This window comes from Flavobacterium sp. 9AF (genome assembly GCF_902506265.1).
In the GTDB taxonomy this organism is placed as follows: domain Bacteria; phylum Bacteroidota; class Bacteroidia; order Flavobacteriales; family Flavobacteriaceae; genus Flavobacterium.
In genome coordinates, this window is sequence record NZ_LR733556.1 from 756,910 (window position 1) to 814,580 (window position 57,671).

The following is a 57,671-nucleotide window of genomic DNA, read 5'->3' on the forward strand; positions in this document are numbered from 1 at the left end:
AGTGCTATTATCGAATTAAGAAAGGGTGAACGAGTAACTTCTGCTTCAGCTGAAGAAACGTATAATGCGTTAAACAAGTACGCTAAAAATTTATGTGAATTGGCAAAAAATGGAAAATTAGACCCTGTCATTGGTAGAGATGAAGAAATCAGACGTGTATTACAAATTTTAACACGTAGAACCAAAAATAATCCGATGCTGATTGGTGAACCTGGTGTTGGTAAAACGGCCATTGCAGAAGGTTTAGCCCATCGAATTGTGGATGGTGATGTACCCGAAAATTTGAAAGATAAAATTATCTATTCTTTAGACATGGGAGCTTTAATAGCTGGTGCAAAATATAAAGGTGAATTTGAAGAACGTTTAAAATCTGTTGTAAAAGAAGTTACTTCAGCGGAAGGAGATATCGTTCTTTTCATAGATGAAATTCATACTCTAGTAGGTGCTGGAGGTGGTGAAGGTGCTATGGATGCAGCTAACATTTTAAAACCTGCTTTAGCGCGTGGCGAATTAAGAGCTATTGGCGCAACAACTCTAGATGAATATCAAAAATATTTCGAAAAAGACAAAGCTTTGGAACGTCGTTTTCAAAAAGTGAATGTGGATGAACCAGATACAGAAAGTGCCATCTCAATTTTAAGAGGTATTAAAGAAAAATATGAAACACATCATAAAGTACGTATAAAAGATGATGCCATCATAGCAGCTGTAGAATTATCGCAACGTTACATTACGAATCGTTTCTTACCTGATAAAGCTATCGATTTAATGGATGAAGCTGCTTCTAAGTTACGAATGGAAATTAATTCTAAACCAGAAGAATTGGATGTTTTAGATCGTAAAATCATGCAATTAGAGATTGAAATAGAGGCGATTAAAAGAGAAATAGAATATTCCTCGAATACTTATGAAAAAAATAGTAATGTGAGACAAAATGACGAAACTAAATTAAAAAGTTTAGGTTTAGAGTTAGCCAATTTAAAAGAAGATCGTAATGAAATTTTTGCCAAATGGAAATCCGAAAAAGAAGTAGTTGATACTATTCAAACTATTAAACAGGAAATTGAAGATTATAAAGTTGAAGCGGAAAAAGCAGAAAGAGAGGGTGATTATGGAAAAGTGGCTGAAATTCGTTATGGAAAAATAAAAGATGCACAAGAAAAATTAGATAGTTATCAAGTTCAGTTAAAAGAAAATCAATCGGGAACTTCTTTAATAAAAGAAGAAGTAACTCATGAAGATATTGCAGAAGTCGTAGCAAAATGGACAGGAATTCCTGTAACAAAAATGCTACAAAGTGATAGAGAAAAATTGTTGCATTTAGAAGACGAATTACACAAACGTGTCGTAGGTCAAGAAGAAGCTATTGAAGCTATCAGTGATGCAGTAAGAAGAAGTCGTGCTGGTTTACAAGACACAAAAAAACCTTTAGGTTCCTTCCTCTTTTTAGGAACAACGGGTGTAGGTAAAACCGAATTAGCTAAAGCTTTAGCTGAATATCTTTTTGATGATGATAACGCAATTACTCGTATCGACATGAGCGAATACCAAGAGCGTCACAGTGTGAGTCGCTTAGTAGGTGCACCTCCAGGATATGTTGGTTATGATGAAGGTGGACAATTAACAGAAGCGGTGAGAAGAAAACCCTACTCTGTAGTTCTATTAGATGAAATTGAAAAAGCACATCCCGATACTTTTAATATTTTATTACAAGTTTTAGATGAAGGTCGATTAACAGATAATAAAGGACGCTTGGCCGACTTTAAAAATACGATTATCATTATGACTTCAAATATGGGAAGCCATATTATACAAGAAAAGTTTGATAATCTAAAAGGTAATATTGAAGCTGCTACTGAAGCTGCTAAAGTAGAGGTGTTAGGCTTATTAAAACAAACCGTTAGACCAGAATTTATTAATCGTATTGATGAAATTGTAATGTTCACTCCTCTATCTGAAAACAACATTAAAGAAATTGTTAGTTTACAATTGAAGAGTTTAACAAAAATGTTAGCACATCAAAACATAATAATGGATGCAACACCAGAAGCTATAGATTATTTGGCTATGAAAGGATATGATGCTGAATTTGGTGCGAGACCCGTAAAAAGAGTCATTCAAAGGGAAGTTTTAAATCAACTTTCGAAAGAAATTCTTTCAGGTAATGTAACTAGTGATAGTATGATTCTATTAGATAGTTTTGATGGAAAATTAGTTTTTAGAAATCAAAAGTAAAATAATTTGAAGAGGTTGTTCGAAAAGTATTAAAATTGTCTTTATTAAATAGAAGATTCTATGTTATGAATGTTTTTAGAATCTAATTTACATTCAATTAATATGGAAAAAAAATAAATTTGACAAAATTGATACTTTTTGGACAATCTCATTTTTCATATAATAGTTATAACAATTAACAATTTAATAAATTTAATTTTGTATTTATAAGACAAAACTCAAATAACTTTAACATACCAAATTTTAAAACAAATTATCATGAAAAAAGTTATTTTTTATTCTTTAATGATCTGCCTTTTAGGCTATTTTCCAATTTCAGCTCAGTCTACAACCGAACAAAACTTAAGCTATGCTATCCAATCTACTGAAAACATTCAGGAGGAAGTATTTATAGCTAGAAATGCTGTTAGTCAATTAGTAAAAGAATTAGTAATTCTAAACAGTCCTAATATACCTCTATTTGAAAATAGAATGACCAACCATGTCAATTCTGTTTTAAACAATTCTGACGATGTACAATATTTTATTGGTTTAGCTCATAATTCTTCTTCAGTAACTTTTGATTCATCATCAGTTATATTAGATGCAAATGAGTTGGTAAATCAAAATGATATAATTATGTATTATGTTTCTGAAACGGTAACAGCTATTAATGCAAATAATACAAGTATCGCTCTTAATCATTTACAAGCTATTTCTACAGTACTTACTACTCAAAATTCAATTGCTCAAAATATGATTTCAAATATTGAAATTATTCAAAGTAATACCATGAGTTTTAATGTTTGCATCAAATTAGTTGATTATCAAGGAAACCCTACCACATACAATGCCGGTTTTTATGCTCTTAATACAGCAACGAATGAAGCATTTTATCCTGGAAGACCAGAAGATCAAGATTATGGTTACGGAAATTGCTTTTATAATTTAGCTCCAGGTAATTATAATTTTGATTCTTACCAAGATTATTTTTGTGGCACTAGTTCAGAAAATGTTACACTTTCACAAAGTTTAGTTAACAGTAATGGAGTTATTGAAGTAACTCTAAGGGTTTGGTGCGAATAATTTAGATATAAAGTAAAGAAAGAGCCGTGTCAAACTTAAGATTGACACGGCTCTTTCTTATTTAAAAAATAATTTAATGCTGATGCATTTTTTCTAAGGTGCTATTTAAAACTCTTTTCATTTTTACCATAGCACCAGTAAAAGCTTTTTCAACTGTATCTCCATGTTCTGTAACTACAATTGGTTCTTTTTTAGCTATTCTTACTTCTAAAGAACATTTTTTATCATTTTTGCCTGATTTATCACTGTTTTCATCTTTAAAATGAACTTCTACTCTAGTAATTTTATCGTCTAAGTAAGCTAATTCTTCTTGAATTTCAGCAGAATAATATGCCACTAATCTTTCATTGCCTTCAATGTTTTTGTCTGTGTTAATCTGGATTTGCATAGTAATTTGTATTTTAAATATTTATTTGCTTCATTAAAATTATAACTACTATTTCGTATATCAAAGAAATTTAATATAAGTTTAGGAAAATATTGGTTAATCAAAATATAGTAAAATAGCAAGTTACTAACTATCAATATATAAGAAAAAACCAATAAAACTAATTTCGCTTTAACTCTTAAACTATTAAATTTCTTATTATAACAATACTCATTTATTTATTAAAGAAAGAATTATTTCAGTTCAAAAAAAACATTTTTTTTGCTAAAATGCATCTAAATCGTATGTAAAAAACATTTGGTTCCCATTACATCTATTTTTATGAAACAATTAACTTAAAGTATTTTTTTTTTTTTGCAAAAATTTCAAAATGAAAATATTAGCTTATTTAAATGAAAAGAAAACAATATTTTAGTAAAATAATGTATAATATACTAAATTTTATTTATATTTAAAGTAACAAATATTCTAAATTAAACAATGAAAATATACATAAGAAATATGGCTTGCGAAAGCTGTATAATAGTGGTTAGAGAAGCACTTGAAGATTTGAATCTTCACCCCATAAAAGTCGAACTAGGAGTGGCTGAAATAAAAGAAGAAATAGACGCAAATACAAAAAAGAAATTAAATCAAAAAATTCTTAAAGTAGGTCTAGAAATTGTGGAGAGTAAAGGTGGGATTTTAATTGAAAAAATAAAGCATCTTTGTCAAGAATATGTTGAAAAAGAAGCCAATATTAAGGAGAACGTTTCAGATTATTTAAGTAAAAAATTAGATAAAGATTACAGTTATATATCAAATGCATTTTCAGAAGTTACTTCTTGTACAATAATTATGTATATCAATTTAATTAAAATTGAAAAAGCAAAAGAAATGATATTATTTGAAGAAGATAATTTTACTGAAATAGCTACCCGATTAAATTTCAGCAACTTATCAGCTTTCTCTGCACAGTTTAAAAAAGTTACTGGCTTTAGTCCCAGCTACTTTAAAAAATTAAAAGTTATAAGAAGGAAGGCTATTCAAACGCTTACTGAGGATTTAAAAAAAGAAAATCCAAAAAATGAATAAATTTCTGACTAATTTTTTAAAGTTTATTTTTTTAAAAAAACATATATTTGCTTATAAAAAAACCAAATTCTAAATAAACAAATGAGTGAAATTAATATCTTTTATGCGGATGATGATGATGATGATTTGATGTTTTTCAATGATGCAGTTTCGGCAATTACTAGAAAAGCTGAAAAATCAATACATCTTCATATTCACAAAAATGGAGATCAACTTCTAGAAAGTATAAAAGAAAAAAAGAAAAACAATAGTGTTGTTTTTCTTGATTTAAATATGCCTAGAAAATCGGGATTTCAATTTTTAGAAGAGATTAGAAAAGAACCTGAAATTAAAGAAATACCAGTAATTATTTATTCCACGAGTTCTGATGATGAAAATATTTTATTAAGTCATAATTTAGGTGCTAATTTTTATGCTGTTAAACCCTATAATTTTGATGATTTAATCAAAATGATTACAAGTGTTTCAAATATAAATTGGCAATTACATAAAGCCGATTTCAATAACTTTCTTTTTAACAGATTAATTAATTAATTTTCTACTGCTTACCACATAAATTAAATTCATGATTTTTAAAGACATTGTAAATAGAGATATCGTTAATTTACAAAATTGCGAAGATGAACCTATTCATATTCCTGGATTAATTCAATCACATGGTTTTCTAATTGCTATTGATGCAACAACACATATAATTACAGTTTGTAGTGAGAATATTAATACTTTTATAGATCTTACCTACGAAAAATTATTAGGAAAAAAAATCAATCAGATTTTTAATGCCGAATTTATAGATGAATTATTTCTGAATAATGAAGAATTACCTAATCAAGCCAAGGTTTTTAATTTTGTAATAAATGAAAAATTATTCTCAATATGTACTCATTTAAGTGGTAACGAAATCATAATTGAAGGTGAACCTACTGAAAACCAATTCAACGAAAGTAACATTTTATACAATTCTTCAAAACAATTGCTCAGCTACATAGAAGACAGTTTTACTCTAAAAGAATTAGCTAATTCAGTAGCTATAGCAATAAAAAAGATAACCCATTATGATCGCGTAATGATTTACAGATTTGATGAAAACTATAATGGTGAGGTTATCGCAGAAAGCAAAGAAGGGTTTTTAGAATCTTTTTTAGGATTGCATTATCCACATACAGATATTCCTGTACAAGCAAGAGAATTATATATTAAAAATCATTTAAGAATAATAGGAGACGTAAACTATACCCCTATTCCACTATACACTTATACTGATAGTAATTTACATACGTTAGATTTAAGTTTATCTGTTTTAAGAAGCGTTTCTCCTATTCATATCGAATATTTACATAACATAGGTGTAGGTGCTACACTTACAATTTCATTATTACATAAAGGAAAATTGTGGGGTTTAATTACTTGCCATCATTATTCTGCAAAATATTTAAGTCAAGAAATAAGAAACACAGTTAAACTTCATGGTCATTTCATCACTTCTCAAATAGATGTAAGATTACTTAATGAAGAGTATGAAATTGCAAGAAAAACAAATAAAGCAGTTGAAAAATTAGTTAATAAAGAATTATCCTTACAAAGAAATTCTATTGAGCTTCTTTTTAAAGATGAAGCAGTTATTAATTTGTGCAATAGTATAGGTGTTTCTGCTATTATAGGAAAAGAGGTATATAGATTAGGAAAAACTCCTAGTATAGAAGACATTAAACGATTGAGTAGTTTTCTATGCCATTACAGTAACAATGGAAGCTTAACCACCCAATCGCTCGCAAGAATTTCATCGGATATCTCAGTAATTGCAAACGAATTTCCTGGAATAAACTATCATTCCTTAGGTAATGACCAAGACTGTATAATATGGTATCGATTGCAAACTATTACAGATATTTATTGGGCTGGCGATCCTAGCAAATCAATTGAGAAAGATAAAAATGGCCTATCTCCTAGAAAATCTTTTGAAAAATTTACAGAAAGTGTAAAAGATAGTAGTAAAGTTTGGCTAAAATCTGAAATAACAGCTTCTCAAAATTTTGTAAATTTCTTCGTTATGCACTTACGAGCTATCTTGTTAAATGAAGAAAAAGAAAACCAGCGAAAGCTGAGTGAAATATTAAAAGAAACTAATGCCGAATTAGAAAATATTAATTGGATTAGCACACATGACTTACAAGAGCCTCTTAGAAAAATAAGGATGATGGCATCAATGTTAGTAGGTGACGAAAAAGAAAACTTGCCAGAAAATGTCCAACAAAAAATCATTAAAATGCAAAATTCTGCAGAAAGAATGCAGACCTTGATTAGTGACATTTTAAAATATACTAAAACTACCGCACAAAATTCAGATTTTGAAGATGTCAATTTAAATGTACTTTTAAACGAATTAAATAGCGAATTAAAAGATACTTTAGAAGAAAACACAGCTACTTTGGATATAACTAGTTTACCAACAATAAAAGGTATTAACTTTTTACTTAAACAGTTATTTTCTAATATTATATACAATTCCTTAAAATTTAAATCCAATAAAAGAATACCTCACATTTCTATAAGAGAGTCATTTGAAAAAGATAGTATCTTAAATTCTGGAAATTATTATAAAATTGAAATTGAAGACAATGGTATAGGAATTGACAATCAATACAGTCAAAAAATATTTAAAATATTTTCTCGTTTAAATGATAAAAATGAATTTTCAGGTTCTGGAATTGGTTTAGCTCTATGCAAAAAAATAATGACAAAACACCAAGGAATTATATCAGCCGATGGTAAAATAGACTATGGAGTGACAATAAAGATATATTTTCCAAAAACTAATTAAATAGTAACCAATTTTGAAGTGCAAGAAATGCGTCTTTAGCACCTAAAATCATTTCTTCTTTATCTATAATAAATGTGGTATTATTTAAATGACTCTTAAATGATAACCACATAGTATGTGTATTGTCTTCATAGGAATTAAAATAGGACAACAACTTTTTATCTGATAAATTCAGTTGTTTCATTATCATTTTAGAGATTATTTGACCGCCCAGTGTTGAGCCTTCAGTAACATATAGTACACCTAAAGCATAGGAAACATTGGTTATTTTATTAGAGAAATCATTTTTTTGAAAATTATGTTTTACGCCTAAAAGACATAAATCATTTTCCAAATGCTGCATGTGTCTCCTTTTCTTTATATCTGGAATTATATTTTCATTAATTTGATCTTGTAATTTTTCTTCGACCGATACATAAAAAGTATATAATTTTAATAATAAATTACCATATCCTTCTTTATTAGTCAAACTTTTAAGATCTCTCAATAAAACTTTCTCTACATTATNAAAGATTTGCCAATTATGAAACAAATAATAAAAGAAGTTATCCAAGTTTACAATCAAAAAAGACCTCACTACTCTAATCATATGTTAACTCCAAATCAAATGCATCAACAATCTAATCTAAAAATGAGAACTTATAAAAGAAAAAACACTTGCAAGAACGTTCTTGCAAGTGTTTAATTTAATTATTTTTGTCTAATAAATCTGTATCGATTTTTTAGGACTAGTCAACAATAAAAAAACGAGGCTGTCCAAAAGTAATGATTTTGGTCAATCTGAACTTCTTTCAGATTCTAAATTAAACCAATAATCAATATTTTAAGATTCTGAAATCGAAGATTCAACAAAGTTAAATAAATTCAGAATAACATCTTTTTAGACTTTTTAGACAGCCTCATTCTTTTTGAAACTATATAAGACTATTCAAAATGTAAACCAATTTGACCATCATCTTCTAAGTCTGTTTTTATATCTTCAGAAAGTGATTCTTCATCAGTTACTTCCATCTTTTCTGGTTCAGGTTCTATTGGTTCTTCAAACGGTAAAGGTTCTAATAAATTAATTTGTTTGATTTTATCAGTGGTTAGTTGGTTACCCAACGCTTTAATCCCTTTTACTGCAATAAATTCTTCTAAATTAATTTGAAGATTCTCTTTCTGAATACCTTTTACTTTCGCAAAAACAACCTCAGCCATGGGTTTCCAATCAGTTGAAACAATTTCTAATTGTGATTTATCATGTTCAGAAATAAAAATCTCTTCTTTATTCTCATTTTCAATCACAAATCGTTTTACATAATAGCGTTCTTTTTCACCATCATAATAAATTGCAGAAATAGGTTTACTTGGTTTCCATTTTTCCAACACAATCATATCTTCCTCAAAATGTGTAGTTAATTCTGGAATAATCGTTTTCACTTTACCCGATTGATTGATGATTAATAAACGATCATTGGGTTTAAATTCGCCCAATAATTCACCTCTTCCATCTACATTTAAACGTTGCACGGTATCGTCGAACCAAATTTTTCTAGGACGAAGGGTTGAAATTCCTTTTTCTTTTAATTCAATTTTTTTGATTGGATATTTAGAAACATTATTTCCTTTTGAACCTCTACCTTTAATTAAAATTTCAGAGAAATCTAAATCCCATTTCAGTTTTTTAATACTTCCCACCTGACGTAAAAGTATGGTTACTACTTCTGCTTCCCCATTTGGATTGTGTGAGAAATATAAAATTTGTGAACCTGGTTTTTCTTGGGTAACATGATATTCTTTATCACGAGTTACTCCAGAAACATTAAATCTTTTTATAAAGGTAGCACCATTCTTTCCATCTCTATAAATTACATTATAAATGGTTCGTTTGTCATTTTTATCAAAAACAGCTATATGAATGATGTCTTTACCAATGAATTTCTTGTCATCCACTTTAGTAATTACCATGCGACCATCTCTAAGGAAAACAATCACATCGTCTATATCGGAACAATCGGCAACATATTCGTCTTTTTTCAATCCAGTTCCAAGGAATCCTTCTTCTCTATTGACAAATAATTTGGTGTTTCTTAAGACTACTTTGGTCGCTTCTATCGTATCAAAACTTCTTAATTCGGTTTGTCTTTCACGACCTTTACCATATTTATCTTTTAATTTGGTAAAGAAAGCAATCGTAAAATCAATAATATGTTCCAAATCGTGTTTTACTTGTTCCATTTCAGCTTCCAACTTAGCAATGGCTTCGTCTGCTTTATCTGAATCGAAACGTGTAATACGAATCATTGGAATTTGCGTTAATTTTTGTAAATCCTCATCATGAATATCTCGTACAAAATCTTTCTTAAACGGTTCGAAACGCTTATACAAGTATTCATATAATGATTCTCTATCACCATACAATTTAAAATCGATGTACATTTCTTCACGAATAAAAATTTTCTCTAAGGTTGAAAAATGCCATTTATTTTCCAATTCATCCAATTGGATTTCCAACTCTCTTTTCAACAAATCTACCGTTCTTTGTGTTGAAATTTTCAGCATATCTGAAACTCCAATAAACAACGGTTTGTTATTTTCAATCACACACCCTAAAGGTGCTACAGAAGTTTCGCAAGCGGTAAACGCATATAAGGCATCGATGGTTTTATCTGGAGAAACACCCGCTGGAAGATGAATTAAAATTTCAACTTCAGCAGCTGTATTGTCTTCAATTTTTTTAATCTTAATTTTTCCTTTTTCATTGGCTTTCAAAATACTATCAATTAAGGTTGAAGTATTCGTAGAAAAAGGAATTTGAGAAATGACTAAAGTGGTTTTGTCTAACTGACTGATTTTAGCACGAACTCTCACACGACCACCACGCATTCCATCGTTATAATTAGAAACATCGGCAATACCAGCTGTAGGAAAATCGGGATACAAGGTAAACGGTTTTCCTTTTAATATTTTAATCGAAGCATCGATTAATTCGTTAAAATTGTGAGGCAATACTTTGGTGGACAAACCTACCGCAATACCTTCTGCTCCTTGTGCTAAAAGCAATGGGAATTTTACAGGCAAATTAATAGGTTCTGCTCTACGACCGTCATAGGAAAGTCCCCATTCAGTGATTTTAGGAGAATATAAAATATCATGACCTAACTTAGAAATTCGCGCTTCAATATAACGAGAAGCCGCAGCACTATCACCCGTAAGAATGTTTCCCCAGTTTCCTTGCATATCAATCAACAAGTCTTTCTGACCAATTTGCACCATGGCATCGCCAATACTCGCATCACCGTGCGGATGATACTGCATGGTATGTCCAACAATGTTCGCTACTTTATTATAACGACCATCGTCTAACTCTTTCATGGAATGCATAATTCTGCGTTGTACAGGTTTAAAACCGTCTTCAATAGCAGGAACAGCACGCTCTAAAATTACATAAGAAGCGTAATCTAAAAACCAATCCTTGTACATACCCGTTACTTTCGTAATGGTATCTTCTGGATTTTCGTTGTTTTCGTAGAAATGATGCCCTGATGTTTTGATGTCATCAAAGCCTTCCATTTCATGAGATTCGTTTCCTAATTCGTTTTGCTCGTCTGGGTTTACGTTTTCTTCTTCGTCTTTCATTTATGCTGAATTTGTATCAGTATTTATTCATTAAAAATTTAATGGTTCATTATAAAAAACATCTAAACTTTCAACGAATTTTTTTTCTGCTTTAACAATGGCTTCTCTTCTAAGTTCAAGTATTAATTCTTCAGATATTTCACTTCCATCATTATGTTTTACCATTTCAGATGTAATAAATAATTTATCATTTTCTTTATTTAATAATGATTTATAATTTTTTTGTCTCTTTCGATTACCTAAAAGCTTAAAATTCATATTTCCATTATTAAACTTAAACTCCTTGATTATAGGTATTATATTCTCAGAAGGATTATCTTTTTGTGGTATTGAAAACAAATTACCAAACTCAAAACTCTCAAAATCTTCAACATTAATCTTATCCAAAGAAACTTTATTAATTCCCTTAGAATGATTAATCATAAATATTGCTAATGATTTTGCTCTTACACTTCCCATATATATCTTCAAAGGAAATTCTCCAGTCGAAAAACTATTATTTTCATTATCATTAAAAATAGGATCAACTCTTTCATCTAAAATAAATTGATTGAATTTTTCAAAAGCTTTTCTTTGATTACTTAAAGAATATATAGTAAAATAATTTGAATATGAAGTAATCCAAAACCATCTTTTCAATGATAATATTTGGTTTTCTGTCGGATTATTGTCATCAAGTGAGTTAAAGAAAATAGTTAAAAATATCAATTGAGCATTATATGGAATCAGTTTACTATTAAGTACTAATAAATCTTCAAATAGAAACTTAACTGCTCTTTTTATACTTGCAAGAGTTCTTTTTGTCACATCTATAAAATCCTCTCTTTTAACTAATTCCTCAATTTTATAATCAAAATATATTCTACCATAAGAGCTTTGAATACTTTGAAAAATGATATCTCTCTTTAATCTTTCAAAATTATAAATTTTTAGTTCCTCTAAAAGCTTATCAATCTCTGTTCCTAATCGAAAATCTCCTTTGTTTGTCAAAGCAGAAGCTATCCAATCTTTTGATATAAGCATCCCTTTTGCATTAACTCTCCAAAAAATTTCAACAGCTTCTTCAATATTTGCATAGTTGATATCTACCGATGCAATTTGATAATTTGTAAAAACTTGTCCAATTTCATCAGCTCTATCATAATATTTTTCAATTTTATTTTCATCAATTATGCTTTCAAAATTTTTCCTAGCATACTGTCTAAAATCTATAGAATTCATAAATACATATACTGGTACTTGATAAGCTTGATTATTAGAACTCGATCTCAGATAGGTAAACTGTTCTTCTTCTAAATCATAAAAAAGATTAAAATTGCGATACCACTCAATTTTATCAATCTCTAAATTATCTTTGTTGAATTTTTCAGGATTAGTCAAACAACCAAATAATGAAGATAGTCTTTGAAAACCATCTAAAATGTAGATAGGATCTTTTTCATTTCTATTTTTAATTCTATAAGGTCCAACTCTAGATTCTTCAATCCAACTTGAAGCATTTTCTAAAGGTTTCCAAAATAAAATTGACCCAATTGGATAATTATTTTTTATACTATCAAACAATTGTTTTATATCATCTTGAGTCCATAAAAAATCTCTTTGAAAAGATGGTATTTGAAACACCCCTTGTTCAAACTCTTCAAGATAGTTTTTTAATGAACGAACTCTTGTATCGATTTTTAACTTTGAACTCATACTAATTTATATATTTTATCAATAATTTCATCAAATTCCTTTGATTTTGCTCGATTTAACATGCTCGATTTATTAACTCTAGTTGATTTATAAAATAATTCAGAAAATGAATTTTTAAAATCTGGAAATTTAAATCCTCCATCTAAAATTGCATAATCTCTTTCAGGAATATTATACAAATTTAAAATTGAACTCAAAATCGGTTTTTTATTACCATGTTCATCATATTCTTTTGGAAAACCATTTTTAAAATTTAAATAATCCTTTTGTTCATCATTTAAATTTAAATAAACATTTATCCAATCTAAAAGACTTTTTTGCGCATGTTTTCCTTTGTATGAATCTCTTAAATCTTCAAAAACTTCATCAGGTATATAATTTTCCATCATTCTCTTTTCTAATATATGATATTTTTGATCATCTAAACCTATTGACTCTAGAAAAGAAATAAGATTCTTATATTGTTGTTTTTGGGGTTGTAATAAAAATTCCTTGTCACTGTCTAAAATAACTAAACATCTATAATATTTATAAGGATCCCTATTATTTCTACTTGCTAGGTCTTCAAAAGATTTTAATTCACCTTCAATAAAATTTTTAACATTTGAACAACCTCCAGCATTTTCAAATTTAATCCAACCATTCTCAACATGCTCAGTTAAAACTTTTCTCGATTCAATATGATTAAAAATAGCTTTAATAAAATAAGCATCATTTTTATTGTTTTCTAAAATGATTGAAACAGGTTGATTAAAAAACCTAATTGATTCTTCTATATTAAAACTATTTGAACTCTTATTATTTGATATTATGTAATCTCTATTCTTCTTACTAGAATTTGTTAAAATAAATTCATTAAATTGATTTTCAATAAATTCATCAAAATTTGAATCTATTCCTTTTAATTTTATATAGTTATTAGTTTTTTTTATTTCATCTAAATCAATAAAAACATTATATCTTGATATTTGCTTTGGATACCAAGATAATATCTGAAAAATATAGCTTAGTCCTTTGATATCAGAATCTTCAAAAATATCCTTACTTATTTCTATCCACATTTTTTAAATCATTAATTTGGGCTTTATATATTGCTTTGGTTTCTATATTAGTTTCTCCAAATATACCATTTGGCCACCAATCAACACCTCCACCTTCATCAACAACTATCTCTGAAATTATACTTTCATTATTATCTTCATTAAAATCTACATAATAAATACCTAAATCACTAGGTTTAAAATGTCCTTCCGCTACAATTCTTCTTAATCTTAAAACAAAATTTTGCGAATGTGTTTCTATTAAATATTTTTTATTTTTATCTTCTTTAATTGATTGTGCTATTAATTGTGCTAATTGAGAATGTGCGTAAGGGTGTAAATGTGATTCCGGTTCTTCTATAATTATTAAAGTTTCCTTATCACATTTTTTAAATGCTCTTGTTATCAAAGGTAATGACTGAGCGATACCCATTCCAGTTTCTGTTAAGTCAATTTCTAATTTCCCTTTTCTTAATTCAATATGATATGGCTCGCTATCAACATCTATATATAAACCCCAACCTTCAAATTTTTCTGAAATCCAATCAGATATTTTATTAAAAAAAACTTTATCTGTTGTTAAATAATCTCTTATCAAAAAATCATATAAAAATTTTCCATCAATACTTGATTTTTCATTAATTGGATTTAGCCTATAATCTAATTTTGCTTTTTCTCTAATGGCTCCAATAAAATCAGTATTTAAGAAAAAAGGTTGACTATAAATTGTACCACTTGAATCACTTTTTTCTTTATAAAAGTAATTTGACAAATAAATACCATCAAATGAACACAAGTATTCCGTATCATCTATCTCATTAAAAAAAGAATTATCATTTTGTCTTTGAAAATTTATTAATTCTTTAGAATCATCATTTTTAGGTTGTTCTTTTAAAATCCAACTTTCTAGAATTGGAATATTTCTACTTACATCAACAGCTACTTTTACATTTAAAGATTGAATCTTTTCTTCTTCAGAATTCTCTTGAAAAACTTCAAGTTCTAAAGCTCTACCAAATTTCCCATAAATTAAATCTTTAAATTCAATCCCAGATACAACACCGTCATTTTCTAAAGAAAATACATAATCATTTTTTCCATTTAAGGCTCCTTCAATTAAAGTCATTAACTTCAACACTGCACTTTTTCCAGTATTATTTTTACCAATTAAAATAGTAATTGGTTTTAACTCCAAAGTTTGTTTTTCCTTAAAAAGCTTATAATTTTTAAACGATATTTTATTTATCACTTTTTCTTTATTTATTTAGCCTACAAATTTAACTAATATAATCTTTAATTATTTCTCAAGACGCATTTTGCAAACCCAAAAACTCTAGAATATAAGGATCTTTGATAATATCCTTTGGTTTTTCAATAATCTGACCTTCTTCTGAAAGTTTCAAAATACCTTCTTTGTCTCTACTTAGACTCAATCTTGTATATAACGCAGTGTCATACTGTCTTCTTAATTCTCTAACACTCCATTTATTTTTTATGGATTCGATTTCGTAAAATTTTCTTTCCTTTTCATCGTCAATAGATAAAAGAAAAACATAATGAGACCATGTTAAAATGAAACTTACTGCAAACTTATAATCGCTATTGATCAAATTAGAATTACTAGACACTGTCTCGGATTTTGATACAGAATTTTCAGAAATACTAGACGCTGTCTCGTAATTTGAATATATCAAAAACAACTTTCTCATATTCTGTAAATTATCTACTGAAAACCCTTTCCCAAACTCTTTTTTTAATTGCTCAGAAAGTCCTTTTAACAGTTGTTTTCCATATTCGGCTCTCTCTTTACCTTTTTGTTCTTCTTCTACAATGATTCTTCCTATTTCAAAATAAGTGTAAACCATAGTTGAGTTTACAGTACGCAAAACTTGTTGTCTTGCATTTTGTAACAAATCAACTACTTGCTGGAATAATTCTCTATTTTGAAGTGTATTTTTCATTATTCCTTTTCAATCACATCCAATTCCACTTTCAAATTATTGATAATAAAATCTTGTCGGTCTGGTGTGTTTTTCCCCATATAAAACTCTAGTAAAGTCTCAATAGAAGTCGCTTTATCCAACATAACAGGATCTAGACGAATGTCGTCTCCAATAAAATGTTTGAACTCGTCGGGTGAAATTTCTCCCAATCCTTTGAATCGGGTAATCTCTGGTTTTGGTTTTAATTTCTCAATTGCATTGACCCTTTCTTCATCTGTATAACAATAAATCGTTTCTTTTTTGTTACGCACACGGAATAATGGCGTTTGTAAAATATACAAATGACCGTCTTTTATTAATTCGGGAAAGAATTGTAAAAAGAAGGTAATTAATAACAAGCGAATGTGCATTCCATCGACATCGGCATCGGTTGCAATAACAATATTGTTATAACGCAAATCACCCATATCTTCTTCAATGTTTAAAGCGGCTTGCAACAAATTGAATTCTTCGTTTTCGTAAACAATTTTTTTGGTCATTCCATACGAATTCAACGGTTTTCCACGCAAACTAAAAACCGCTTGTGTGTTCACATCTCTCGATTTCGTAATTGATCCAGAAGCCGAATCTCCCTCCGTAATAAAAAGCGTACTTTCTAAACTTCTTGGATTTTTAGCATCGGTTAAATGCACACGACAATCCCTTAGTTTTTTATTGTGTAAACTGGCTTTTTTAGCTCTGTCTTTGGCTAACTTACGAATACCTGAAAGTTCTTTTCTTTCGCGTTCTGCTTGTAAAATCTTACGCAACAAAGCATCTGCTGTTTCCGGATTTTTATGTAGGAAATTATCTAGTTTCGTTTTTACAAAATCATTAACAAACGTACGTACTGTAGGGCCTTTTGGTCCCACATCGGTAGAACCTAATTTGGTTTTGGTTTGCGATTCAAAAACCGGTTCTTCCACTTTTACTGAAATGGCAGAAACAATGGATTTTCGGATATCGGAAGCTTCAAAATTTTTATTGTAAAATTCCTTAATCGTCTTTACAATCGCTTCACGAAAAGCACCTAAATGTGTTCCTCCTTGCGTCGTATTTTGACCGTTTACAAACGAATGATACTCTTCAGAATATTGCGATTTACTATGCGTAAGTGCGATTTCAATATCATTGCCTTCCAGATGAATAATTGGATACACCATATCTTCTTCAGCAATGTTTTCGTCTAGCAAATCTTTTAAACCATGTTCTGATACAAATTTCTCACCATTGTAATAAATCGTTAAACCACGATTTAAATAACAATAGTTTTTAAGCATTTTAATGATGTATTCATTACGATACTTATAGTTTTTAAAAATGGTTTCATCGGCAACAAATGAAACTTTAGTTCCTTTGCGTTTTGTTGTCTCAACTACTTCTTCTTCAGTCGTTAGATTACCAGCTGAAAATTCTGCTGCTTTTTGCTGGTTATCACGTACCGATTCCACTCTAAAATAGTTCGACAAGGCATTTACCGCTTTGGTACCCACACCATTTAAACCAACCGATTTTTTAAAAGCTTTGGAATCGTATTTACCTCCAGTATTCATTTTAGAAACTACATCCACCACTTTTCCTAAAGGAATACCACGACCATAATCGCGCACGGTCACTAATTTATCTTTTATGGTTACTTCAATGGTTTTCCCTGCACCCATAACAAATTCATCGATACAGTTGTCGATAACTTCTTTGAGTAAAATATAAATTCCGTCGTCTGGTGAGGATCCGTCTCCCAATTTTCCAATGTACATACCTGGACGCATACGGATATGCTCTTTCCAGTCGAGTGAACGAATATTGTCTTCGGTATATTGATTTTGCTCTAGCATAAACAGATTTTGGATTTTGTGCAATATACTATTTCTCTTTAAAAAATGAAAGTCTGTATTTTATAAGTTATTGACAAAAGGGTTAAGAGGTTTTTTGTTGTTGGTTGTTGGTTGTGAGTTTGAGTTGAAAGAAGATAAATTTAAACATTTTTTTCCTAAAATAATCCATGTCCAAGTTATTTAATCAATCTCCAATTTATATCCTACGCCATGAATATTGAGCAATTTAATTGATGTATCTTCTTTTAATTTTATTCGTAGTTTAGAAATATAGGTATCCAAACTTCTTCCTACAAAAACCCCATGATCTTCCCATACTTTTTTAGTTAATTCTTCTCTTTTGATAATTTGATTGGGTTGAGCCATAAAAATAGTCAACAACTCACATTCTTTTTTAGAGAGACTTATTTCTGTAGTTTCTTTAATCAGTTTGTTTTGTTCAGGATAAAATTTATATTGTCCAATGATTGTATAATTTTCATCCTCTTCAACAGGAACAACTTTAGCTTTGCGTTTGAAATATACAAGTAGAATAATTCCAAAAACTCCGAAAAAGAAACTAAACAAAAAACTAACATAAGAATGATTGTGATTTGTTTTTTCGATTTTTTTTGCAAATCGAACGTTTATATGATAACACCCTTTTTTTAATTGTCTTCCACCGCAAGGAATAATGCTTTTTTCTATATTTTGCTCCATTTGGTAACTATAAGCTACTTCTCTATCTTTACATTGAAGTACTTCAACTAAATAGTTTTTTGGCAAATTGGCTTTTAAAAAACTATTCTTAATTAAGGCTACCAAACTATCAGGTTGTATCGTTACTTGTTTTTCAAATGATAATTGGTATTCAAAATTATCTAATTTAATTACGGGTTTTATCACAGAGATTGAATCCTGATTACTTAATAATAAGCGATGTCCTACATCACGTAAAGCCACTTTTACCAATGTAGAAGTAACTTCTTTAGACTCCTTTGTACAAGAAATCAAACAGAAAAACAGGCCACAAATGAGTATCCTTTTTAATATATTAGTACTAATGCTATTCATAATTATTTGTAAATAACATACAAATTCTTGACATTTTACATGAATTGACACTTTTTTGACATTTTTTTGACATTTTTGGTCTCATTGCATTTTAGTTTTACAGTGTCGATCAACTTATTACAAATTTGATTGATTCCTTTTTAATCACTCTTAAAAAATAAAAAAAATGAAAACATTATTATCTTGCTGCTTCTTATTGGTATTGTTGAGCTGTAAAACAAATGAAACCAAAACAGAAGTAGCTTTAGTAACAGTTCCTAGTAAAGAAGTAAAATCTCAAAAAGATTCGGTATTTAATTTGGGTCCAAAACCAACTTCAAATCCATATGAAGTGAAATTAGACATTCATCAAAAAAGTGATGCAATTTATGATTTAGAAATTCAAATGCTACTTTACAATAATGCGTATTATGCTTCTTCCAATACTAAAAAAGATTTTAAGGGTAAATTTACTTTTTCTGTAGATGAAACTCCATCCTTTACACTAAAAAACAATCTTATAGAAACACCTCTTCTAATTCAAGAAAATAATTCAGAGTCAAAGGATCCTAGTTTATCCGATTGGATTCGTGTAAACACCTATTATAAACAACAGTTAGAAGTAAACACTACAGTAGATTTTATAGTAAGAGGTTTTATTCAATTTACTATTGAACCACGATGTACTTTAGAAAAAATCCCTGTTATTATAAAATCAGAAAAGGGTATGGTCAAATTTGAAATTGATAGGTGCTAAAATAAAAGTACAGAAACTAGATTATTCATAATGATAGAAGATACCTTTATCTAAAACCGTCCAAAGTGCTGCTTTTTGATTACCTGATTTTAATGCTTGATTGGCCCAAGTATTACAAGTGTAAAACAAATTGTAACTTCCTTTGGCTTCGTAAAAAACATCATGTTTACCGTATGAATGTGTTCCTATGCGTTGTATTTTTTGACCAGCATCTAAGGCGAAACTATTTTCAATATAGGCAATTAATTGTTGATAATCATTTTCACTAATAAATATTTTTTTACAGTTTTCATTTTCCTTTAACTCTTTATAAAACGTAAGATGCATTGCAGAGGAACTCATTCCTGTTACGGCTTTTATAGCTGTTGACGTTTTTAAATCGGCCCAAGTAGGTGTGTCTAAATAAAAACCTTTATCTCCCCAACCGAAAGCTAATAAGTTTCTCGTACTATCTTGTGCTTTGGTATGTAAATAAGAAATAGATGTGGACCAATCTTTAATTTCGTTTTTCAAAGGCAAAACAATATCGGTGTGCACGCCATTAGAAAGAATATAAACTGGAACCTTTTTTTGGGTTTCTAAATTATTGTCATTAACCGAAATGATAGAAGTAAAGAAAATAACTACACTATAAACCAATAAAAAAGCTATAAACCCTAAAATAGTTTTTAGCAGAATTTTGAAAATTTTTTTTAATGTTTTCATTCTTTTACTCTTTTATAATTTGTATTATAACCAAAATTCTTTACTTTAAAAAGCTGCTTAAATTCTGATCTTGAAGGACTAATTATGTAAATACTAGAGTCTAACATTTTAGATTTTACTTTAGTAATAGAATCCATTTTCTTTAAATCAACATCTGAATACAATTGTTTTACAGTTAGTCTATCTTTATCAAAAGTGAATAATTTAACTGTCCAATAAATCGAATCTTTATTGCTGACAACTAAATTCCCATTTATTTGCTTTGCTTTTTGAGAACTCGAAAATCTAAATATAGTATCTATTTTTTTATTAAAAATTTCAATAGAATCTCTTAATTTTCTATATGAAAATTCAAAACTACCATCTTTTGCTATTATTTTATCAACTGTCAAGTCATATTCCATTTTTAGAGAATCTAAATCGGTATTTGGAATTTTATTTCTCCATATATATTCACTACAAATTAAATCTTTCTTAAAATTTAAATAGGTAGAATCAGCATTCATATATAATCCTAGAAATTTATTAGGAAAAGATTTTAATTCAGAATCGTTTATTGGTTGAGTTTTTTGAAAATAAAAAGTATTTCCAGCTAATTCAAGTTCAGCAGCAGACTCTTTACAAGACGCAATTAATAAAAGTAAAACTATATATTTTCTCATAAAATGGGTTAAATTTCTTAATCAAAAGTAAATAAAAAAACCGTAAAATTTCTTTCACGGTTTCATCTATTTTATATTACATTTATCTTTTCCCTTCTGTAATTACACATTAAACCTAAAATGCATAACATCACCATCTTTCACGATGTATTCTTTCCCTTCTACTCTTAATTTTCCAGCTTCTTTTACTTTTGCTTCCGAACCGTAATTAGAATAATCATCAAATGATATTACCTCAGCTCTAATAAAACCTTTTTCAAAGTCGGTATGAATAACTCCAGCTGCTTTAGGAGCTGTGTCTCCTACTTTTATAGTCCAAGCTCTTACCTCTTTCACACCTGCTGTAAAATAGGTTTGTAGATTTAATAATTTATAAGCGGCACGAATTAAAACTGCCGAACCAGGTTCAGTTAATCCCATATCTTGCAAGAACATTTGACGTTCTTCATAACTTTCTAATTCAGTAATATCGGCTTCAGCACCTACAGAAAGTACAATTACCTCAGCATTTTCATCTTTTACTAATTCTCTAACTTGCTCCACATATTTGTTTCCAGATACAGCAGAAGCTTCATCCACATTACATACGTATAAAACAGGTTTTAAAGTAATCAACTGAAATTCCTCCATTAGTTCTGCTTCATCTTGATTTTGTGCTACTACAGTTCGAGCCGATTTACCTTGCAATAAGGTTTCTCTAATACGATCCAATAAAGCTTTTTCAGCTTGTGCTTCTTTATTACCGGTTTTTGCAGCACGATTGGTTTTTTCTAATCTTTTTTCAACCGTCTCTAAATCTTTTAATTGTAATTCAATATCAATTGTTTCTTTATCACGAATAGGATTTACATTTCCGTCTACATGCACAATATTATCATTATCAAAACAACGCAATACATGAATAATCGCATTACATTCTCTAATATTTCCTAAGAATTGATTGCCTAATCCTTCTCCTTTACTTGCTCCTTTTACTAAACCAGCAATATCTACAATATCCACAGTTGCCATTTGTACACGCTCTGGTTTCACTAATTCTTCTAAACGAACAATTCTCGGATCAGGTACATTTACTACACCAATATTTGGTTCAATAGTACAAAATGGGAAGTTTGCACTTTGTGCTTTAGCATTTGACAAACAATTAAATAACGTGGATTTCCCAACATTTGGTAAGCCTACAATTCCTGCTTTCATAGTATATTTTTTATAACTAATTCATTTTAAAGTTTGCAAATATACTTTAAAAGTTACAAAGTCTCAACCTTGCAGTTATTTTAGTGATTTATTATATGAATTACAAGTTAAAATTATATTATTTTTAACCTATATTTACAATTACTAACAAACAAACAGATTTTTATGAAAAAACTAACATTATTACTAATGTTTACAGGATTTCAATTGCTTTTTTCTCAAAAAGAAATCACAGGAACTGTAATAGATGAATTAGGAGAGCCTATTATTGGTGTGAATGTAATTGAAAAAAACACCTCAAATGGAGTTGTTACCGATTTTAATGGAAAGTACAAAATTACTGTAAACGAAAATGCTTTACTCATTTTTAGTTACATTGGTTTCAAATCTACTGAAAGAACGACAGAAACTAACGTAATTAATGTAACGTTAATGGAAGGGCAACAACTCCAAGAAGTTCAGATTGTAGGTTCTAGAAGTCCAAAAAGAACAATTACAGAATCGGCTGTAGCAATTGATGTCATAGACATTAAAGAAGTAACTACTCAGAGTGGAAAAATAGAAATCAATCAATTACTACAATATGTTGCACCCTCTTTTAATGCCAATAAACAATCGGGCTCAGATGGAGCTGATCATGTGGATCCTGCTACCTTAAGAGGTTTAGGCCCAGACCAAACATTAGTATTAATTAATGGTAAAAGAAGACATCAATCCTCTTTAATTAATCTATTTGGAACACGAGGTAGAGGAAACACAGGTACAGATTTGAATGCCATCCCTGTAAACACAATCAAAAGGATAGAGATTTTAAGAGATGGTGCTTCTGCCCAATATGGCTCAGATGCCATTGCAGGTGTTATTAATATTGTTTTAAAAGACAATAATGAAGGTATTTCTGGAAACATTACATATGGTGCATACAACACAAATGCTAAAGGTGATTTTTTAGAAGGCACCCCAAATACAGATGGCTATCGATTAGATCAAAATGGAAATGGGAATTCTTATGGTAAAAATCAAAAATTTGATGGCGGTTCCTTAAAAATTGCTACAAATTATGGGGTTAAACTTGGCGAAGATGGTTTTGCTAATTTTACTTTAGAATATTTAAACAAAAACAAAACTCTGCGTCCTGGCTATGATTTTAGAAAAGGTTTTGGGGAAGCAGAAATTAATGGATTTAATTTTTTCGGGAACATAGGCACTAAATTATCAGCTAAAACAGAATTATACATTTTTGGAGGGAGAAATTATAGAAATACAGATGCTTATGCTTTCACTAGAAATGATGGAGAAAGAGTGGTAGAAAGCATTTATCCTGGTGGATATACCCCAAGAATTACTTCAGTTATATTTGATTCATCTATTGCAACTGGAATTAGAACAAAAACAGATAATGGCTGGAATATTGACATCAGTAATACTTTTGGTAAAAATCTTTTTCATTATACTATAAAAGGGACTCTAAATGCATCTTTAGAAGAAGCTTCTCCTACCGAATTTGATGCTGGTGGTCATAGTCTAAGTCAAAACACCATGAATTTTGATTTTTCAAAGAATTTCAACACAATATTAGAAGGATTAAATTTTGCCTTTGGAGCCGAATACAGAACAGAACAATTTAGCATTTTTGCTGGTGAAGAAGCTTCCTATGCAACTTATGATATAAATGGGCAAGTTGTAACCGATCCAGCCAATCAAACGATTCCCGTTGACCCAATATCTGGCAATCCGAGACCCGGTGGCTCGCAAGGTTTTCCAGGATATAGTTTAGCCAATGAATTAACAAAAAACAGAAGCAATATTTCATTATATACTGATACAGAACTAGATATTACAAATTCTTTGTTAGTAAGTGGTGCATTGCGTTTTGAGAATTACAGTGATTTTGGTTCAACAACCAATGGCAAATTAGCCACACGCATAAAAATTACAGATAAAATAAATTTAAGAGGCTCAATAAGCTCAGGTTTTAGAGCACCTTCTTTAGCACAAATTTACTATAATTTAAGATTTACCAATTTTAATTCGTCTGGTGCAACTGAAGTACTATTATCTCCTAACAATAGTCCAGTTACAAGAGCGTTTGGTATAGAAAAATTAAATCAAGAAAAGGCTGTAAACAGCTCCATTGGAATAACTGCTTCATTCGGAGATTTCACAACAACTCTGGATGGTTATTTCATAAAAGTAAAAGATCGTATCATTTTAACGGGATACTTTGATGCTTCTGCATTAAACATAGGGGTTTCTGAAGCGCAATTTTTTGCCAATGGTGTAAATACAAAAACAAATGGTTTAGATGTAGTTATTGCATGGAAAAAAAACATAGACCATTCTTCATTTGCCGCAACTCTTGTTGGAAATATCAATGACATGAAAATTGACAAAGTTCACAATGGTACTTTAGATGAAGGAACATTTTTTGGTAAAAGAGAAAAAGCTTTTCTATTGGCTTCAGCACCATCTAGTAAATTTGGTTTAAACCTAAATTATAAAAGAAATAAATTTGATGGAGGGTTAAATTTTACTCGATTTAGCAAGGTAGTATTAGTAGATTATTCTGAAGCAGATGACGTATATGATGCTAAAATTGTAACAGATATTACTTTGGGTTACCAATTTTCCAAAAACTTAAAGCTATCTGTAGGAAGCAATAACTTATTAAATATTTATCCTGACAAGCAAGATGAAATTGGTGACACAGAAGCAGGAGGTTATTGGGATTCGGTTCAAATGGGATTTAATGGAGCTTATTATTATGCAAGATTAGGTTTCGATTTTTAAAAGAAATGGCTGTCAAAAGACAGCCATTTCTTTTAACATCAAATTACATAAACTAAAAATTATATAATAAGCTCTAAAAATGTTGTAACAAGTTTGCACACTATTGATAATACATTTGTACTATAACTTTTAAAAAATAAAAATCATGAAAAATGTATTATTAACATCGGTATTTTTATTAGCCACATTATCTATATCGGCTCAAAATAAAAATGTACAAAAAGAAACAGAAATTGTTACGACAACTATTAAAGATTCTAAAGGAGAAAAGAAAATTGTTAAAACGGTAGAAACAAAAGAAGTTCAAAATGTTGAACTTGAAATGTCTGAACAAAAAGGAATAAACATTCCAATGAAAGAAGAAGCAAAAGTAAATGTTACAACCACTACAAAACTAAATGTAGATGGAGAAACTAAATTTATTGATGTTGACCGATCTGCTTACTATAATTCTAATGGTCACAAATATCAAATTGTTCAAAAAGGAAATGGTTATTCTTTGCTAAACAATTCAAACAAAGAGACAGGTGTTTTAAGAAAAACTTCAAATAGCAATTATATTTTCAGAAGTAAAGATAAAGTCTCATTTGGCTATTTTGACAATGAAGGAAATCTAGTTTTAGAAACTTTTGATTATAAAAAAGACAAAATCACTATGGAAAAGTATGTTGTAGAAAGATAATCTATTTGTTCTAAAATACAGCAATAAAAAAGCTAACTTCTATTAAAGTTAGCTTTTTTATTGTTCTTCATTATCTTCAGTTAAACTATCAATAAAATCTTGTTCTTCTTGGGTTAACACTAAACCAGAATCTATATCCCAAAAATCAGTCAGTATAGTGTTGTTTCTGTTTAGTAAGGTTTTGTCTTTAAAAATTTCTTTTACATCATAAGTAAAAAGACGTTTTGTAAACTTATTGGTAACAAAATAATTTCTAACTTCTGTTTTTATCATTTCTTTATTTTGTTTAGCCAAAAAACCTATTTCTTCTTTTGCATACACTAAATAATATTCTTCATTGCCTTTTACTCTATAAGTCATTTTAAAAGCAGACTTAAAGACATTTTTTTTACCCGAAATAGCATAATCTGCATTTTGTTCTGCTCTATTAGGTTGTATAAAACTCTCTATTTCTATAATTATTCTTTTATTGTAATCATACAATATAATAAAATCGAACAAATATCCTTTTTCTTCATCCAAAGGCTTTACAATCAATTGATAATAATCTTCATTTTCTGGATATGATTTAATTTGAAAATCGAATTTCTTTTTAAATTTATTATCTAATATTTCATCAAGATATTTAAACTGATAATAATTTTCCATTAAGTTATTTAAATTATATCCATAAATATCTTTATCTGTTTTTTCATTTAATATTCCCAAAACTCTATTTTGTTCCACTAGTATATCAGTTTTTATAGAGGATTTATCCTTTAAAATTTGAAAATTAACTAATCCATCATTATATAAAATGTTTGCTTCATTTTTCTTGAAAAACTCTCTAATATATACTCTCAAGTTTGCAGGAACTGACAACCTATTCTTAGAATTCTCTACTAAACCTTTTAAAATATCTTGTGGATGATCTTTTGTTAAAATAATTTCAGGAAGTTTATTTACTGTACTTTCCAAATAAATAACATTTTCTTCCTCCTTTAATGTAATCGATTTTACAATGAATTTTTTATAAGAAGAATGACTAACCTCTAGATAAGAAGGCCTTTTCAAGTTTATCTTAACCATTCCATCAGCATTGGAAATAAAACTCTCTTTAGTACGAAGTACTGTAAGCGTAACCTCATCTACAGGAAGTTGACTCTCAATATCCTTAAAAAGTATTGTAAGTTCATTCTCTTGAGAAAAGGTTTTTAAACAGCATATAACTAAAAAAAGAAAATAAATTCTTCTCATCGGCAATAACAATTTTAACAAAAATAGGAATATTTAAATAAAAGCAAGCTTTTTAAATCTAAAAACAACAATTAGCGACATTTAGCGCACAAAAGTTAAACGTTTTATTTAACTATATTATTATTTAAATTTTCTTCAATTTTAATAACGCTTTATAATATAACAAAACAACTGAGAAAAACCCTACAATTAATTTTTAAAAAAAACTCCTCATAAGAGGAGCTTCTTTTATTCATTATGTAGAAAAGATTGCCTATTTAACAAGGTTTCTTCCGATTCCACATAATCTTCATCAGGAACACAACAATCTACAGGACATACTGCTGCGCATTGAGGTTCTTCATGAAATCCTTTACATTCAGTACATTTACTTGGCACAATATAATACACATCGTCAGATAATGGAATCTGAGCTGCATCTGCATCTACTTCGCTACCATCAGGTAAAATTATTTTTCCAGATAGTTTTGTACCATCTTTATATCTCCAATCATCTGCTCCTTCATATATAGCTGTATTAGGGCATTCAGGTTCACAAGCACCACAATTAATACATTCGTCGGTTATTTTTATTGCCATATTTATAAAATTAAAAGTTAGAAAATTGTCTATAGAAGTTTTTAAAATCTAATTAAATAGTCTAACTAAATCATTATTTTTGTGCAAAAATACAATGTAAACAATTAAAAGCAAAAAACTAATGTTACAAAATGAAATAAAAGAATGTTTTATAGAATTAGGTCATTTTCTAGATCAGTTTACTCATGATGAATATGTAAAAAATGAAACCGTAAAAAACAATGCTCTATTTCATGATGATTTCATTCAGCTAATTGGATTATCACAATCACATAACGGTTGGTTTACAAAAGACAATGTTTGCTTTTCAATAGCTTCATGGGCCAATGCGCTTACTAAAAAAAACCTAGATCATTGGATCTCATCTTATGATTTTTCTTCAGTTACAACAAAAAATATCGGATTAATTTTAGCTGGTAATATTCCATTAGTTGGGTTTCATGATTTATTAAGTGTATTAATTACAGGACATAATGTTATTGTAAAAACATCGTCTAGCGATCAGTATTTAATTCAGTTTTTAGCAAAATATCTCACCAGTTTAGATAATCGATTTCAAGAAAAAATAATTTTTGTAGAAGGCAAATTAGAGAACTTTGATGCCGTTATAGCCACAGGTAGCAATAATACAGCTCGTTATTTCGAATTTTACTTTAAGGACAAACCTAATATTATTAGAAAAAACAGAAATTCGGTTGCTATTTTAACAGGAGACGAAACTCAAGAAGAATTAGTTAACTTAGGAGAAGATATTTTTAGGTATTTTGGATTAGGATGTCGAAATGTTTCCAAAATTTTTGTTCCAAAAGACTACAATTTTGATGCTTTCTTCAATGCTATGTTCAATTACCAAGAAATCATTAAATACGATAAATATGCTAATAATTATGATTATAACAAAGCAGTTTATTTAATGAGTAATTACAAATTACTAGACAATGGCTTTTTGACTTTAAAAGAAGATGAAAATTATGCATCTCCAATATCTTCTGTATTTTATGAATATTATGAAAATAAAAATGAGGTAATTCAAAAACTCCAAAATGACGTTGATAGAATTCAATGCATTGTTAGTAAAAATCATATTAAGAACAGTATAAAATTTGGCCAAACACAAAAACCAAATCTTTGGGATTATGCCGATAATATTGATACTATTGAATTTTTAATATCATTATAATGCATTTACTACAACGTTATTGTTAATAACATTGAATAATTAACAACAAAAAGAATTATAATTATAAAGCGTATTTGCGAAATTTGCTAACACTATAAAATCACAACTCTTTTCAAATTTATTTTGAAATAAAATTATAACAAATGAAAAAACACAATTACAGCGCTGGTCCTTGTATTCTACCTCAAGAAGTATTTGAAAAAGCTTCAAAATCAATATTAAACTTTAACGATAGTGGATTATCCATATTAGAAATTTCTCACAGAAGTAAAGATTTTGTAGCTGTAATGGAAGAAGCAAGAGCTTTAGTACTAGAATTATTAAACTTAGAAGGTAAAGGTTATCAAGCTTTGTTTTTACAAGGCGGAGCTAGTTTAGAATTTTTAATGGTTCCTTATAACTTAATGAAGGTAAATGGAAAAGCAGCCTATTTAGATACAGGAACTTGGGCAAGTGGTGCTATCAAAGAAGCAAAACCTTTTGGAGAAACCGTAGTAGTTGCATCATCAAAAGAGAGTAATTACAATCATATTCCTAAAAACTACACTATCCCATCTGATGCAGATTATTTTCACTGTACATCAAACAATACTATATTTGGAACACAAATGAAGGCATTTCCAACTACCAATATTCCAGTAGTTTGTGATATGAGTTCTGATATTTTTTCAAGAAATCTTGATTTCTCAAAATTTGATTTAATTTATGCAGGCGCTCAAAAAAACATGGGACCAGCAGGCACTACATTAGTAGTTGTTAAAGAAGAAATTCTAGGTAAAACAGGAAGAGCTATACCAAATATCTTAAATTATGAGCAGCACATCTCAAAAGAGAGTATGTATAATACTCCGGCTGTTTTTGCAGTGTACACCTCTTTACTTACCTTACAATGGTTAAAAAACTTAGGAGGAATTAATGCTATTGAAAAAATAAATAATGCAAAAGCCAATTTACTTTACACAGAGATTGACCGTAATCCTTTATTTAAAGGGACAGCTGCTATAGAAGATAGAAGCCATATGAATGCAACATTCTTACTTGAGAACGATGCTCTTCAGGAACAATTTGATAGTTTGTGGAAGAAAGCAGGTATTTCTGGCATTAATGGCCACCGATCTGTAGGAGGATATAGAGCTTCTATGTACAATGCTTTACCTATAGAAAGTGTACAGGTTCTAGTGGATGTAATGAAGGAATTAGAAAAAAATAGTTAAGAAAATTATACAAGATTTAACGTTAGAAAAATCTTATTTTAAATAAAAAACAATGAAAGTATTAGCGAACGATGGTATTTCTAAAGCAGGCATTAAAGTTTTAGAAAAAGCAGGATTTGAAGTAATTACCACAAAAGTAGCTCAAGAACAAGTAGCTTCTTTTATCAACACACATGATGTTAAAGTAATTTTAGTACGTAGTGCTACAAAAGTAAGACAAGACATTATTGACTCTTGTCCTGGATTAAAAATAATTGGTCGTGGAGGAGTAGGAATGGATAACATTGATGTTGACTATGCAAGAAAGCAAGGAATTCATGTAATAAACACTCCCGCTTCTTCTAGTGAAAGTGTAGCTGAATTAGTTTTTGCTCATTTATTCACAGGAGTTCGATTCTTACACGATTCTAATAGAAATATGCCTTTAGAAGGAGATACAAATTTCGATGGATTAAAAAAAGCTTATGCTAATGGTATCGAATTAAAAGGAAAAACTCTTGGTATTATTGGATTTGGGAGAATTGGACAAGCAGTTGCAAAAATGGCTTTAGGTTTAGGCATGAAAGTAATTGCATCTGATAAATATGTAGGTGAAGCTGTCATTCGTGTGGATTTCTATAATGGCCAATTTATCAACGTGGACATCAAAACAGAGCCAATGGAAGAACTTCTAAAACACTCCGACTTTATTACTTTACATGTTCCTGCACAAGATGGATATGTAATTGGTAGAGAAGAATTTAAATTAATGAAAGAAGATGTAGGAATTGTAAATGCCGCTCGTGGTGGTGTTATTGATGAAGTAGCTTTAGTTGAAGCATTAGACGAAGAAAAAGTTTTATTTGCAGGACTAGATGTATTCGAAGATGAACCCACTCCAGCGATGAAAGTTTTAATGCATCCTAAAATTTCATTAACTCCCCATATTGGTGCAGCTACTCTTGAGGCACAAGATAGGATTGGAACAGAATTAGCTGATCAAATTATAAGTTTGTTAAAAAACAATTAAAAAATTCCCTAACTTTAACATCCAACTTAAAAACAAGTAATTATGTCAGGAATTTTAGATTTATTAAACAGTGATTTAGGTAAGCAAATCATTAGCAATGTTAGTGATAAAACAGGGATAAATTCTACTCAAGCAACAGAAGTAGTTTCTTCTAGTTTACCAGCTTTATTAGGAGCTATGCAAGGAAATCTTCTTTCTGGAAATGGAGCAGAAGGACTAATAAATGCAGTAACAGGTGGAAAGCACGACGGTAGTATCTTAGATAATCTAAGTGGTTTTATTAATGGTGGTGATTTTGCTGACGGTTCAAAAATTTTAGGACATTTATTAGGTGACAAACTAGGTTCAGTTGAAAACGGAATTAGTGAAAAAACTGGAGTTTCAAGTAGTATAATATCAAAAATCCTACCTATGCTTGCTCCCATTATTATGGGCTATTTAGGAAAACAAACTAAATCTAAAGGTGTTTCAGATGGAGCAGGTTTAGGAAGTATTTTAGGTGGTCTTTTAGGTGGATCATCTGATGGAGGTTCTATTGGAGGAAGCATTTTAAATTCCGTTTTAGATCAAAATAATGATGGAAAAGTAGATGTTAATGATGCAATAACTGCTGTTACTAAGAAAAAAGGTGGTTTAGGAGGCTTATTAGGTAGTCTCTTTGGAAAAAAATAAAATAAAACCATAATATGTTAAAAGCATCGACAAAGTCGGTGCTTTTTTTTATCTTTATGTCAATAAAAATCAGAGCTAAATAAATACTTTAAAGCCTCAACCTTGAAACAATATCTAATTATATTATCATTAATTATAGGAATTTCAGCAGCCTGCAATTCCTCAAAAAATATTGTTGATTATGAAAAACCAAAATTAGTAAGTGATACACTTCGCATTGCTAATAAAGAAGTTGAATATGAAGTCATAATCATTGATGCTGGTTTTACCTCTTGGTTTAACACAAGTGCTAGACCTAGGAATTATTATTCGCAAAATTACTTAGAAGCAAGAAATAGGGTTTGGATTTTAGAATGGAACAGAAGAGCCATGATGCCGTTGCAATACAATCCAAATTTATATGAAATGCAAATAGATTATGACAATTCTATAGATTATGGCTACGAAGTAAATTATCTCATATACAATTATCTTGTCTATTTTCAATTGAAAAACAATCAAAAACTGGGTGGCTTTTTAGCTCGAATTTAAACTAATGAACAAACTAAAACAACGGTGGAATATAAACTCCAATTGGCAACTGATAATCATTTTTATTGTATTTGCCATAACAGGCTCAACAGCAGCATATATTTCAAAACCTATAACTAATTATTTAGGAATTACAAAAGATTCCATGTCTATATGGCTATATTGGCCTTTACGCCTAATTCTAATTTTCCCTTTATACCAAGTCCTTTTAGTTTTAATTGGATGGATTTTTGGCCAATTTCACTTCTTTTGGGAATTTGAAAAGAAAATGCTTTACAAAATGAGACTTAAATTTATAGCCGATTTTTTCGATCAGATTTTCGAAAAAAAGTAAAAAACTTATTTTATTATGTTTGAATTTCTTATTTTTGATTAATGATAAGAATAGTATCAAATTATAATAATGAATTAAAACTTAAAGGTTTTAATGTTTTCCAAATTGAAACGGACGACAACGCAACAAAAACCTACAGTAGAAAGGATTTTTACAAAATATGCTTAACAACTGGTAAAAGTAAAATTCATTATGCTGACAGAAGTTTTGAAGCTAATGACACCATTTTGTTTTTTGGCAATCCAAACATTCCTTATTCTTGGGAAACTTTATCCACTAAATACATAGGATACACTATCCTATTTTCTGAAGATTTTTTTGTTTCTGGAAAGCATTCTATTAACCTCCAAAAATCTCCTTTGTTTAGTTTAGGCGGAACTCCTATTTTAGAAATTTCAGAAGCGCAACGTGAATTTTTAAATAAGCTTTTCGAAAAAATGATAGAAGAGCAACAATCTGATTATGAGTTTAAAGATGATTTGATTCGTAATTATATTGATTTGATTTTACACGAATCTTTAAAACTAAAACCATCTGAAAATTTCAATCAAGAAAAAAGTAGTGCTTCGCGTTTAACACGCGTTTTTATGGAACTTTTAGAAAGACAATTTCCCATTGAAAATCCAGAAAATTCGTTGCAATTAAAAACGGCTAAAGACTATGCTGAAGTACTTTCGGTTCATGTTAACTCACTAAACAGAGCTGTGAAAGAAGTTACAGGTAAAACTACAACAACTATCATTTCAGAACGTATTACCAATGAAGCTAAAGCGATTTTACAACATACAGATTGGAATATTTCGGAAATAGCGTATGCTTTAGGTTTTGAATATCCTACCTATTTTAATAACTTCTTTAAAAAACAAACAGGAAACAACCCCACTCACTTCAGAACAGAAGCTGTTTGAATTTCTTAACATTTCGTTTGATTTCTATTATTTACTTATTCTTCACTAACCTAATTTTGCATTGTAAATCAATACAATTGTAAAATGAAAAAAAAGTTTTTAATAACAACAATTACACTCGTTGTTGTTATAGCTTGTAATAATGTAAAAAATCAAAAAAAAATGGAAAATCAGAATTCAACTTCTCTATATCCAAAGGGACAAAAATTACCAAACGATTGGTTCACTGGAAATGCTTTTATAACACCATTAGTTGCAAAAGACAGCAATAATGAATTCTCTATTGGTAGTGTATCTTTTGAAATAGGAGCAAGAACGCATTGGCATACGCATCCAAAAGGACAAGTTTTATTAGTTACAGAAGGTAGCGGTTTGTATCAAGAAAAAGGAAAAAAAGCTCAAATTATTAAAAAAGGTGATGTAATAAATATTCCTGAAAATATAGAACATTGGCACGGAGCTTCTGCAAAAACTTCGATGACGCATACAGCAATTACCAATTTTAAAGATGACGAACAAGTTACTTGGTTAGAACCTGTAACAGATTCTGAATTTAATGTAGCAAATCAGTAATACTATGAAAAAAAAATTATACTTGTTGTTAACATGCATCGTAACAGTTATCACATCTTGTAATCAAAAAACAACAACAGAAAATAATAAAAATATAGAAGAAATGAATACAAAAGAAGAACATTATACTTTTCAACTTAGTGAAAAAGTAACGCGTCAAAAAGTAAGTTTTAAAAATCGTTACGGAATTGAATTAGTTGGCGATTTATACTTACCTAAAAATGGAGGAACCAATCTTCCTGCGTTAGCAATTAGCGGCCCTTTTGGAGCTGTAAAAGAACAATCGTCTGGATTATATGCTAACCAAATGGCACAACGTGGCTTTGTTGTTTTAGCTTTTGACCCTTCTTATACTGGTGAAAGTAGTGGCGAGCCAAGAAATATTGCTTCACCAGATATTAATACTGAAGACTTTAGTGCAGCTATCGATTTCTTAGGACTACAAAAAAATGTAGATCGAAATAAAATTGGAATCATTGGAATTTGTGGTTTTGGTGGATTTGCATTAAATGCTACAGCGGTAGACAAACGTGCTAAAGCAGTTGCGACAACCAGTATGTACGATATGACTAGAGTTACTTCAAAAGGATATTATGATGCTGTGACTTTGGAACAAAGAACCCAAATGTTAGAACAACTTAGTCAACAACGTTGGAAAGATGCAGAGAACGGAGCCCCTTTCTATGATTATTCAAGAAGTTTACCAGATACATTAACTGGTAATGAACCTGAATTTGTAAAAGGATATTTTGACTATTACAAAACACCAAGAGGTTTTCATGAACGTTCTATTAATTCAAATGCTGCTTGGGCTGCAACATCATCTTTATCTCTTATGAATATGCCTATTTTAACGTATATAAAAGAAATTTCACCAAGACCAGTGTTAATTATTGCGGGTGAAAATGCACACTCTAAGTATTTTAGTGAAGATGCTTTTAAAGCAGCCAATGAACCAAAAGAATTATTAATTATTCCTGGAAAAGTGCATACCGATTTATATGACAAAACTGATGTAATCCCTTTTGAAAAGCTTGACAGCTTTTTCAAAGAAAACTTACACTAAAACTCCAATAAAAAATCCCGATAATTCGGGATTTTTTATTCTTCTTTTTTTATAACATATTGATAAATCCATGTTATTGTAAACGTAGGTATAAAATCGATAAAAGGAAAAGCTTCTTCAATAAAACCTATAATACCTGCTACTTTTCCTGTAACTCCTTTGTACATATACATTAAAAGCAAACCTGAAATAGGTGCCCAAACCACATCAATAACTTCTGCAAACAAAGGGACTACATAAGAAAGCATACCTATCAAATCAAATAAAATACTCAAAATCAATTTAGTATTTTTACTTGAATCTTTAGATTTAGTAATAACTTGAACTTCTTCTGCCATTTAAAATATATTTAAAAAATTAGTTGATTTAAATATAACAAAATAAATGCCAAAAAATTATTCTCTCTTAATTAATTTATAAAAATCATCTCGAAACGCTTTTTCTTTGAAAACACCACCATATTGTAACGTTGAAGTAAAACTACTTTCATCCTTGATACCTCTACTCGACACACATAAATGGGTTGCTTCAACAACCACAATTACATCTTCAGTGTTTAAAACCGTTTTCAATTCATTAAAAATTTGCATAATCATCCGTTCCTGAACCTGTGGTCTTTTAGCATAATAATCAACTATTCGATTTAATTTGGATAGCCCAATCACCTTTCCTGATGATATATAACCCACATGTGCTTTCCCTACAATGGGTAAAAAATGATGCTCACAAGTAGAATTGAAACTAATATTAGCTTCTACTAACATCTTATCATAATGATAGGAATTATCAAAAACGGAAATTTTTGGCTTATTAGCAGGATTTAATCCTGAAAATATTTCTTGCACAAACATTTTAGCAACTCGATGCGGTGTTCCTTTTAAACTATCGTCTGTAAGATCTAAACCTAATTCTTTCATGATTACAGCAAAATGCTCTTCAATAACTTCCATTTTCGCTTCGTCTGATTTATCAAAAGCATCTTTTCTCAATGGCGCTTCAGCCGAAGTCATTTGATGATTATCTCCTATAATCTCAAATATTTCTTTTTCAAGTTGCGTATTCATTTTCATTCCCTTTCTTATTTCAATTTCGATTTGTAATATTTTCTCAATTTCTCCAATTTTGGGGCAATTACCATTTGACAATATCCTTGCAAAGAGTTTTGGTTATAGTAATCTTGATGGTATTCTTCTGCTGGATAAAACTCACTTGCAGCAGTTACTTGTGTCACAATTGGATTGTTATATAACTTCTCTTTGGTAAGCCACTGAATGTATTGCTCTGCTTTTTCTTTTTGTTCCAAAGAGTAATAAAAAACCTCACTTCTGTATTGGGTTCCTGAATCAGCTCCTTGCCTATTCAAAGTAGTAGGATCATGTGTGCCAAAAAATATTTCTAATAAATCTTGATACGCAACTTCTTTGGGATTAAAAGTAATTTGAATAGCTTCTGCATGGCCCGTCGCACCACTACACACTTCACTGTAAGTTGGATTTTTTGTCTTTCCTCCTATATATCCTGAAGTTACTTTTTGAACTCCTTTCACTTCTAAAAAAATGGCTTCTGTACACCAAAAACAACCACCCGCAAATGTGGCAACTTCTAAATTTTCGTTCATAGTAACGGCTATTGGTTCTTTAAATTCTTTTGGTTTAAACTTCCCTTCTTGAGAATGGCAAGCTTGTAAAATAAAAAAACTAACTAAAATTAAATATTTCATGTAATTCTTTTTTTGTTTAACAAATATACTAAATATGTTAAACAATTTTAGATTTTAACTTATATTTATTATTTATGAAATAAATTGTGATGGGTATAAAATTTAGAATTAGAAAAAAATTGGTTTCTTTGTAAAAAAGTTTTCTGAATGATTAAAGCCACTAATATTCACAAATATTACAACACATTACATGTATTAAAAGGTGTAAACTTACATATTCAAAAAGGAGAAATTGTATCTATTGTAGGTGCTTCAGGTGCTGGAAAAACGACATTATTACAAATACTAGGCACATTAGATAAAGCCTCATCTGAATTAAATTCACGTTTAGAAATTAATGGTGAAGAGGTTACTAATATGAAAGATAAAAATTTATCTCGATTTAGAAATTTAAATTTGGGATTTATTTTCCAATTTCATCAATTATTACCTGAATTTACAGCATTAGAAAATGTTTGTATTCCTGGATTAATTGCTAAAAGAGACAAAAAAGAAGTAGAAATAGAAGCAACAAAATTGTTGGATTATTTAGGATTATCGCATCGATTACAACATAAACCTAACGAATTATCTGGAGGAGAACAACAACGTGTAGCAGTTGCAAGAGCATTAATAAACAAACCTGCTGTAATTTTTGCTGATGAACCTTCAGGAAATTTAGACACACATTCTGCAGAAAACTTACATCAATTGTTTTTTAAATTAAGAGATGAATTTGGACAAACATTTGTAATTGTTACTCACAATGAAGAATTAGCCAATATGGCGGATCGAAAATTAACAATGGTGGATGGAAATATTAAATCCCCTAATGAATAAAATGGAATGACTAAAGAAACTTTAAAAGATTTTTTAGAAGAAAAAGTAGATTTATACAATAATCCCAATTTTATTGAAACTGATCCCATTCAAATTCCTCATAATTACTCTTTAAAAGAAGATATTGAAATTGCTGGCTTTCTAGCAGCAACAATAGCTTGGGGTAATCGAAAAATGATTATCAATAATGCCAAAAAATTTATGGATGCATTGGGTAATGCCCCATATGATTTCGTTATGAATCATTCCGAAAAAGAATTAAGCCGTTTAGATAGCTTTGTTCATCGTACATTTAATTCAATCGACGCAATTACATTTATAAAAGCATTAAAAAACATATACATTAATCATGAAGGATTAGAAACTGTTTTTTCTAGTTATGCTAAACCAGATTCACTGCAAAGTAGTATTTCAGAATTTAAAAAAATTTTTTTTGAGATTCCGCATCATAATAGAACAACGAAGCACATTTCAGATCCTTTAAATAATTCAGCCGCAAAGAGAATCAACATGTTTTTAAGATGGATGATTCGAAAAGATAATAAAGGAGTTGATTTGGGAATTTGGAAAAATATTTCTCCCGCTTCCCTCTCTTGCCCTTTAGATGTACATTCGGGTAACGTTGCAAGAAAAATGGGTTTGTTATCTAGAAAACAAAATGATGCAAAAGCACTTTTTGAGTTAGATACTAATTTAAGAAAATTAGACACTAATGATCCTGTAAAATACGATTTTGCTTTATTTGGCTTGGGTGTCTTTGAGAAATTTTAAATAGCAACTAATATATAGAAAAACAATTAGATCAAACGTTTAACAAAAGAATTACTAATTGTATGAAATACATAAATGGCAATACTATAAACCTTTTGTAAAATAATATAACCCAGACTAGTAGCATAGGATATAAATTTGTAAAAGAAAATGAGAGCAAATATATTCTCATAAAAAAAATAAACTATTTACAAACTAAAAATTTATTATTATGTTACGTTGGACAATCACATTTATCATTTTAGCAATAGTTGCTGGAATATTCGGTTTTGGAGGAATTGCAGCTGGTGCTGCTAGTATTGCAAAAATATTATTTTTTATTTTTATAGTACTTTTTATATTATCTCTAATAAGTGGGAGAAGAAGAGTTTAAATCAAAAAAATCCTGTAAACTAAATTAAATAATAATAGAAAGTTTACAGGATTTTTTTATTCTTTTGCAATTGTATCTCTATTTCCTTCCTGCATTTTACCCTCTTCAATCATTTTATCCACTTCTTTCTTTTCTTCACTATTTAAAGTTTCCTTATTTTTTACTTCTTCAACATTAGCCAATTTAAATTTACAAAACATGGGTAAATGATCAGAGTCAATTTGAGATAATGTTTTAAACTCTTCAATATAAATTGCCTTCGAATGAAAAAACAAATCTATTGGAAAACGCAATAATTTATATTTTGCATGAAAAGTCGAAACAAAACCTCTTCCTATTCTTGGATCAATTAAATTAGAAATTTTTTTAAATAAGACAGACGATTTTGCCCATGCCACGTTGTTAAAATCACCAGATACGATAACAGGAAATTTACTTTTTTTAACTCTTTTGGCTACAGATAATAACTCTCCGTCTCTTTCTTTAGAATTTTCTTCTTCCGTAGGACTTGGAGGTGGCGGATGTACTCCAAAAAAAGTTAACTTTTTCCCATCTTGCGTTTCTAATATAATTTCAAAGCTAGGTATATCATCTGCAACAAAATAATGAGTAACTGCTTCTATAATTTTAAGTTTTGAATAAAAATGCATCCCATAAGTATTCTCTAAAGTTGCTTTATGAGAATAAATATATTCTTTTTCAATACTTTGCATGTTTTTTTCCCAATCAGCATTAGATTCCATTGTTAAAATTATATCTGGATTAATATGATGGATTAAATGAACCAATTTATGATATGATGTATTAAACTGATAAACATTTACCGAAATAATACTTAGCGCTTTTTCATCATATTTTAATTGTCTATCTATTCGTTCTTTTTGAAAAATAGGTGTATAAGGCAATAAGACAAAACAATTATATAGTATAAAAATGAGTAAGACTACCTTACAAATTAAAGATAGAGACATATTTTCGAAACGGATAACAAAACTAAATCCAAATAAAAAAAGTAAAATAAACAGTAATTGTATCCTGCCAAAATCCCATACTCTAAAAAACCAATGTTGGTTAGACACAAAAGGCAATACATTTAGTAATAAAATAAGACCAGAAAATACATAAAAAACGGTTTCGATTATCATAACTTAATTTCTTGTCATAAAAATAAGCATATTTAAAAATTGGATAGTCAAAAAAAATGGTAATTCTTTATTAAAAAATTTATTCATTAATACATTTTGTAACAAATAGAGATAAGTTTCGTCTTGTTTATATAAAAAAACTTATATTTTGGAAACAATACTAACAATTAGCAATCTGAATAAAATTTTTAACAAAAGAGTACATGCTGTTAAAAATGTCTCTTTTGAAATTCAGAAAGGAAATGTTTACGGAATTCTTGGTCCAAATGGTTCTGGAAAATCAACTACTTTAGGAATTGTATTAAACGTTGTAAATAAAACATCTGGTAGTTACCAATGGTTTAATGGAAATTTACCTGTTCATGAAGCTTTAAAAAAAGTAGGTGCTATTATAGAAAGACCTAACTTCTATCCTTACATGACAGCCAAAGAAAATTTAGAATTAGTTTGCAAAATTAAAGACATTCCTTACTCAAAAGTTATTGAAAAACTAGAGTTAGTCGGACTAATTGAGCGTAAAGACAGTAAATTCAGAACATTTTCATTAGGGATGAAACAACGATTAGCCATTGCTTCTGCCCTGTTAAATGATCCCGAAATTTTAATTTTAGATGAACCTACTAATGGGTTAGATCCACAAGGTATTAGACAAATTAGAGACTTAATAAAACTCATAGCTTCTCAAGGAACTACAATTTTACTAGCTTCTCATTTATTAGATGAAGTAGAAAAAGTTTGCAGCCATGTAGTCGTACTTCGTTATGGAGAAACATTATATCATGGCCCTGTTGACGGAATGTTATCAAATGAAGGGTTTTTTGAATTAAAATCAGATGATAACGATAATTTAAGAAAGGTTTTATTACTACTTCCTGAAGTAAAAGATGTTAAGATAGAAGAAGATAAATTATTAGTTTACTTAAAAAACCATTTAGAAGCAAAAACATTAAATAGTTATTTGTTTGAAAAAGGAATTGTTTTACAACATTTAGTAAAAAGAAAAAACAGTCTGGAAGAACAATTTTTACAATTAACTAAAAACAACTAACACAAAGAAAATGAAACGATTACTCACCATAGAATTTCAAAAATTATTCAAAAATAAAGCTAGTAAATTTTTAATTTTTTCTTATTTTATTTTATTATCCTTTATAGCCTTAATAGCTTCAATAAAGTTTGAATTTGGTAATTTTAAACTACACATTGCAGATCAAGGAATTTTTAATTTTCCCTATATATGGCATTTTAACACTTATATTGCTGGCTATTTCAAATTGTTCTTAGCTATTGTCATTGTATCTATGATGGCGAATGAATATACTTATGGCACTTTAAAACAAAATTTAATCGACGGTATGAGTAAGAAAGAATTCATTTTATCAAAATTCTTAACCGTTGTAACTTTTGCACTGGCTTCTACTCTATTTATATTTGTTTTATCGCTTATTCTAGGTTTTTCATTTTCATCCTATACCGAATTTAGTATCGTATTTTCAGATTTAGAATACCTTATCGCCTTTTTATTTAAATTAATTGGTTTCTTTTCATTTTGCTTATTTTTAGGTATCTTAGTTAAAAGAAGTGCCTTCGCTTTAGGATTTTTATTAATTTGGAATATTGCAGAATTTATAGTATCTGGTCTCTTAAGATGGAAATTTTTTCCTAAAACAGATATCTATTCAAAAATAAATCAATTCTTCCCGTTGGAATCAATGAGTAATTTAATCAAAGAGCCTTTTACTCGACTTTCAGCCATAAAAAATATCGAAACTACTATTACTGGTGAAGAAGTGGTTAGAGAATATGGAGTTCATTTTGGTGAGATTGCGATCGTATGTGTTTGGACAGTAATCTTTATTTATTCTTCTTATTATATATTGAAAAAAAGAGATTTGTAGTATCTTTGCCTCTGCTATTAAAAAGTAGAAATGAGGTATTTACATTTTATAATAATTATTCTATTATTTCAGAATATTAGTGCACAAAGTATTAGTGTAGATCAAAATACTTACACACCGCAACAATTAGTAGAAGATATTCTGATTAATAGTGGATGCGCATCAGTAACTAATGTGACTGTTTCAGGTGGAAATTTTCCTTCAGGTGATAAGTCTTATGGTTATTTTAATCGAGATGGATCTTCTTTTCCTCTTGAAAATGGAATTATTCTAAGTACAGGTAGAATATATAACGCACCAGGACCTAACGCTTCCATTTCAGATGATGGAAATGGTATTGGATGGACTGGTGATAGTGATTTAAATCAAGCGTTAAATATTTCCAATTCTATTAATGCGACTATATTAGAATTTGATTTTACACCTTTAGGAAATCGTATCAGTTTCGATTATATTTTTTCTTCTGAAGAATATCATGGAACCGCAACTTGTCAATATTCTGATGGATTTGCATTTCTACTAAGAGAAGTGGGCTCAACAATTTATCAAAACTTAGCATTAATTCCGAACACGAATACCCCTGTTAAAGTAACTACAGTTCACCCAAACATTCCTGGAGGTTGTGGCCCTCAAAACGAACAATATTTTGATGCATTTAACAATACAAATCACCCAACAAATTTTAATGGCCAAACTAAAATTTTAACTGCTCAAGCTACTGTAACTCCTGGCACACAGTACCATATAAAACTAGTTATTGCTGACGAAGGGAATTACAGGTATGATTCTGCTATTTTTCTTAAAGGAGGAAGTTTTAATACAAATGTAAACTTAGGTGAGGATAGAACTATTGCAAATGGTAACCCTGTATGTGGTACCTTTCAATTAGATACCCAATTAACAGGAACACATCAATGGTTTTTAAATGGGAATGAAATTATTGGAGAAACTACTTCAACCCTTACTATTACACAAAATGGTACATACAAAGTTATTGTTTCTATTCCTGGTTGTAGTCCTGCTCCAATGGATGAAATTGACATTGAATTTGCTCCAACATTAATACAAAGCTCAAATACTAACTTTTCTCAATGTGATGATGATGACATACAAGACGGTATAACAACTTTTGATTTAAATTTAATTATTCCACAAATAATTACTAACCTACCTTCTAATTATCAATTAAGCATATTTGATAGTCCAACTTCTACAACTGCCCTACCCTTAACTTATCAAAATACGGTTCCTAATCTGCAAACACTATATGCCAAAGTTACTAATATACCTAATTGCTATGATACAGTAGTTTTCCCAATTACAATTGAAGTTAACACTTTTACGGAAGACTATTCTGATGAAATGTTTGGCATTTGTGAAAGCGACAATCTTATTTTAGATGCTGGAAATAGTTTTGTTTCCTACAGCTGGAATACAAATCCAGTACAAACTACACAAAGTATTACAGTATCAAATTCTGGTGTTTATACAGTTACTTTAGAAAATACTTTAGGATGTTTTAAAACAAAAACATTCACAGTACAAGCTTCTCAAATTGCAACTATTGAAGATGTAATCGTTTCCGATTTTTCAGAAAACAATACAGCTACAATAATAGTTTCAGGTAATGGCAATTATGAATACTCATTAAACGGCTTAAACTATCAAGATTCTAATGTATTTCAAAACTTACTTGCAGGTGAATACACCGTATATGTTAATGACAAAAATGGTTGCGGATTAAGTTCAAAAACTTTTATCATTTTAGATTTTCCAAAATTTTTTACACCTAATGGTGATGGATATAATGACACTTGGCAAATTAAAAATTTAGAAAAAGCGGGTCTTGAAAACAGTAAAATATATATTTTTGATAGATTTGGGAAATTACTAAAACAAATAAGTCCTCAAGGAAACGGATGGAATGGAACATTTAATGGTCAAATTCTTCCTTCTTCAGACTATTGGTTTGTAATAGAATTACCCAATGGAAAAAAAATAAAAAATCACTTTTCACTGAAAAGATAAATTATGCTAAAAAACATTATTTTTATTGCTTTAGGAGGCGGATTAGGAAGTGTTTTAAGATACTTAAGCAATATCTATATAGGTAAATTTTTTCCTAACAAAGGGTACATTGCCACCCTTTTTGCAAATATGATTGGTTGTCTCTTAATTGGAATATTAGTAGGATATTTTATTAAAAACCATTCTTCTAATGAAGCTTTTAAATTATTACTAATAACAGGATTTTGTGGTGGATTTACCACTTTTTCAACATTTGGCTTAGAAAATTATAATCTATTACAATCACAAAATTATATATTAACACTGTCTTATATTATATTATCTATAACAATTGGTATAGCATTTGTAGGATTAGGCATATACTTAACTAAATAAGATGTTTTCAAGTAAAGAAATTAGCGAGCTTAAATCGTTACTAAGTTCACCAAAAAAAATTACAATTATTTCACATAGAAACCCTGATGGTGATGCTATGGGATCTTCCTTAGGTTTATTACACTTTCTAATTCAATTAAATCATCAAGTAACTTTCATTTCACCAAATGAATACCCTGATTTTTTAGAATGGTTACCAAAGGCTAATGAAACTGTTATTTTTGAAAGAGAATATGATAAAGCTTTACCTATCTTACAAAACAGTGATTATATTTTTACTTTAGATTTTAACGCCTTACATCGCACAGGTGATGCAATGCAAAAAACATTAGAAAAATTATCTAATACAATGATCATGATTGATCATCATCAATTACCTGATACTTATTCAAAATATACTTTTTCAGATGTTAATTACGGTTCAACCTGCCAAATGATATATGATTTTATAAATATCTTAGGCTACAACCATCTAATTAATAAAGAAATAGCAACCTGCCTATATACAGGAATTGTTACCGATTCAGGAAGTTTTAGATTTCCCAAAACTACTCCAGAAACACATCAATGTGTAGCAGATTTAATTAGTAGAGGCATTAATAATAGTGAAATACATAATTTATTATTTGACAATTCAAGTTATGAACGCCTACAACTTTTAGGCAAAGCATTACAAAACTTAAAAGTGCTTCCTGAATTTAACGCTTCTTACATTACCCTAAGCCAAGAAGAACTTAATCAATACAGTTATAAAAAAGGTGATACAGAAGGTATTGTTAATTATGGATTGAGTATAAAAGGAATTATTGTAACCGCAATTTTTATAGAAAACAAAGAAGAAGGAATTATAAAAATTTCTTTTCGATCACAAGGTAATTTTGATGTAAACGAATTTGCTCGAAAGCACTTTAATGGAGGTGGTCATATAAATGCAGCAGGGGGAAAATCTTTTTTAAGCTTAGAAGAAACAGTCAACCAATTTATTGCTATTTTAGCAACAGAAAAAAAATAAAAATGAAGATAATTTTTCAGATAATCGTTATTGCCTCTATTCTTGTAAGTTGTTCAAAACAACAAGCGAGAAAGCCTATTTCTAAAACGGATGGCAATTTTATTAAAGAATCTATTGAAAGAAACAAAAAATTAATTGCGAGTGAAGAATCCTTAATTAATACAATAATTAAAAAAGACACTTTAAAAGAGTATATTGCATCCAATAAAGGTTATTGGTATAAATACATCACTAAAATAGAAGCAAATAGTAATTTACCTGTTAAAGGTGATATTGCTTTGTTTGATTACGAAATTAATGATATTAATAATAATGTAATTTATTCAAAAGAAGAATTAAAACCACAACAATACACCATCGATAAACAAAATATAATGATGGGATTAAGAGATGGAATTAAACTAATGAAAAAAGGAGAAACTATAACTTTTTTATTCCCTTCTCATATGGGGTTTGGCTATCATGGAGATGATAATAAAATAAAATCAAACATGCCTCTAATTTGTACAGTAACTTTAAATGACATTAAAAAAGATACTATTAATTAATTTTAATGATAAAACAGCAAACAAACAAAAACAAAATAAATCTACTATGAAACATTTTTTTATCTTTTCATTTACTTTATTACTTTTCTTTACCTCATGTAATGACAAATTTGCAAAATTTGAAGACGGTATTTATGCCGATATAGAAACTAACAAAGGAGATATTGTAGTAAAATTAGAATTTGAAAAAACACCTATTACAGTGGCTAATTTCATTTCTCTTGTCGAAGGAAAAAATCCGTTTGTATCAGGAGAATTTAGTAACAAACCCTTTTATGATGGATTAACTTTTCACAGAGTAATCCCAAATTTCATGATACAAGGTGGAGATCCTAATGGTGATGGTTCTGGAAATCCTGGATATAAATTTAAAGATGAATTTCATCCTGATTTAAAACACAATAAAAAAGGAATTTTATCAATGGCTAATTCTGGTAAAAACACGAATGGAAGCCAATTTTTTATAACACACAGAGAAACTTCTTGGCTAGATAATGTACATACAGTTTTTGGAGAAGTAATGGAAGGATTAGATGTTGTAGATTCAATAGAAGGAAATGATAACATTTATAAAATATCTATCATTAGAAAAGGAGCTAAAGCAAAAAAGTTTGATGCAGTAAAAATTTTTAAAGAATATTATAAAGTAGCTGCTGAAGTTCAAAAAAAGGAAGAAGAAGAACAACGTTTAGCAGCTTTAAAAGTGGAAGAAACAAAAAAGTTAAAAGCAGAAGAAATTGCTAAATTAAAAGAAGAAGGTACTAAAACAAAATCAGGTGTTATTTACAAATACTTAACTAAAGGAGAAGGCAATAAACCTAAAAAAGGATCAAAAGTATTTGTATATTATGCTGGTTTTTTACCTAATGGAGAACTTTTTGATTCCAATTATGAAAGTGTATCTCAAACCTTTGCTAAATATGACCCAATAAGAGCTCAACAGAATGGATATAAACCTTTTCCTTTTGAATTTGGTAGTAAACAAGGATTAATTCCAGGATTTATTGAAGGGATTGAATTACTTTCTTTTGGAGACAAAATTATGGTTTATATACCTTCAAATTTAGGATATGGAAGTCAAGGTGCTGGAAATGTAATCCCTCCAAATACCGATATTATTTTTGAGATAGAAATTTTAGAAAACATGCCAAATTAATTATATTCACAATGAACACAAAAAAGATAGCTTTTTTTATTGCCATCCTTTGTAGCACTTTTTATGCTGCATTAGCTCAAAAAAACGAAGGATTATTTGCAGAAATAACAACCTCTAAAGGAAAAATCCTTTTACAATTAGAATTTGAAAAAACACCTATCACTGTAGCTAATTTTGTATCTCTAGCAGAAGGAAAAAACTCCTTTGTAAAAGAAGAATTAAAAGGTAAACCTTTTTATAATGGCTTAAAATTTCATAGAGTAATCGCTAATTTTATGATTCAAGGTGGTGATCCTCAAGGAACAGGAGCTGGTGATCCAGGATATAAGTTTGTGGATGAAATCGTTACCGAATTAAAACATGACAAAGCAGGTATCCTATCAATGGCTAACGCTGGTCCTGGTACAAATGGAAGCCAGTTTTTTATTACTCATAAAGAAACTCCTTGGTTAGATGGAAAACATACTGTTTTTGGACACGTAATTCAAGGACAAGAAGTGGTAGATGCTATCGCTCAAAATGACGCTATTGAAAAAATAACGATTATTAGAAATGGTAAATTAGCAAAAAAATTCAAAGCTGAAAAAGTCTTCGAAACCTACATGAAAGAAAAAGAAGAGAAAGATAAAATTGAAGCTCAAAAAAAGAAAGAATTTGAAGCCAAACTACAACAAACAATCACAGATAAAAAGGTTTATTTTGAAAGTAAAAACAAAGAAGCTGTTCTATTACCTTCTGGCTTGAAATACATTATCACTCAAAAAGGTAACGGGATTAAACCAGCAGATGGTTCTCAAGTTTATATTCATTACGCAGGTTATTTTGAAGATGGAAAACTATTTGATAGTAGTTACGAAGAAGTAAGCAAAGCTTATGGTAAATTTGATCAAAATAGAGCGAATCAAAATGGTTATTTGCCTTTTCCTTTTCAATATGGTAATAAAGGAGGATTAATTCCTGGTTTTCTGGAAGGCGTAAATAATATGAATTTAGGGGACAAAGTACTTCTTTTTATCCCTTCAGAATTAGGTTATGGAAAAACGGGTGCTGGTGGTGTGATTCCTCCTAATACTAATTTAATTTTTGAAGTTGAATTATTAGAAAAACAACAATAATTAGAAAGCTCCAATTTTTAGATTGGAGCTTTTTTTTTATTTCAAAAGAACTACTTCGATTTCTCACCCACAAAATAATCACTTTGATTTTTAAACAACACATTAAAAGTAGTTAAACTACCATAAATTCTAGTAATATATTGTTGCATTTCTATCTTTTCATTTTGTTCTAAATTACTTGAATTAATCTTTTGTTCCATTACCCTCACACGATCTCTAACCATTACAATTTTATTAAAAAAAGTATCAATAGGCACTTCTTTATTTTGAGTAGCTGTACCAGGTTCAAGTATTAATTTGCCCCCTTTCCATTTATCAGCGATAGATACTTTTGGACCTATATCACTATATTTTTCTAGAATTCCTTTTAGCATTTTTTCAACTTCAAAAAAACTAACCGTATCAACCTCATCCTCAACAGCCTCAATCACTTCAATTTCTTCGTCTAAAGTAATTGTCTCAACACCTTTATCTATAAACGTAACCCAATAATATTTAGAAGTAACATTTGTAATTACCCCTACACCATATTCATTATGTTTAATTCTTGAACCAATTCCTAATAATTTCATAATATAAATAACTTTAAAACTCAAATATATTAAATTTGCAACATAATTTTTATACTATGAGCGCAATAAACACAAATGATTTTAGATTTTCAATGCCATTAAGTATTCGTTGGAATGACTTAGACCCATTAAACCATGTAAATAATGTATATTATTTTGAATATTTTCAAATTGGACGTGGTCATTACATGCTAGCTGCTAGTAAACAATGGGATTGGACAAAAAACATGTTTGTTATTGCTCACATCGAATGCGACTATTATAAAGAATTAAAGTTAACTGCTAAACAACCAAGCATTAAATTGCGCACTTCTACAATTGGTTCCAAGAGTTTTGAAATCGAATATCTTATTACAAGTTTAGACAAAGAGAATAACGAAATTATTCATGCCAAAGGTAAAAGTGTGCAAGTTTTAGTGGATATTTCTATAGGAAAATCGGTTGAAATTCCTGATTGGTTACGTGAAGACCTAACTCAATACGAACCTGTTTTAAGCTAATTTTTTTTTACTAATTGTACTAATTTCTTTGGTGCAACATTACTATATGCGGTAGCAATCGCATCATGAAATAAATCTTCATGTACGATACTTAAATCTACAACTGTCCAACCTTGCTTACCCCATGCGTTTGGAACAGGATAAATTGCATTGCCTTTACCTGATGAAAACACATCTTGTTCTTCTAAGGATAATTTTAAAGTTATAATATGATTAGAATGAGAATACGTTACGAAGATTTTCTTTTTCACTTGAAAAGAAATTTTCTCAAAATGTGGTGCTTCTTCTACTTCTGGAAAAGAAAAAACGTGTTTACGTAAGGCTTCAATAGTAATCATATTGGTTTTAATGTTTTACTAAATGTACAAAAAATAGTGTATTCTTTAATCTAAAGTATTAACATTTAATTCTGAATAAGGCTATTAGCTTTTATCCTTACAAATTGGTATCTTTGCGTTTTGCCAAAAAAATTATGCTAAACACAGAAGAAACTATAGAAATTATTGGTGCGAGAGCTCATAATCTAAAAAATATTGATGTTGTCATTCCTCGCGAAAAATTAGTTGTTATAACTGGTTTATCGGGTTCAGGAAAATCTTCCTTAGCTTTTGATACTATTTATGCTGAAGGTCAGAGAAGATATATTGAAACCTTTTCAGCTTATGCACGCCAATTTCTAGGTGGCTTAGAACGCCCTGATGTAGATAAAATTGATGGTCTTTCGCCTGTAATTGCTATCGAACAAAAAACAACTAGTAAGAGTCCACGTTCTACTGTAGGTACGATTACAGAAATCTATGATTTTCTCCGATTATTATATGCTCGTGCTGCGGATGCCTACAGTTACAATACGGGAGAAAAAATGGTTTCATATTCCGATGAGCAAATTAAAAACCTCATCATTGAGGATTTTCAAGGGAAAAGAATCAATATTTTAGCTCCTGTTATTCGTTCAAGAAAAGGTCATTATAGAGAGTTATTTGAACAAATTTCCAAACAAGGCTTTCTAAAAGTACGCGTGGATGGGCAAATTCGCGATTTAGAATTTGGCATGAAAGTCGATCGTTACAAAACACACGATATTGAAATTGTAATCGATAGAATGGCAATTGAAAACAATGAAGAAACAGAAAAAAGATTAGCTGAAAGTATCAATACAGCTATGTATCATGGTGAAGATGTTTTATTAGTAATCGAACAAGAAAGTCAAGAAGTACGTTTTTATAGTAGAAGTTTAATGTGTCCTACCTCTGGTATTTCTTATCCTAATCCAGAACCCAATAACTTTTCATTCAATTCACCAAAAGGAGCGTGCCCTACATGCAATGGTTTAGGGACTGTTAATGAAATTAATCTTTCTAAAATTGTTCCCAATCCTAAAGCATCCATCAAAAGTGGTGGTTTTGCACCGTTAGGCGAATATAAAAACTCATGGATTTTCAAACAACTTGAAATTATTGCACAAAAGTATAATTTCAAATTAACAGATGCTATTGATACCCTTCCAGAAGAAGCCATGCAAATGATTTTATACGGTGGAAATGAAAAATTTTCAGTTGTATCTAAAGTTATGGGAATTACAAAAGATTATAAAATTGATTTTGAAGGAATCTCTAATTTTATTAAAAATCAATACGATGAAAGTGGTTCCTCTTCAATTAGAAGATGGGCTAAAGAATTTATGGACGAAAAAAATTGTCCCGAATGTAATGGTTCACGTTTAAAAAAAGAATCTCTTTATTTTAAAATCAATAATAAAAATATTGGTGATTTAGTTCAAATGGATATTTCTGAATTGTCCGATTGGTTTTACGATTTACCCAACCACTTATCTGAAAAACAAAAAACGATTGCAACCGAAATTTTAAAAGAAATTACCACTCGTCTTCAATTTTTATTAGATGTCGGTTTAAATTATTTATCTTTAAATAGAGGTTCAAAAACATTATCTGGTGGTGAGGCACAACGCATTCGTTTAGCCACACAAATTGGTTCACAATTAGTAGGCGTATTATATATTTTAGATGAACCAAGTATTGGTTTGCATCAAAGAGATAATGAAAGACTTATAAAATCTTTAGAAAGTCTTCGCGACTTAGGAAATTCTGTCATTGTGGTTGAGCACGATAAAGACATGATTTTGGTGGCTGATTATGTTATTGATATTGGTCCAAAAGCAGGTCGTTTTGGTGGTAAAATTATTAGTGAAGGAACACCCAAAGAGATTTTATCTCACAATACTATTACCGCTCAATATCTAAACGGAAAAATGGAAATAGAAGTTCCTAAAACCAGACGAGAAGGTAATGGAAAAATAGTAAAATTAACTGGTGCGACAGGAAATAATTTAAAAAATGTAACTGTTGAATTTCCATTAGGAAAATTAATCTGTGTCACTGGGGTTTCTGGTAGTGGAAAATCTACTTTAATTAATGAAACTTTATATCCTATTCTTAATGCTCATTTTTTTAATGGAGTGAAGGAACCTCAACCTTACAAAAAAATTGAAGGTTTAGAACATATAGACAAAGTAATTGATATAGACCAAAGTCCTATTGGAAGAACTCCAAGGAGTAATCCAGCGACTTACACCGACGTTTTTTCTGAAATTAGAAACTTATTCACTTTAACTCCTGAAGCTCAAATCAGAGGCTATAAAGCAGGGCGTTTCAGTTTTAATGTAAAAGGTGGTCGTTGTGAAACATGTGAAGGTTCTGGAGTAAGAACCATTGAAATGAGTTTTTTACCCGATGTATATGTAGAATGTGAAACCTGTCAAGGAAAACGTTTTAACCGTGAAACTTTGGAAATTAGATACAAAGGAAAATCAATTTCTGACGTTTTAGATATGACGGTTGATGAAGCGGTTGATTTTTTCGAAAATATTCCAAAAATTTACAGAAAAGTAAAAACCATTCAAGATGTAGGTTTGGGTTATATTACTTTAGGACAGCAAAGCACAACACTTTCAGGTGGAGAAGCACAACGCGTAAAACTAGCAACAGAATTATCTAAAAAAGACACAGGAAACACTTTTTATATATTAGACGAACCTACCACAGGCTTACATTTTGAAGATATTCGTGTTTTAATGGATGTGATTAACAAATTAGTAGATAAAGGCAACACCGTTTTAATTATCGAACATAACTTAGATGTCGTAAAATTAGCCGATTATGTAATTGATATTGGCTACGAAGGTGGTAAAGGTGGCGGACAATTAGTAGCCAAAGGAACACCCGAAGAAATTGTTACAAATAAAAAAAGCTACACGGCTCAGTTTTTGAAAAAAGAATTATCTTAGCAGGCTTGTTTAATTTTAAAACTGAAAAGAAGATGGCATTAGATCAATACGAAAACGAAGATCATAGAATACAAGAAAAGTTTAAACAAAAAACTTGGAACGAAATAAGAACCAACGATTCTTGGGCAATATTTAAAATCATGTCCGAATTTGTTAATGGATACGAAGCCATGGGTAGAATCGGCCCTTGCGTTTCCATTTTTGGTTCTGCACGCACAAAACCTGAAGATAAATATTATTTGTTAGCTGAAAAAATTGCGTATAAAATTAGTAAAGGAGGTTATGGTATAATTACAGGTGGTGGTCCAGGTATTATGGAAGCTGGTAATAAAGGAGCACATCATGGTGGTGGAACTTCAGTGGGTTTAAATATCGATTTACCTTTTGAACAACATTTCAATCCTTACATCGACAGAGATAAAAACTTAAATTTCGATTACTTTTTCGTGAGAAAAGTAATGTTTGTAAAATATTCGCAAGGATTTGTAGTAATGCCTGGTGGTTTTGGAACATTGGATGAATTATTCGAAGCAATTACATTAATTCAAACTAAAAAAATAGCCAAATTCCCTATCATTTTAGTAGGCACAGAATTTTGGACAGGTTTGATGGATTGGGTTAAAGCTACTTTATTAGAAAAATTCAACAATATTAGTCCTGGAGATTTAGACTTATTTTCTATTGTTGACAATGAAGATCAAGTATTAGAAGTGTTAGATAACTTTTACAAAAAGTACAATTTATCACCAAATTTCTAAAATTTACAGGATACCTTTTTTAAATAAAAAACCACAAATTCATATTTTGATTTGTGGTTTTTTAGTAACTATTTTTAAATAATTTACTTTTTACTTTTTACTTTTTTTACTTTTCACTTTTTACTTTACAGGTATTAATTCCTAATAAAGTATATAAAGGACAAAATTGTATTAAAGAAGTAAGAATCATTATTATTCCTACTGCTAAAGCAACCCATTTCCATGTACCTTCTACTAAATCGGATAAACCAAAAACAAATGCAACAATTCCAATAATAACACGGAGAAAACGATCTCCTTTTCCCATATTTTTTTTCATAATTGTAGTTTTATTTAGTTCGTAAAAAATTATTCTACACTTTTGCCATCTGCTTTCCAAGCTAAAATACCTCCATCTAAATCAATTATCGTTGTAAAACCAAGTTCTTTTAACTGACCGCAAGCTCTTCCACTTCTTCCACCTGATTTACAATATACTAATATAGGTTTTGTTTTATCTAAACTTTCAATTTGTTGTTTAAAATTTGAATCGTTGCTATTAATATTGATTGCATTTTTTAAATGACCACTCGCAAATTCTTCCGGAGTTCTTACATCTACTAATTGCACTCCTTCTTCTTTCATTTTTTCTTCAAAAACAGTTGTATTTACTAATTTAATATCATCTGTTTGCGATTTTACACAAGAAGTTGCTATAAAAAACAACATAAAAACAATTCCTATTTTTATTTTCATTATAACTAAATATTTAATTTTATTTTTACACGATATCAATCAAATTTACAAAAAAAATCAATTGAAATGCTGATTTACAATACTAACCAAATCTTTAGAAGATACCACACCTGATTGTCTCCATAACATCTTTCCTTCTTTAAACAAAATTAATGTGGGTACACCTCGTACACTAAATTCCGAAGCCAAATCTTGATATTGATCCACATTAATTTTTATTATCCTCACATTATCCTTTAAAACAGCTTTAGTTTCTTGTAAAATTGGAGACATTGTCTTACATGGCCCACACCATTCAGCATAGAAATCTACAAGAACCAACTCTTTTTGATTTATTAAACTATTAAATTTTGCATTCATAACTTTTCTTTTTCTAAAGTGTAAATTTACAAATTTGTATTCGTAAGCGATGTAATCTTTGTTACAGAATAGTAAAATAGGGAACAATATTTAAATCTTTCTTATCCAAAAAAAGATTATGTACCTTTGTACAAATTTAATTTGAGATGAAAACGTTCCAAGATTTCGATTTACCAAAATCATTACAAAAAGCTTTAGATGAATTAGGATTTGTACACCCTACTCCCATTCAAGAAAAATCCTTTTCAGTAATTTTATCAGGTAGAGATATGATGGGAATTGCACAAACTGGTACAGGAAAAACCTTTGCCTATTTACTACCTATTTTGAAACAATGGAAATTTCAACATACCGAATCACCACGTGTCTTGATTTTGGTTCCTACTAGAGAATTAGTGGTTCAAGTAGTAGAAGAGGTAGAAAAATTAACCCAGTACATGTCGGTTCGAACACTCGGTATTTACGGTGGTATAAATATCAATACGCAACGCAAAGATTTAGCTCAAGGTGTGGATATTTTAGTAGGAACTCCTGGAAGAACGATGGATTTAGCTTTAGATGGAGTCTTGCGTTTTGATGCATTACAAAAATTAGTTATAGATGAATTTGACGAAATACTCAATTTAGGATTTCGAGTGCAACTAACTTCTATTTTGTCTATGATGAAAAGTAAAAGACAAAATATAATGTTTTCTGCTACCATGACAGATGATGTTGACGATGTTTTAGATGAGTTTTTCGAATTTCCAGAAGAAGTTTCTTTAGCCCCAAGCGGTACACCTTTGGAGCAAATTACGCAACAAGTGTATCAAGTGCCTAATTTTCTAACGAAGATGAATCTGGTCAAACACCTTCTTGCTACAGATGAAACAACTGAAAGAATATTATTATTTGTAAATAACAAACGTATAGTTGACGTAGTTTTTGAAATATTAGAAGAAGAATTTCCTAGTCAATTTGGAGTAATTCATTCCAATAAATCACAAAATTATCGTTTGTCAACTATGGCTAGTTTTCAAAATGCAGCATTAAGAGGTATCATTACAACCGATGTAATGGCAAGAGGTTTAGATATTTCTAACATAACTCATGTTATAAATCTTCAATTTTCTGAGATTCCAGAACAGTATATGCATCGTATTGGAAGGACAGGTAGAGCAGATAAAGAAGGTGTGGCAATAAGTTTAGTTGCTCCTTATGAAGAAGAACAATTATTAGCAGTTGAGATGCTAATGGACATGGAAATTGATGTTTTAGAAATACCTGAAACTGTTGTTATAGAAGAAAAAAAATTAGAATTTGAAAAAGACAAACGCAAATTTAAATCAACAGGAAAAAAAATAAATTTAGAAAACAAAGGAGCTGCTTTCCATGAAAAGAAAGAAAAAAACAAGAAAATAAATCTCGGAGGTCCTAGTAAAACAAAACCTAGAAAAACAGCTCCTCGAAATCGTGCGGCTGATGCAAAAAAAGCAGCTAAAAGGAAAAAGAATAAATAAATTATGGCAAACGATTTTTTTCAAGATCAACATTTTAATGGTACTATCTTTCAAGAAGAAGATATTAAATATAAAGAATACGAAAATTGCCAATTCATAAATTGTGATTTCCGCAGTTGTTTTTTTACAAGTGTCTATTTTATCGATTGCACTTTTACAGGTTGTAATTTTCATGACACTAAAATTAATTATGTATCACTTCGTGGTGTTGAATTTATCCAATGTGATTTTACAAACGTAAATTTTGCTATGACAGATCAAGTGATTTATAATTTTAATTTTACAAATTGTCTTCTAGATTACACCAAATTTTATGCATTAAAATTAAAACAAATTCAATTTACAGGATGTAGCTTAGTCGCTGCCGATTTCATGCAAACCGATTTAACAGAAGCCTTATTTGACAATTGCGATTTAAGAAGAACTGTTTTTATACAAACTAATTTAACCAAAGCTGATTTTACTACAAGCTTTAATTATGCTTTTGATCCAGAAGCAAACAAAATAAAAAAAGCGAAATTTTCTTTAGAAGGCCTACCTGGTTTATTATCAAAATATAATATTGTGGTAAAGTAAGTTAAAAATAGTATCTTTTTTCATAGTATATTCATAGTTTTCCTAATCAGAAGCACAAAAGCAAAACTTCGGTAGAAAATTTGTCCCGCTATCCGTTACAATCTTTTCTTTTTTTTGAAAAAAGAAAAGGATTTCTTCTGCAAATTTTAAATCAACGAATACCATTAAAAAATATACGATTTATGAGTTAATCGGGGCTATTATAGCCGTTTTTACTTTCAAAACAACTGTCACAAACTTGTCATTCTGAACTTGTTTCAGAATCTCTTTAGAGTCTCATCCATAACAAAAAAATTTACTCCTTTACGCTTTCCCGTAAAATTCCTATTTGCTTACTTTTTATTTTTACCAAAACATATACAATCACAAACTAGTATTTTATCTAAAAACGACTCATATACGTATAAAAAAAGCTAAAAAAAGAGCAAAAAATACATATTTATAAGTATTGCGAGAGCAAATAGAATAGTTTAGATTTGTAAGTAGTAAAAATAAAAAGAATGACGTTTATCATACATAGCTACCTACTTTTGGATGGCTATGTGTGATTTCGTCACACATATAAACTAGTTGTAGACTATATTTGAGAAAGATTGGGTGGAAACTTTAACAATTTTTACAGTTTTTCTGCAACCATCAAAAACGTAATTATAACATACTTTTGTAAAATATTTACGACTAAATTAAAATTTAGTGACATTTAAAAACAACGTAATATGAAAAAAAATCGTTCCTTTTTGGCTTAATTTCTTTAAGTCTATTTATTTTCTTTATCTCTTGTTAAAAAGATGATGAAGCTAATGTCTACATCAGAAAAAACAATAAGACAGGACATGATAAATAATGTTCAACAAATATTTCCAGAGTTATGCAAAAATTAATTAGTAAAAATTTATTTCTATTGATAATTTGTTCAATATTTATATTAGGTTGTAAAACAAATTCGAAAAATAATCATAAGAAAAATTTAGAATATCTAAATAATACCGATGATTATGTTTCAAAAGAATATATTGATAAAATAAAAGAGTCTTCAAGTAATGTTAATAAAGATAGTATTAGGATAAATACTTCCGATTTTTATGATATAAAAATTATATCACACCCTCAAAAAAAAGTTTTTGACCTAGAAGAGAAAAAGAATTTTTCAATGCAAATTACCAATTATGGAACGAAAGAATTGTATCTGCCAGAATGGTTTAGAGCTAATGGTGACTTTAGTAATGTAGAAATGACGATTGAAATTTATAAAATGGGTAAGAACCATTTTGAAAAATATGTTCAAAAAAGTATGACAACTCAAACCTTTGTTCATCCTGCTATAAATGAACCAAAGAGAGTTGTTCTTGAAACGAATAAAGGCAAACATTTAAAGTATGAAAATATCCAGATTGATACCTATAAAAAAATAGTAGATGAAGGCTTATATAAGGCAAGAGTTCATATAGATATTTCCAATTTTGGGTATTTTAATGCTCTCGAAACAGAATTTATTTTTGAAATAATAAAATAAAATACAGTCTA

Annotated in this window: 58 protein-coding genes (1 of these 58 running past the window's edge); 35 read left to right on the forward strand and 23 right to left on the reverse strand. The window is 29.5% G+C overall.

Going from position 1 to position 57,671, the window contains the following annotated elements; translation table 11 throughout:
• A protein-coding gene (gene clpB / locus HALO113_RS03520) for an ATP-dependent chaperone ClpB (RefSeq protein ID WP_159777704.1) crosses the window boundary here: on the forward strand, positions 1–2,235 show its 3' portion. 405 nt of this gene lie to the left of the window's left edge; the window shows 2,235 of its 2,640 coding nt (coding positions 406–2,640); its start codon lies off the left edge, out of view; it ends in the stop codon at positions 2,233–2,235.
• A 258-nt stretch (positions 2,236–2,493) separates the two neighbouring features.
• Positions 2,494–3,300: a hypothetical protein gene (locus tag HALO113_RS03525; protein ID WP_159777705.1), complete on the forward strand. Its 807-nt coding sequence runs from the start codon at positions 2,494–2,496 to the stop codon at positions 3,298–3,300.
• A gap of 73 nt (positions 3,301–3,373) precedes the next feature.
• Here HALO113_RS03525 and HALO113_RS03530 read toward each other — a convergent pair whose 3' ends face one another.
• The gene (locus HALO113_RS03530; RefSeq protein WP_159777706.1) at positions 3,374–3,688 is read right to left on the reverse strand and encodes an HPF/RaiA family ribosome-associated protein; all 315 of its coding nucleotides are present in this window, start codon (positions 3,686–3,688) and stop codon (positions 3,374–3,376) included.
• Between the two features lie 480 nt (positions 3,689–4,168).
• Here HALO113_RS03530 and HALO113_RS03535 point away from each other — a divergent pair, with 480 nt between their 5' ends.
• The 3 genes from HALO113_RS03535 to HALO113_RS03545 all read left to right on the forward strand — a co-directional run bounded on the left by HALO113_RS03535 (position 4,169) and on the right by HALO113_RS03545 (position 7,583).
• Positions 4,169–4,762 carry an AraC family transcriptional regulator gene (locus HALO113_RS03535; RefSeq protein WP_159777707.1) on the forward strand — a complete coding sequence of 198 codons (594 nt, stop codon included), beginning with the start codon at positions 4,169–4,171 and terminating at the stop codon, positions 4,760–4,762.
• 81 nt (positions 4,763–4,843) lie between these two features.
• Positions 4,844–5,296, forward strand: coding sequence for a response regulator (locus HALO113_RS03540; protein WP_159777708.1), 453 nt, complete (start codon positions 4,844–4,846; stop codon positions 5,294–5,296).
• Positions 5,297–5,327: 31 nt separating this feature from the next.
• Positions 5,328–7,583: an ATP-binding protein gene (locus HALO113_RS03545; protein WP_159777709.1), complete on the forward strand. Its 2,256-nt coding sequence runs from the start codon at positions 5,328–5,330 to the stop codon at positions 7,581–7,583.
• On the opposite strand, the gene HALO113_RS03550 is transcribed toward HALO113_RS03545, so the two are convergent.
• Entirely contained in the window at positions 7,576–8,070 is a 495-nt protein-coding gene (locus HALO113_RS03550) for a biliverdin-producing heme oxygenase (protein WP_370519374.1), read from the reverse strand. The genes HALO113_RS03545 and HALO113_RS03550 overlap by 8 nt on opposite strands.
• Before the next feature lie 27 nt (positions 8,071–8,097).
• Here HALO113_RS03550 and HALO113_RS03555 point away from each other — a divergent pair, with 27 nt between their 5' ends.
• Positions 8,098–8,268, forward strand: coding sequence for a hypothetical protein (locus HALO113_RS03555; protein ID WP_370519375.1), 171 nt, complete (start codon positions 8,098–8,100; stop codon positions 8,266–8,268).
• Positions 8,269–8,507: 239 nt separating this feature from the next.
• Here HALO113_RS03555 and HALO113_RS03560 read toward each other — a convergent pair whose 3' ends face one another.
• The 7 genes from HALO113_RS03560 to HALO113_RS03590 all read right to left on the reverse strand — a co-directional run bounded on the left by HALO113_RS03560 (position 8,508) and on the right by HALO113_RS03590 (position 18,809).
• Positions 8,508–11,204: a DNA gyrase/topoisomerase IV subunit A gene (locus tag HALO113_RS03560; protein ID WP_159777711.1), complete on the reverse strand. Its 2,697-nt coding sequence runs from the start codon at positions 11,202–11,204 to the stop codon at positions 8,508–8,510.
• 30 nt (positions 11,205–11,234) lie between these two features.
• The gene (locus tag HALO113_RS03565; RefSeq protein WP_159777712.1) at positions 11,235–12,899 is read right to left on the reverse strand and encodes a DUF262 domain-containing protein; all 1,665 of its coding nucleotides are present in this window, start codon (positions 12,897–12,899) and stop codon (positions 11,235–11,237) included.
• Positions 12,896–13,960: a hypothetical protein gene (locus tag HALO113_RS03570; protein ID WP_159777713.1), complete on the reverse strand. Its 1,065-nt coding sequence runs from the start codon at positions 13,958–13,960 to the stop codon at positions 12,896–12,898. Before HALO113_RS03570 ends, HALO113_RS03565 begins: the two co-directional genes overlap by 4 nt.
• Positions 13,941–15,188 carry a DUF3696 domain-containing protein gene (locus HALO113_RS03575; protein WP_159777714.1) on the reverse strand — a complete coding sequence of 416 codons (1,248 nt, stop codon included), beginning with the start codon at positions 15,186–15,188 and terminating at the stop codon, positions 13,941–13,943. Before HALO113_RS03575 ends, HALO113_RS03570 begins: the two co-directional genes overlap by 20 nt.
• Before the next feature lie 55 nt (positions 15,189–15,243).
• Positions 15,244–15,900, reverse strand: a complete 657-nt coding sequence (locus HALO113_RS03580) for a DUF1016 N-terminal domain-containing protein (RefSeq protein WP_159777715.1) — start codon at positions 15,898–15,900, stop codon at positions 15,244–15,246.
• The gene (locus HALO113_RS03585; RefSeq protein ID WP_159777716.1) at positions 15,900–17,756 is read right to left on the reverse strand and encodes a DNA topoisomerase IV subunit B; all 1,857 of its coding nucleotides are present in this window, start codon (positions 17,754–17,756) and stop codon (positions 15,900–15,902) included. Before HALO113_RS03585 ends, HALO113_RS03580 begins: the two co-directional genes overlap by 1 nt.
• Before the next feature lie 180 nt (positions 17,757–17,936).
• Positions 17,937–18,809 (reverse strand): winged helix-turn-helix domain-containing protein, encoded by an 873-nt coding sequence (locus HALO113_RS03590; RefSeq protein WP_159777717.1) that lies wholly within the window; start codon positions 18,807–18,809, stop codon positions 17,937–17,939.
• Between the two features lie 166 nt (positions 18,810–18,975).
• On the opposite strand from HALO113_RS03590, the gene HALO113_RS03595 reads away from it, so the two are divergent.
• A complete protein-coding gene (locus HALO113_RS03595; protein ID WP_159777718.1) occupies positions 18,976–19,545 on the forward strand; it encodes a hypothetical protein in 570 nt (189 codons plus the stop codon).
• 21 nt (positions 19,546–19,566) lie between these two features.
• On the opposite strand, the gene HALO113_RS03600 is transcribed toward HALO113_RS03595, so the two are convergent.
• The 3 genes from HALO113_RS03600 to ychF all read right to left on the reverse strand — a co-directional run bounded on the left by HALO113_RS03600 (position 19,567) and on the right by ychF (position 22,109).
• Complete coding sequence (locus tag HALO113_RS03600) at positions 19,567–20,250, reverse strand: TIGR02117 family protein (RefSeq protein ID WP_159777719.1); 684 nt, start codon at positions 20,248–20,250, stop codon at positions 19,567–19,569.
• Positions 20,247–20,912, reverse strand: a complete 666-nt coding sequence (locus tag HALO113_RS03605; RefSeq protein ID WP_159777720.1) for a hypothetical protein — start codon at positions 20,910–20,912, stop codon at positions 20,247–20,249. The genes HALO113_RS03600 and HALO113_RS03605 overlap by 4 nt, the downstream gene beginning before the upstream one ends.
• 102 nt (positions 20,913–21,014) lie before the next feature.
• Positions 21,015–22,109, reverse strand: a complete 1,095-nt coding sequence (ychF, locus tag HALO113_RS03610) for a redox-regulated ATPase YchF (protein WP_159777721.1) — start codon at positions 22,107–22,109, stop codon at positions 21,015–21,017.
• A gap of 165 nt (positions 22,110–22,274) precedes the next feature.
• Between ychF and HALO113_RS03615 the strand changes: the two genes are divergently transcribed.
• Both HALO113_RS03615 and HALO113_RS03620 read left to right on the forward strand, forming a co-directional pair.
• Positions 22,275–24,899: a TonB-dependent receptor gene (locus tag HALO113_RS03615; protein WP_159777722.1), complete on the forward strand. Its 2,625-nt coding sequence runs from the start codon at positions 22,275–22,277 to the stop codon at positions 24,897–24,899.
• 145 nt (positions 24,900–25,044) lie between these two features.
• Positions 25,045–25,581 (forward strand): hypothetical protein, encoded by a 537-nt coding sequence (locus tag HALO113_RS03620; RefSeq protein WP_159777723.1) that lies wholly within the window; start codon positions 25,045–25,047, stop codon positions 25,579–25,581.
• Between the two features lie 57 nt (positions 25,582–25,638).
• On the opposite strand, the gene HALO113_RS03625 is transcribed toward HALO113_RS03620, so the two are convergent.
• Both HALO113_RS03625 and HALO113_RS03630 read right to left on the reverse strand, forming a co-directional pair.
• Positions 25,639–26,817 (reverse strand): hypothetical protein, encoded by a 1,179-nt coding sequence (locus HALO113_RS03625; RefSeq protein WP_159777724.1) that lies wholly within the window; start codon positions 26,815–26,817, stop codon positions 25,639–25,641.
• Positions 26,818–27,045: 228 nt separating this feature from the next.
• Positions 27,046–27,396: a 4Fe-4S dicluster domain-containing protein gene (locus HALO113_RS03630; RefSeq protein WP_159777725.1), complete on the reverse strand. Its 351-nt coding sequence runs from the start codon at positions 27,394–27,396 to the stop codon at positions 27,046–27,048.
• Between the two features lie 121 nt (positions 27,397–27,517).
• Between HALO113_RS03630 and HALO113_RS03635 the strand changes: the two genes are divergently transcribed.
• From HALO113_RS03635 to HALO113_RS03675, 9 genes are all read left to right on the forward strand, one after another.
• Complete coding sequence (locus HALO113_RS03635) at positions 27,518–28,576, forward strand: acyl-CoA reductase (protein WP_159777726.1); 1,059 nt, start codon at positions 27,518–27,520, stop codon at positions 28,574–28,576.
• 143 nt (positions 28,577–28,719) lie between these two features.
• Positions 28,720–29,790: a 3-phosphoserine/phosphohydroxythreonine transaminase gene (gene serC, locus HALO113_RS03640; RefSeq protein ID WP_159777727.1), complete on the forward strand. Its 1,071-nt coding sequence runs from the start codon at positions 28,720–28,722 to the stop codon at positions 29,788–29,790.
• A 52-nt stretch (positions 29,791–29,842) separates the two neighbouring features.
• The gene (locus HALO113_RS03645) at positions 29,843–30,799 is read left to right on the forward strand and encodes a D-2-hydroxyacid dehydrogenase (RefSeq protein ID WP_159777728.1); all 957 of its coding nucleotides are present in this window, start codon (positions 29,843–29,845) and stop codon (positions 30,797–30,799) included.
• A gap of 42 nt (positions 30,800–30,841) precedes the next feature.
• Positions 30,842–31,471 (forward strand): DUF937 domain-containing protein, encoded by a 630-nt coding sequence (locus HALO113_RS03650; protein WP_159777729.1) that lies wholly within the window; start codon positions 30,842–30,844, stop codon positions 31,469–31,471.
• Between the two features lie 102 nt (positions 31,472–31,573).
• Positions 31,574–32,002 (forward strand): DUF6146 family protein, encoded by a 429-nt coding sequence (locus HALO113_RS03655; RefSeq protein ID WP_159777730.1) that lies wholly within the window; start codon positions 31,574–31,576, stop codon positions 32,000–32,002.
• A gap of 4 nt (positions 32,003–32,006) precedes the next feature.
• The gene (locus HALO113_RS03660) at positions 32,007–32,336 is read left to right on the forward strand and encodes a DUF6787 family protein (protein WP_159777731.1); all 330 of its coding nucleotides are present in this window, start codon (positions 32,007–32,009) and stop codon (positions 32,334–32,336) included.
• A 41-nt stretch (positions 32,337–32,377) separates the two neighbouring features.
• On the forward strand, positions 32,378–33,244 hold the full coding sequence (locus HALO113_RS03665) for an AraC family transcriptional regulator (RefSeq protein WP_159777732.1): 867 nt from the start codon (positions 32,378–32,380) through the stop codon (positions 33,242–33,244).
• A 162-nt stretch (positions 33,245–33,406) separates the two neighbouring features.
• Complete coding sequence (locus tag HALO113_RS03670) at positions 33,407–33,817, forward strand: cupin domain-containing protein (RefSeq protein WP_159779548.1); 411 nt, start codon at positions 33,407–33,409, stop codon at positions 33,815–33,817.
• 103 nt (positions 33,818–33,920) lie between these two features.
• A complete protein-coding gene (locus HALO113_RS03675; protein WP_236554698.1) occupies positions 33,921–34,883 on the forward strand; it encodes an alpha/beta hydrolase in 963 nt (320 codons plus the stop codon).
• Positions 34,884–34,918: 35 nt separating this feature from the next.
• Here the strand turns inward: HALO113_RS03675 and HALO113_RS03680 are convergent, their stop codons facing one another.
• Genes HALO113_RS03680 through msrA form a run of 3 tightly spaced genes read right to left on the reverse strand, consistent with a single transcriptional unit; the run spans position 34,919 to position 36,501 of the window.
• Positions 34,919–35,221, reverse strand: coding sequence for a hypothetical protein (locus HALO113_RS03680; protein ID WP_159777734.1), 303 nt, complete (start codon positions 35,219–35,221; stop codon positions 34,919–34,921).
• Positions 35,222–35,278: 57 nt separating this feature from the next.
• Positions 35,279–35,953, reverse strand: coding sequence for a GTP cyclohydrolase I FolE (folE, locus tag HALO113_RS03685; protein ID WP_201297564.1), 675 nt, complete (start codon positions 35,951–35,953; stop codon positions 35,279–35,281).
• A gap of 8 nt (positions 35,954–35,961) precedes the next feature.
• Positions 35,962–36,501, reverse strand: coding sequence for a peptide-methionine (S)-S-oxide reductase MsrA (gene msrA, locus HALO113_RS03690; protein ID WP_201297627.1), 540 nt, complete (start codon positions 36,499–36,501; stop codon positions 35,962–35,964).
• Positions 36,502–36,750: 249 nt separating this feature from the next.
• Here msrA and HALO113_RS03695 point away from each other — a divergent pair, with 249 nt between their 5' ends.
• From HALO113_RS03695 to HALO113_RS03705, 3 genes are all read left to right on the forward strand, one after another.
• On the forward strand, positions 36,751–37,422 hold the full coding sequence (locus HALO113_RS03695) for an ABC transporter ATP-binding protein (protein WP_159777737.1): 672 nt from the start codon (positions 36,751–36,753) through the stop codon (positions 37,420–37,422).
• 6 nt (positions 37,423–37,428) lie between these two features.
• A complete protein-coding gene (locus tag HALO113_RS03700) occupies positions 37,429–38,193 on the forward strand; it encodes a TIGR02757 family protein (RefSeq protein WP_159777738.1) in 765 nt (254 codons plus the stop codon).
• A gap of 211 nt (positions 38,194–38,404) precedes the next feature.
• Complete coding sequence (locus HALO113_RS03705; RefSeq protein ID WP_159777739.1) at positions 38,405–38,566, forward strand: DUF1328 domain-containing protein; 162 nt, start codon at positions 38,405–38,407, stop codon at positions 38,564–38,566.
• A 56-nt stretch (positions 38,567–38,622) separates the two neighbouring features.
• Here HALO113_RS03705 and HALO113_RS03710 read toward each other — a convergent pair whose 3' ends face one another.
• Positions 38,623–39,711 carry an endonuclease/exonuclease/phosphatase family protein gene (locus HALO113_RS03710; protein WP_159777740.1) on the reverse strand — a complete coding sequence of 363 codons (1,089 nt, stop codon included), beginning with the start codon at positions 39,709–39,711 and terminating at the stop codon, positions 38,623–38,625.
• Between the two features lie 148 nt (positions 39,712–39,859).
• On the opposite strand from HALO113_RS03710, the gene HALO113_RS03715 reads away from it, so the two are divergent.
• The 8 genes from HALO113_RS03715 to HALO113_RS03750 are packed head-to-tail and all read left to right on the forward strand — an operon-like array spanning position 39,860 to position 47,843.
• Complete coding sequence (locus HALO113_RS03715) at positions 39,860–40,759, forward strand: ABC transporter ATP-binding protein (protein ID WP_159777741.1); 900 nt, start codon at positions 39,860–39,862, stop codon at positions 40,757–40,759.
• 10 nt (positions 40,760–40,769) lie between these two features.
• Positions 40,770–41,609: an ABC transporter permease gene (locus tag HALO113_RS03720; protein WP_159777742.1), complete on the forward strand. Its 840-nt coding sequence runs from the start codon at positions 40,770–40,772 to the stop codon at positions 41,607–41,609.
• A 30-nt stretch (positions 41,610–41,639) separates the two neighbouring features.
• A complete protein-coding gene (locus HALO113_RS03725) occupies positions 41,640–43,637 on the forward strand; it encodes a T9SS type B sorting domain-containing protein (RefSeq protein WP_159777743.1) in 1,998 nt (665 codons plus the stop codon).
• Positions 43,638–43,640: 3 nt separating this feature from the next.
• Positions 43,641–44,012: a fluoride efflux transporter CrcB gene (gene crcB, locus HALO113_RS03730; RefSeq protein ID WP_159777744.1), complete on the forward strand. Its 372-nt coding sequence runs from the start codon at positions 43,641–43,643 to the stop codon at positions 44,010–44,012.
• A 1-nt stretch (position 44,013) separates the two neighbouring features.
• On the forward strand, positions 44,014–45,024 hold the full coding sequence (locus tag HALO113_RS03735; protein ID WP_159777745.1) for a bifunctional oligoribonuclease/PAP phosphatase NrnA: 1,011 nt from the start codon (positions 44,014–44,016) through the stop codon (positions 45,022–45,024).
• Between the two features lie 2 nt (positions 45,025–45,026).
• Positions 45,027–45,572 (forward strand): gliding motility-associated peptidyl-prolyl isomerase GldI, encoded by a 546-nt coding sequence (gene gldI / locus HALO113_RS03740; RefSeq protein WP_159777746.1) that lies wholly within the window; start codon positions 45,027–45,029, stop codon positions 45,570–45,572.
• Between the two features lie 46 nt (positions 45,573–45,618).
• Positions 45,619–46,728 carry a peptidylprolyl isomerase gene (locus HALO113_RS03745; protein ID WP_159777747.1) on the forward strand — a complete coding sequence of 370 codons (1,110 nt, stop codon included), beginning with the start codon at positions 45,619–45,621 and terminating at the stop codon, positions 46,726–46,728.
• 11 nt (positions 46,729–46,739) lie between these two features.
• On the forward strand, positions 46,740–47,843 hold the full coding sequence (locus HALO113_RS03750; RefSeq protein WP_159777748.1) for a peptidylprolyl isomerase: 1,104 nt from the start codon (positions 46,740–46,742) through the stop codon (positions 47,841–47,843).
• 50 nt (positions 47,844–47,893) lie between these two features.
• Here the strand turns inward: HALO113_RS03750 and HALO113_RS03755 are convergent, their stop codons facing one another.
• Complete coding sequence (locus HALO113_RS03755; protein ID WP_159777749.1) at positions 47,894–48,415, reverse strand: hypothetical protein; 522 nt, start codon at positions 48,413–48,415, stop codon at positions 47,894–47,896.
• A 56-nt stretch (positions 48,416–48,471) separates the two neighbouring features.
• Between HALO113_RS03755 and HALO113_RS03760 the strand changes: the two genes are divergently transcribed.
• The gene (locus HALO113_RS03760) at positions 48,472–48,915 is read left to right on the forward strand and encodes a thioesterase family protein (protein ID WP_201297566.1); all 444 of its coding nucleotides are present in this window, start codon (positions 48,472–48,474) and stop codon (positions 48,913–48,915) included.
• On the opposite strand, the gene HALO113_RS03765 is transcribed toward HALO113_RS03760, so the two are convergent.
• Positions 48,912–49,253, reverse strand: coding sequence for an MmcQ/YjbR family DNA-binding protein (locus HALO113_RS03765; RefSeq protein WP_159777750.1), 342 nt, complete (start codon positions 49,251–49,253; stop codon positions 48,912–48,914). The genes HALO113_RS03760 and HALO113_RS03765 overlap by 4 nt on opposite strands.
• Positions 49,254–49,387: 134 nt before the next feature.
• Here HALO113_RS03765 and uvrA point away from each other — a divergent pair, with 134 nt between their 5' ends.
• Both uvrA and HALO113_RS03775 read left to right on the forward strand, forming a co-directional pair.
• Entirely contained in the window at positions 49,388–52,219 is a 2,832-nt protein-coding gene (gene uvrA, locus HALO113_RS03770) for an excinuclease ABC subunit UvrA (protein WP_159777751.1), read from the forward strand.
• A gap of 32 nt (positions 52,220–52,251) precedes the next feature.
• Positions 52,252–52,977 carry a TIGR00730 family Rossman fold protein gene (locus tag HALO113_RS03775; protein WP_159777752.1) on the forward strand — a complete coding sequence of 242 codons (726 nt, stop codon included), beginning with the start codon at positions 52,252–52,254 and terminating at the stop codon, positions 52,975–52,977.
• A 106-nt stretch (positions 52,978–53,083) separates the two neighbouring features.
• Here HALO113_RS03775 and HALO113_RS03780 read toward each other — a convergent pair whose 3' ends face one another.
• Genes HALO113_RS03780 through trxA form a run of 3 tightly spaced genes read right to left on the reverse strand, consistent with a single transcriptional unit; the run spans position 53,084 to position 54,072 of the window.
• On the reverse strand, positions 53,084–53,296 hold the full coding sequence (locus HALO113_RS03780) for a DUF2892 domain-containing protein (RefSeq protein ID WP_159777753.1): 213 nt from the start codon (positions 53,294–53,296) through the stop codon (positions 53,084–53,086).
• A gap of 29 nt (positions 53,297–53,325) precedes the next feature.
• A complete protein-coding gene (locus HALO113_RS03785) occupies positions 53,326–53,712 on the reverse strand; it encodes a rhodanese-like domain-containing protein (protein WP_159777754.1) in 387 nt (128 codons plus the stop codon).
• A gap of 57 nt (positions 53,713–53,769) precedes the next feature.
• The gene (gene trxA, locus HALO113_RS03790; RefSeq protein WP_159777755.1) at positions 53,770–54,072 is read right to left on the reverse strand and encodes a thioredoxin; all 303 of its coding nucleotides are present in this window, start codon (positions 54,070–54,072) and stop codon (positions 53,770–53,772) included.
• A 146-nt stretch (positions 54,073–54,218) separates the two neighbouring features.
• Here trxA and HALO113_RS03795 point away from each other — a divergent pair, with 146 nt between their 5' ends.
• From HALO113_RS03795 to HALO113_RS03805, 3 genes are all read left to right on the forward strand, one after another.
• Positions 54,219–55,571: a DEAD/DEAH box helicase gene (locus HALO113_RS03795; protein ID WP_159777756.1), complete on the forward strand. Its 1,353-nt coding sequence runs from the start codon at positions 54,219–54,221 to the stop codon at positions 55,569–55,571.
• Between the two features lie 3 nt (positions 55,572–55,574).
• Positions 55,575–56,147, forward strand: coding sequence for a pentapeptide repeat-containing protein (locus HALO113_RS03800; RefSeq protein ID WP_159777757.1), 573 nt, complete (start codon positions 55,575–55,577; stop codon positions 56,145–56,147).
• Between the two features lie 868 nt (positions 56,148–57,015).
• On the forward strand, positions 57,016–57,660 hold the full coding sequence (locus tag HALO113_RS03805; RefSeq protein ID WP_159777758.1) for a hypothetical protein: 645 nt from the start codon (positions 57,016–57,018) through the stop codon (positions 57,658–57,660).
• Positions 57,661–57,671 lie beyond the last annotated feature (11 nt).

Bases quoted from the DNA above. Each gene is read 5' to 3' on its own strand.
- HALO113_RS03525 (WP_159777705.1), top strand. From the start codon at position 2,494: ATGAAAAAAGTTATTTTTTATTCTTTAATGATCTGCCTTTTAGGCTAT.
- HALO113_RS03530 (WP_159777706.1), bottom strand. From the start codon at position 3,688: ATGCAAATCCAGATTAACACAGACAAAAACATTGAAGGCAATGAAAGA.
- HALO113_RS03535 (WP_159777707.1), top strand. From the start codon at position 4,169: ATGAAAATATACATAAGAAATATGGCTTGCGAAAGCTGTATAATAGTG.
- HALO113_RS03540 (WP_159777708.1), top strand. From the start codon at position 4,844: ATGAGTGAAATTAATATCTTTTATGCGGATGATGATGATGATGATTTG.
- HALO113_RS03545 (WP_159777709.1), top strand. From the start codon at position 5,328: ATGATTTTTAAAGACATTGTAAATAGAGATATCGTTAATTTACAAAAT.
- HALO113_RS03560 (WP_159777711.1), bottom strand. From the start codon at position 11,204: ATGAAAGACGAAGAAGAAAACGTAAACCCAGACGAGCAAAACGAATTA.
- HALO113_RS03565 (WP_159777712.1), bottom strand. From the start codon at position 12,899: ATGAGTTCAAAGTTAAAAATCGATACAAGAGTTCGTTCATTAAAAAAC.
- HALO113_RS03570 (WP_159777713.1), bottom strand. From the start codon at position 13,960: ATGTGGATAGAAATAAGTAAGGATATTTTTGAAGATTCTGATATCAAA.
- HALO113_RS03580 (WP_159777715.1), bottom strand. From the start codon at position 15,900: ATGAAAAATACACTTCAAAATAGAGAATTATTCCAGCAAGTAGTTGAT.
- HALO113_RS03585 (WP_159777716.1), bottom strand. From the start codon at position 17,756: ATGCTAGAGCAAAATCAATATACCGAAGACAATATTCGTTCACTCGAC.
- HALO113_RS03590 (WP_159777717.1), bottom strand. From the start codon at position 18,809: ATGAATAGCATTAGTACTAATATATTAAAAAGGATACTCATTTGTGGC.
- HALO113_RS03595 (WP_159777718.1), top strand. From the start codon at position 18,976: ATGAAAACATTATTATCTTGCTGCTTCTTATTGGTATTGTTGAGCTGT.
- HALO113_RS03600 (WP_159777719.1), bottom strand. From the start codon at position 20,250: ATGAAAACATTAAAAAAAATTTTCAAAATTCTGCTAAAAACTATTTTA.
- HALO113_RS03605 (WP_159777720.1), bottom strand. From the start codon at position 20,912: ATGAGAAAATATATAGTTTTACTTTTATTAATTGCGTCTTGTAAAGAG.
- ychF (WP_159777721.1), bottom strand. From the start codon at position 22,109: ATGAAAGCAGGAATTGTAGGCTTACCAAATGTTGGGAAATCCACGTTA.
- HALO113_RS03615 (WP_159777722.1), top strand. From the start codon at position 22,275: ATGAAAAAACTAACATTATTACTAATGTTTACAGGATTTCAATTGCTT.
- HALO113_RS03620 (WP_159777723.1), top strand. From the start codon at position 25,045: ATGAAAAATGTATTATTAACATCGGTATTTTTATTAGCCACATTATCT.
- HALO113_RS03625 (WP_159777724.1), bottom strand. From the start codon at position 26,817: ATGAGAAGAATTTATTTTCTTTTTTTAGTTATATGCTGTTTAAAAACC.
- HALO113_RS03630 (WP_159777725.1), bottom strand. From the start codon at position 27,396: ATGGCAATAAAAATAACCGACGAATGTATTAATTGTGGTGCTTGTGAA.
- HALO113_RS03635 (WP_159777726.1), top strand. From the start codon at position 27,518: ATGTTACAAAATGAAATAAAAGAATGTTTTATAGAATTAGGTCATTTT.
- serC (WP_159777727.1), top strand. From the start codon at position 28,720: ATGAAAAAACACAATTACAGCGCTGGTCCTTGTATTCTACCTCAAGAA.
- HALO113_RS03645 (WP_159777728.1), top strand. From the start codon at position 29,843: ATGAAAGTATTAGCGAACGATGGTATTTCTAAAGCAGGCATTAAAGTT.
- HALO113_RS03650 (WP_159777729.1), top strand. From the start codon at position 30,842: ATGTCAGGAATTTTAGATTTATTAAACAGTGATTTAGGTAAGCAAATC.
- HALO113_RS03660 (WP_159777731.1), top strand. From the start codon at position 32,007: ATGAACAAACTAAAACAACGGTGGAATATAAACTCCAATTGGCAACTG.
- HALO113_RS03665 (WP_159777732.1), top strand. From the start codon at position 32,378: ATGATAAGAATAGTATCAAATTATAATAATGAATTAAAACTTAAAGGT.
- HALO113_RS03670 (WP_159779548.1), top strand. From the start codon at position 33,407: ATGGAAAATCAGAATTCAACTTCTCTATATCCAAAGGGACAAAAATTA.
- HALO113_RS03675 (WP_236554698.1), top strand. From the start codon at position 33,921: ATGAATACAAAAGAAGAACATTATACTTTTCAACTTAGTGAAAAAGTA.
- HALO113_RS03680 (WP_159777734.1), bottom strand. From the start codon at position 35,221: ATGGCAGAAGAAGTTCAAGTTATTACTAAATCTAAAGATTCAAGTAAA.
- folE (WP_201297564.1), bottom strand. From the start codon at position 35,953: ATGAAAATGAATACGCAACTTGAAAAAGAAATATTTGAGATTATAGGA.
- msrA (WP_201297627.1), bottom strand. From the start codon at position 36,501: ATGAACGAAAATTTAGAAGTTGCCACATTTGCGGGTGGTTGTTTTTGG.
- HALO113_RS03695 (WP_159777737.1), top strand. From the start codon at position 36,751: ATGATTAAAGCCACTAATATTCACAAATATTACAACACATTACATGTA.
- HALO113_RS03700 (WP_159777738.1), top strand. From the start codon at position 37,429: ATGACTAAAGAAACTTTAAAAGATTTTTTAGAAGAAAAAGTAGATTTA.
- HALO113_RS03705 (WP_159777739.1), top strand. From the start codon at position 38,405: ATGTTACGTTGGACAATCACATTTATCATTTTAGCAATAGTTGCTGGA.
- HALO113_RS03710 (WP_159777740.1), bottom strand. From the start codon at position 39,711: ATGATAATCGAAACCGTTTTTTATGTATTTTCTGGTCTTATTTTATTA.
- HALO113_RS03720 (WP_159777742.1), top strand. From the start codon at position 40,770: ATGAAACGATTACTCACCATAGAATTTCAAAAATTATTCAAAAATAAA.
- HALO113_RS03725 (WP_159777743.1), top strand. From the start codon at position 41,640: ATGAGGTATTTACATTTTATAATAATTATTCTATTATTTCAGAATATT.
- crcB (WP_159777744.1), top strand. From the start codon at position 43,641: ATGCTAAAAAACATTATTTTTATTGCTTTAGGAGGCGGATTAGGAAGT.
- HALO113_RS03735 (WP_159777745.1), top strand. From the start codon at position 44,014: ATGTTTTCAAGTAAAGAAATTAGCGAGCTTAAATCGTTACTAAGTTCA.
- gldI (WP_159777746.1), top strand. From the start codon at position 45,027: ATGAAGATAATTTTTCAGATAATCGTTATTGCCTCTATTCTTGTAAGT.
- HALO113_RS03745 (WP_159777747.1), top strand. From the start codon at position 45,619: ATGAAACATTTTTTTATCTTTTCATTTACTTTATTACTTTTCTTTACC.
- HALO113_RS03750 (WP_159777748.1), top strand. From the start codon at position 46,740: ATGAACACAAAAAAGATAGCTTTTTTTATTGCCATCCTTTGTAGCACT.
- HALO113_RS03755 (WP_159777749.1), bottom strand. From the start codon at position 48,415: ATGAAATTATTAGGAATTGGTTCAAGAATTAAACATAATGAATATGGT.
- HALO113_RS03760 (WP_201297566.1), top strand. From the start codon at position 48,472: ATGAGCGCAATAAACACAAATGATTTTAGATTTTCAATGCCATTAAGT.
- HALO113_RS03765 (WP_159777750.1), bottom strand. From the start codon at position 49,253: ATGATTACTATTGAAGCCTTACGTAAACACGTTTTTTCTTTTCCAGAA.
- uvrA (WP_159777751.1), top strand. From the start codon at position 49,388: ATGCTAAACACAGAAGAAACTATAGAAATTATTGGTGCGAGAGCTCAT.
- HALO113_RS03775 (WP_159777752.1), top strand. From the start codon at position 52,252: ATGGCATTAGATCAATACGAAAACGAAGATCATAGAATACAAGAAAAG.
- HALO113_RS03780 (WP_159777753.1), bottom strand. From the start codon at position 53,296: ATGAAAAAAAATATGGGAAAAGGAGATCGTTTTCTCCGTGTTATTATT.
- HALO113_RS03785 (WP_159777754.1), bottom strand. From the start codon at position 53,712: ATGAAAATAAAAATAGGAATTGTTTTTATGTTGTTTTTTATAGCAACT.
- trxA (WP_159777755.1), bottom strand. From the start codon at position 54,072: ATGAATGCAAAATTTAATAGTTTAATAAATCAAAAAGAGTTGGTTCTT.
- HALO113_RS03795 (WP_159777756.1), top strand. From the start codon at position 54,219: ATGAAAACGTTCCAAGATTTCGATTTACCAAAATCATTACAAAAAGCT.
- HALO113_RS03800 (WP_159777757.1), top strand. From the start codon at position 55,575: ATGGCAAACGATTTTTTTCAAGATCAACATTTTAATGGTACTATCTTT.
- HALO113_RS03805 (WP_159777758.1), top strand. From the start codon at position 57,016: ATGCAAAAATTAATTAGTAAAAATTTATTTCTATTGATAATTTGTTCA.